Here is a 57,671-nt window from a genome sequence, read left to right on the forward strand (position 1 = left end):
TCCCAGGCTGCGGCCAATATAACCCTGACTTTTCACGAGGCTTTCATTTACGTAGTCTGCGCTGTGCATAACGATGCCTCTGCTGAGGGCATTGTCGTTGATGCCGGCTTCTTCCCCTTCCAACCGGAGGGAGTAGCCGTGTTCACCGATGTAAGTATCGCCGGTTACATAAAAGCCCAGGCTGGTTTTAAAGCTGTTCAACTGGTTAGAGAATGTGTTTGCTATATCCTTGCCGGAGTTTCTGCCATGAGATACCAGGGTGTTGAAAAGTAATAGTTTGTTTTTGAGATCAATTACAAACAATCGTTTTTTACTGCTGGGCAATGAAAAGTCAATGATAGAGAGTACATCCGGATTCCTGATCAGGCCACTTTCTTCCAGGTGAGCAAAACCAAGCAACGCATTTTTGAAGGCTTCCCTCGTAAGCCCTGTAGTGTCCAGCCTCATATTATCGTATAGGCTTTCCTGTTGTACAGTATCTGTTTTAACAACGGAAAGAACCGGACGATTGGTGGCAGTTGGTTTTTCTGCTGATGTAAAAGTGGTAATCAGGAAGGCAAAACTACAAATGGTAAGGATGAAAATTAACGGTTTAACGATCTGCTTCTTTTTCAATTTCACGCCGTTCTGTTTTTATTGATTTTATAATTATGACATAGGGGGCGAAGATAACGTTTCTGTCATGGAAATAGCCTGTAAGTGGCCGTCTGAGCCTGCTGAAGCCCTGTTTTTTAACAAACGGTTCACATAGAGGAAAAATGTGTATAAGTGGCAACATTGGTTAAATACTTGACAATATCAGCATAGGAGTGTATTTTATGGCTTATATCTTTGAAGTATCGTTTTGTAAGAAGAGAAAACAACCATAAAATGGGTCGGTTCATGCTACCGGCCCTTTATTATTTTCAATACTAATATCTAATTTTCGTTTTCCCATGAAAAAGCAATTTTTTATACTGCTTATGCTATTAGTTGTCAGCGTACGGTTATTTGCTGCCGGAGGTGATCCGGTAACGGAGTTGATTCTCCGGGTACGTGCTGATGTAGAAGACCTGAATAAAGTATATATTTTTCGTGATAGTCCTGAGTACTATACCAGGCTGCGCACTTATTACAATAATACATTGCAGCAATTGAATAGCATTCCATTCAAACCATTGGATGTATCGGCACAGGTAGATTATATTTTGCTCAAACGAAATATAGAAGAGGAGTTGAAGAAAATTTCCGATGATGAAAAAGTGTATAACAGCTTGCTGCCGGTAATTCCTTTTGCGGCACCAATTATGACCATGCAGGAGCAGCGCCGGAGAGGCGATAAGGCAGATGCGCCACAAATAGCAGCTACGCTGGCCACTGTACAGGCAGCCATTGTTAAGGCACGCGCGGCTTTGCAGCAAAAGAATACACTCACGGCACCCATGGCACACAAAGCAGCAGATGTGGTAGATGAGTTGCGCAATGGCTTGAAAAATGTATATGATTTTTATTACGGTTATGATCCTTCTTTTACCTGGTGGGTAAAGCAGCCGTATCAGCGAACAGATTCCATGCTGGAACATTATGCTGATTACCTGGGCCATGAAATAGCAGATAAAGCGGATAAAACACTGGACGCTTCCGGTATAAAGGGAACGCCTATAGGAAAAGAAGCGCTTATAGAACAATTACAATTTCAAATGATCCCTTACAACCCGGAAGAGCTGGTAGCCATGGCTAACAAAGAGTTTGCCTGGTGTGATGCAGAAATGCTGAAAGCATCCAGGGCATTGGGTTGTGGCGATGACTGGAAAAAAGCGCTCGAAAAGGTAAAAGAAAATCATGTAACCCCGGGGCAACAACCTGCACTCATTCATCAACTGGCAGATGAAGCGGTGAAATTTGTAGAAGATAATAATCTTGTTACGGTGCCGGCACTGGCAAAGGAAGCATGGCGTATGTATATGCTGACGATGGAGCAACAGCGTTTTGCTCCATTTTTCCTTGGCGGGGAATCTATACTGGTAGCATATCCTACCGATGCAATGGATGAAAATACAAAAGTGATGAGCATGCGCAGTAATAACTATGCTTTTGCACATGCTACTGTATTTCATGAGCTGATACCAGGCCACAACCTGCAGGGCTTTATGAACAAGCGTAATAAGCCTTACCGCAGTATGTTTGGTACCCCGTTCTCCGTAGAGGGGTGGGCGTTATATTGGGAGATGTTGCTGTGGGACAAGAACTTTCATAGTACACCGGAACAGAAGGTAGGCGCGCTCTTTTGGAGAATGCACCGCTGTGCACGCATTATCTTTTCCCTGAACTATCACCTGGGTAAATGGACTCCGCAGCAGTGCATCGACTTTTTAGTAGACAGGGTAGGGCATGAACGTTTCAGTGCGGAGTCTGAGGTACGTCGCTCTTTTGAGGGCAACTACGGACCATTGTACCAGATCGCTTATATGATGGGCGGTTTGCAATTACGTGCATTACATCATGAGCTGATAGACAGTAAAAAGATGACGGAATTGCAGTTCCATGATGCGTTTTTGCATGAAAATGCTATTCCTGTTGAGATGTTCAGGGCTATTATTACGCAACAATCACTCGCACCTGATTTTAAAACGCAATGGCGTTTTGCAGATCAATTGTTACAGTAAGAAATGTTCGTTATTTTTATAAAAAAGAAGTCATGCCTGAATTACCCGATTTGCAAGCTTTTCGACGCAACCTGGAGAAAGCATTATTACACAAGAAGCTGGCATCGCTTACTGTAAAGAACGCAAAGAAAATGCATGCCACACCTGCGTCTCTCCGGTCGGCCCTGGAAGGGCAGCCATTGGAGCATATCCGGCGGGTGGGAAAGGAGCTGCATTTTGTATTTAAGAACGGTCATGTGCTGGGGATGCATTTAATGTTGCATGGTAAATTATATCTCTTCCAGAAAAAAAATGAAGAGAAGTATACCATTATAGAATTATTATTTGAAGATGGTACAGGTTTGGCGTTGACTGATTTTCAGGCACAGGCCGCGGTTACACTGGATCCTGCGGAAAAAACGGCTCCGGATGCAATGTCGGAGGAGCTGAATGAAAATTACTTAAGAACGCAGCTGGCAAAGAAAAAATCAAACATTAAAAAGTACCTTATAGATCAAAATAATATCCTGGGCATCGGCAATGCTTACGCAGACGAGATCTTATGGGATGCACGGATTTCTCCTTTTTCTATCTGCAATAAAATTCCGGCAGAAAATATTAAAGTGTTGCTGAAATCAATCAAAAATATATTGCAGGAAGCAGAGAAAAAAATATTGAAAAGCCATCCGGATATTATCAACGGAGAGGTGCGGGATTTTATGCTGGTGCATAATTCAAAACTGAAAGAGAGCCCCGGGGGTGCTGTTATACAGAAGGAGATTGGTGGTGGCCGGAAAACGTATTTTACAGCTGAGCAGGTGTTATTTGAGTAATGCCATCAGCTGTTTCCAGTTTTTTCAGATTAATGAAAAACAGCGTCAAATTATATATATTTATGCTGATATGCAATAAAAATATAAATTATTAGTTGCTTCGGTTTATATTATATCTTTACATCATTTTCTACCCTGAAAGTCTCCATTACCATGAATAATAATCGTCGTTCCTTTCTTCGCAATGCCTCACTGGCAACAGGTTTATTGCTTATTCAAAAGCCATTGACAGCTATTGCTTCAGTAGCCGAGAATGCGCGTATGGTTCCCGGCAACAGCAATGCATTGCTCATCAGGCATACAAATGACCTGTGTGGGGTATTACGTCAACGGGCATACGAAGGAATGCCTGGCCTGCTGGTAGATGCCGGCAACTTCCTGGATGATGCACAAAGTAGGGAGCAGCAGTTGCTGATGGTTAAAGCCATGAATAATGCAGGGTACCAGGTAGCTACTATTGGGAACCGTGAGCTGGCAAAGGGTACTGCACACCTGGCTGCCTTAGCAGCACAGATGCAGTTTGCACTCGTGAATTGTAACTACCAGTTTGCAGATGCGGCATTAAAAAAACAGGTACAGACATATCATATCGTATATGCGGGACCGTATAAAGTAGGCATCACCGGTGTAGGACCTATGCTGAAAAATGTATCCGGCGTGAAATACTTACCTCCGGTAGAAGCAGCCAGCCGCGTGGCAAAGCAGCTGAAGGAAGTACACGATTGTGATTTTGTCATCTGCCTTTCCCACTTGGGCTTTGAACAACCTGGAGCTATTGCTGATAACCAAACCATGGCAATTGCCTCTTCGCATATTGATTTTGTAATAGGCGGACACCAGGACAAAATGATTACTACCACTATCGTGTACCGCAATACTACAGGCAATGAAGTATACCTTAGCCAGGCTGGCACCAATGGCATAATGACCGGAGAAATGAAACTGTTGTACAATGATGAAAGACGCTGTGTAGGCATTGAGCCACGTAGCATCATGTCGTAAGTACTACTGCTCCTGTTTTTTCTCTTGGTTCATAAATATTGCCGGCAATTCTTTCTACAAAAAATTTCGGGAAAAATTTCGGTAGCCAGGCATTTAACTTGTTGGTAAAGCCGGGAATGATCTCGGCCTTACCTTTAAAAAGGCCGTCTACCGCAATCCTGGCCACACTTTCAGGCGTCATGTTGAATTTATTGGCGATGCTGCGTATGTGATCGCCCATACGTGCCCTGTTTACAAAATCAGTATCTGTGCTACCAGGACTCAATGCACTCACCGATACCGTGGAATGACGTAACTCATGCCGCAGTCCGCGTGTGAACGATAATGCAAATGCTTTGGTAGCTGCATAGATGTTCAGGTAAGGAACGGTTTGATAAGCCGTAGTACTTGCCAGGTTTAAAAGATATGCTTTCGGGAAACTCCGTAACACCGGAATGTAAGCATAGGATAATCCTACCTGTGCTTTAATATTTACATCAATAATGTTGAACTGCTCTGACAGCGTGAGTTGCTCAAATGCGCCATTGAGGCCGTATCCGGCGTTATTAACTACCACTGAAAGTTCGTCATGATATATGCTGCTCCACGTGGTAACGTTGAGCAGCGCATCTGGTTGCGACAGGTCCTGGTGCAGCGTATGTGCGTGCACGTGATATTGTGCAGCGAGTTGCTCCGCAGTAGCAGTTAGTGCAGCTGCATCTATATCTACCAGTAATAAATGATAATTTCTTTCCGCCAGTTGCGCAGCTATTGCTTTTCCTATCCCTTTTGCTGCACCGGTTACTAATGCGTATGACATACTTGTTATTTTTTTAGATAGATGAACTGTTAACTTTTGCCAGGCTTCCTTCTTTGCTTTTCACATTTACCCATTGCGGTCTGCCGCCATAGAGCTGTTGTTTAAGCTGCGCCAGTTTATGATAAAACGGTGTGGGACTATCAGCGGTTTTAGGCTGATAGGCGCCGGTGATAATAGGAATGTACATTACTCTTCTGCGGCTTTTTTCACCAGTGTAAGGCGATTGTTGTACGCGATGCCACAAACGACCGTCATGTACCGTAAGATCTCCGGCTTCAATAGCAAAACCAACTTCTTTTTTATCAGGATTTTTATCAATGAAATATTTTTTTCTGAATAATAATTTTAATAATCCCTGTTCATGCGTGCCGGGTAATACCCGCAGACCGCCATTATCCAGCGGGCAATCATCCAGGTGAATGCCTACGTTGAGCATAGGGAGAATGCGCGAGCCCAGGAATAGATCACGGGGGCTGTCGGTATGCCAGCCGAGTTGTTTGAACTGGCTTTCAGCTGCATTCACATAATGATTGATGACCAGGCCATCTTTTTCATTTTCACCAATTCTTCCATTGTAAGGGCCTAATAGTTTAGTGAGCGACAATAATCTTTTGTCTTTCAGTAACCCGCGCAATACATTGCTGTAATGAGAAGCAAAGGCTATACGTTGTATGAGTGGGCTGCCATCCACGTCTGTACCGAACTTCAGCGGGATACCATTTATTTTTTGAATACTGTTGCGCAATAATAATTGTTGTACATGTTGTACTTCACTGTGTATAACAGACAGTGTTTCTTTATCTAAAAAATTTTTAAACTGGATGATACCATGTTTTTGAAAGTACGCGAGATGTGTATCCGTTACCGCCTCGCCGAGGTGGAATACGGGTTGGTTGTTCGTTTTCATGACGATAAACGTTTTGTTGGCAGTGAATAATCAGTTGTTTAAATAGCTGTGTAGCGGCAATTGGTGGGGTGACCGCGGAGGGGAGTGGGTATTAACAACAATAACAGGATGCTACGAAAAGATGACCGTTCGTTGATGCATAGTACTGATGCAGGTTTAGATGTTGATGTAAATTTTTCATGGTGCAGTTTTTATTAGTCTACCATTCTTATAGACAAATATAATCCGTAACTTTTTATTTACAAAAAAATAATTTTTGGCGAGATAATAGCGCAGGAATACCATGCCTGGAAGCAGTGGATTCCGGAGCTTGTCAGGTATGTACTGTTGCGCCATCCGGTTAAGGCAGGGGCTTTGCTTTAGGAGTCAGTCAGCAGCCGTTCGTAGTCGCTGCTGGTATCAATATCAATGGCGCCTTGTGGAAAGTCGAGTGTGGCTACGTGGTGAGGGTGTTGTTGTAATATTATTTTGGCGCCTTCCTGTCCGCTGAGCAATTGTAAAAGGGGAAAGTATGTTTTGTCGAATAACACCGGTGTACCAATTGTATTATTATAGGAACAGGCCACTATCCCTTTTCCGGAAGTAGTTTTCAGCGCGTGCATATTTTGCAGCAACGCAGGATTGATAAATGGCTGATCGCAGGTGAGCAGGAAAGCACTACTCACGTGAGGGGCTATACGTAATAATTGTTGCAGACCGGTTTTTATAGATCCTGCCATGCCAACCGGCCAGTTAGGGTTTACCGTTACTGTTACCTCTTCCGTTATAAGCTGCTGACTGATTTGCGTAGCATAAGCGCCCAGTACCACTATTACAGGGCTACCGCCTGTTTGTTGTGCAGTATGTACCACATTTTGCAACAGGCTTTTATTTTGGAACAGGAGCTGTTGTTTGGGTGTACCCAATCTTTGTGAAGCACCTGCTGCGAGGATAATGATGCCGGTAGTTTTCATCAGAGATGTTGTTGTAAGATGATTTGTTGTTCGCGTGGATGGATAGCGGTGGTCTTCTCCCGCAGGCAAGTACCTGTTGTAGCAGACAACACCGACTTTATTTCACTAATGACAGACAAGGCTATTTCTTCCGCTGTTTCTGCGCCTATGTCCAGTCCTGCTGGTCCGTGTATGCGTGCCCGTTGTTGCGGGGAGATAGGTATACCGTTGTCCTGTAATTCTTCCAGCATACGCTGTAATTTTTTAGCAGGCCCCAATACGCCTATGTAAGGTAAGGATAGTGGGAGTAATTGCGACAGCAGTGCGAGGTCATAATTGTAGTTATGTGTCATCAGCACTACTGCTGTGTTGTTATCCGTTGTTACCTGTGAAAGCACCTGTGCGGGCTTAGCCACCAATACCCGGGAGGCTTCCGGAAAACGTGTTGTAGTAGCGTAATTAGGGCGACCATCTACCACAGTGCTTTGCCATCCGAGGAGGTTGGCCAGCTTCACCAGGGGCAGCACATCGTTGCCGGCGCCAGCAATCAGTAATTGTGGTGCAGGCGGCAGATAAGCTGTTAAGGCGGTGAAATTATTTTGTGCAGCAATATATGTTTTGATAACGGACGTTTGTGTTTGTAATGCCTGTTGCGCATCTGCTATGACAGCTGTTTGCAGGGCATCGTCTGTGATGTGGTGCCGGAGTGTTCCGTTAGCGGTCAACAGTAAACAGGTACCGGGTTGCGGTGCTTTCCTGTTATGTAATGTACACAAAGTAACCAGTACAGCCGGCGCGCGGTTACCGGCTATTTGTTGTAACAGTGCTACCGGGTTATCAGGATCATTTGCACCTACCGGTTCCAGCAGGATGTGAATGATACCGTTACAACCTAATCCTACGCCCAGTTTGGCGTCATCGTCATCATTTGTATCATAGGTTACCAGCATGGGTTGTTGCTGCATTATCACCAGCTGTGCTTTGCGGAGGGCATCACCTTCCAGGCAGCCGCCGCTGATGGCGCCGATGAGTGCACCATTTTCTGTTACCAGCATGCGGGCACCGGGTTGCCGGTAGGCAGAACCTTCTACATGCACCACTGTTGCCAGCGCAGTTTTAAGACCCTGCCGGCAAGCAGTGTGATATGCTTTCACAATATCTTCCAGTTCTTTCATATCGACTTTTTATTTTCCAGCAGTGATTATATTTCATTTTTTTCCTGCATCACTTTATCCGGTGTAATAGGCAGGTCGCGTATACGTTTGCCGGTAGCATGAAACACGGCATTGGACACTGCGGCCGCAAAGCCTATCAGCGCTATTTCGCCCATACCTTTGGCGCCCATTGGATTGATGTACGGATCTTTTTTATTGATGAACAGTACATCTGTTGGAGGTACATCTGCATTTACAGGTACGTGATAGTCTGCGTAATTGTTATTCACAAAACGACCAAAGCGATGATCCATGATCGCCTCTTCCGTTAGTGCCATGCCAATGCCACCTACCACGCCACCAATCATTTGGCTGGCGGCAGTTTTGCTGTTAACGATGGTGCCTGAATCAGCTACACTTACCACATGTTTAATGCTTACCACACCGGTGGCAGGATGTACATGTACTTTAGCAAAGTGTACAGAGAAAGAGTACATGGAATATTTTTTTCTTTCATCGCCACTCTGAGAAGTAGTGGTAACGAGGAGTTCAGGCAATGATTGCTGATGCAAAACTTCCTGGTAGGAAATTTTTACCGAACGATCGGATGTCAGCAGGAGTTGTCCATCTTCATAAATAATATCTTCGGGTTTAGCATTTTTAAATGCAGGAAGATGATTGATCGCGAGTTCTCCCAGTTTTTGCTGTAATGTTTTACATACATCATTCACCACGCTGCCTACTGTAGAAACGGTAGATGAGCCGCCTTGTCTGGGTGCTTCAGGGTAAGCAGATTCTCCCAGCAGGAATGTTATTTTTGCCGGGTCGATACCGGTGGCATCGGCAGCAATCTGCACCATGGCGGTGGCGGTACCCGGACCAATATCTGCGGCAGCACTGCGTAATACCAATGATCCATCGGCTTTTAAAATAGCGTTGGCAGTAGCTTTACCGCGATATGCACCAAAGGCGCCGCTACTCATCCCATATCCTACCAGCATATCATCTTCTTTCATAGCGCGGGGCTCCGGATTACGCTGGAACCAGCCAATCTTTTCCGCGCCCATCTGGTACGCCTCTTTAAGGTATTTGCTGGAGTAGGGAAGATTTTTTTCAGGATCTGTATCTGCATGATTGCGGATCCGAAATTCCAGCGGATCAATGTGAAGTTTGTAGGCCAGTTCATCCATGGCCGACTCCAGCGCAAAGGCGCCGGTGGCTTCACCAGGGCCACGCATCCAGACTGGAGTGCTGATATTGAGTGGTACCAACTGGTATTTTGTATTTACATTAGGGCAGGCATACATGAATTTACTCATACCTACGATGCCTTCTGTAAAATCTTCATAAGGAGATGTGATCGCCACTGCTTCATGTGTGATGCCGGTGAGTTTACCATCTATAGTAGCGCCTATGCTTATTTTCTGTGTTGCCTGTGGGCGATATCCTACCAGTGTAAACATCTGTTCCCTGGTAATCACCAGTTTCACCGGTTTGCGTATTTTTTTGGCGGCCAGTATAGTAGCCACTTCCAGCGGCCATACACGTAGCGCCATACCAAATGCACCACCTACAAAAGGAGCATGCACTGTAATATTTTGCTCCGGTATCTGGAATAGCTCTTTAAGTGTCTGTTGCACACTTTTTACGCCCTGTGTCTTTGCATAGAGTGTGAGAGTATCCGGCGTATCCCAATGTGCAACGATGCCTGCCAGTTCCATGGGATTATGTACTTCAATGGGCATGGTGTATTCCGCTTCCAGGGTAACCGGTGCTTTTTTCCAGGCATCTGCTTCTCCGCGTACATAATCTTTCATGCCATTGTTTTGGAATGCTTTGTCCATGTTGTTGGACATCTCCGTATGGTGCGTTTCCTGGCTGTACAGTACCTGTACCAGCGAAGCCGCGTGTACAGCGCGTTCGAGGGTATTGGCCACTACAATGGCTACTGGCTGACCGTTAGAATAAATACGGTCATCATTAAATATTTTTAATCCCTGTTTAGGGTTTTTGTTTTCCTGTTTATAGCCGGGTACCGGCGGTGCATTGAGGTGGGATACAACATCTGCCACACCGGGTGCGCGCAGGGCTTTAGTGGCATCAATACTTTTTATGTGGCCGTTGGAAATGGGGCTGCATACCAATGCAGCATAGAGTAAGTCTTCCAGCTGATGATCTGCAAAGTATTTAGCGCCACCGGTTACTTTCAGGCGGCCATCAACGCGGTCCATGGACTGTCCTACTTGTTGCTTTTTCATATAGCAGCGGCTTTTTGTAATGCAGTAATAATGGTGTTATGCGCCATAGGTATTTTGAAAGCATTGTGTTTATATGCTATAGCAGATGTCATTGCAATGTTGGCGGCTACACGAAAATTTTCTGTTGTGGGTGCTTTTCCTATCAGCGTTTGTTCTGCTTCCCGGAGCCGCCATGGTTTGTGTGCCACCCCGCCCATGGCCAGTCGCGCGCCCCGGATGATATTATTGCTGATATCCAGTGCAGCGGCAACAGATACGAGGGCAAAAGCATAGGAAGCGCGATCACGCACTTTCAGGTAGTATACATTTTTTGTAAATGCATTTGATGGAATTTCTACTGCTGTGATAATTTCTCCTTTGCCGAGGGTGTTATCAGTTTGTGGTGTGTTGCCCGGCAGGCGGTGAAAGTCGCCAAAAGGAATGCGGCGGTTGCCTTTGGGGCCTGCTACCAGCACGGTAGCATCCAGGGCAGTTAAGGCCACGCACATATCGCTGGGATGTACCGCAATGCAGTCGCTGCTGGCGCCGAAGATAGCATGCATACGGTTGATGCCGCCGATAGCGCCACAGCCGCTGCCGGGTACACGTTTATTGCAGGGCATCGTAGTATCGTAGAAATAGCTGCAACGGGTACGTTGCATCATATTACCGCCTACTGTCGCCATATTGCGCAGTTGCTGTGAAGCTCCTGCCAACAGGGCCTGGGAGAGCAGGGGATGATACGTTATTACCAGTTCATGGGCGGCGAGCTCACTGTTAAGTACGAGTGCGCCGATGTGCAGGATATCTTTATTGAGTTGAATATCTTTTAGGGGTAGCCGGTTGATGTCTACCAGCTTTTCCGGTATTACTACGCCGTTTTTCATGAGGTCGAGCAGGTTGGTGCCGCCAGCAATGAATCGTGCGGAAGTGTCTTTGGCAACTGCGTCTATTGCGGCTTTCAGGTTTGATGGCCGCATGTAGGAAAACTGGTTCATACTGTTTGCCCTCCTTGTTTTACTTCCATGATGGCATCCACAATATTGTCGTAGGCGCCGCAGCGGCAGATATTGCCGCTCATGAATTCGCGTATTTCAGCAGCGGAGCCGGCATGGCCTTCCCGCAGACAGGCAACAGCAGACATGATTTGTCCGGGTGTGCAGTAACCGCACTGGAAGCCGTCGTGCTTAATGAATGCTTCCTGTACCGGATGCAACTGTTCGCCGATGGCGAGGCCTTCGATAGTAGTGATTTTTTTACCTTCCTGCATGACCGCCAGGGTTAAGCAGGAGTTGATGCGCTGGCCGTTTACATGTACCGTACAAGCCCCGCATTGGCCGTGATCACAGCCTTTTTTGGTACCGGTGAGGTTCAGCTGTTCCCGTAGCAGATCCAGTAGTGTTACACGGGGTTCCAGCGATAAATTGTAGGCTTTGCCATTTATTTCCATGCTTACCGGTACCTTTTCGAAGATAGCGGCAATGGCTTCATCGTTTTTGGCCGCTTTCATTACCAGCGGGGGAGCCAGTGCCAGTGCCATCATGGCTGATGACTGCTTTAGAAAGTCGCGTCTGGCTTCATACTTCTCCTTTTTGTGCTGACAAGACTCTTGGTTGTTGGGTTCCTGTGACATTTTACACAAGGGTTTAATTCACTAAAAAGATAGGTAGAAATTCCCGGATTTTATGCTTCTGTGATTTGAATGATATTTGATTGAGTCCCAAAAAATATCTACATTTCCTATACTTTAACGTTTTAGCCAAGCGTTACTTTATACCAAAATCACGATTGCTGTAAAAGATCCACGAATGCTTGCAATGAAAGACGAGATTTTCAATGAAGATGCTTTATGGAAGCGATTTAAGGCAGGTGATAAAGCGGCTTTTTCGCTGATTTACCGGGAGTATACTGTGCACTTGTTTCAGTATGGATTCCGGTTTTGTGACGACCGGGAGAAGTTGAAAGACATGGTGCATGATCTTTTTATAGAGCTATGGAATAGCCGTGATACGGTGAGCGACCAGGTAGCTATCCGGTTTTATTTATGCCGGAGCCTTAAATACAAATTAATCCGTTCCAACTATCAATATCGTACTGCCACCGACCGGCGGAATAAGTATCTTCATGACAATTATCAGGACCAGGTGGAGTCTACGGTGGAGGAACGAATGATAGATACAGAAATAAATGATTCCCGAAGTGTATTATTGGATAAGGCAATAAAGAAATTATCCCGGCGGCAACAGGAAATTATCACACTGCGTTTTTACATGGGTTTTACCAACGCCCAGATTGCAGAGTTAATGCATATGAAGTATCAATCTGTCAGCAACCTCCTCTACAGCGCTCTTGGGCGGATTAAGGAAACGCTGCAAATATCTCCGTTTGCGGTGAGGTTACTGGAAACTTTCCATCTTTTTTTATAGGTCTGAACTGTGATTATTATGATTAGTATGATTCTCCTGATTAGCGGAGATTGTCTGAACTGTGATTTTTATGATTGATATGATTATCCTGATGAGCGAAGATCTCAGCGGATATTGTCTGAACCAGGATTTTTAGGATTGAATGGATTACCTTGATGGGTGCCGAAGACCAAATGAGAGATTTTCGCGTATATCTCTGATAATTAAAACAACATAACACCCATCAAGGTAATCCATTCAATCCTAAAAATCCTGGTTCAGACAATATCCGCAAACATCTCCGCTAATCATACCAATCACGGTTCAGCCTTCGCTACAATCTTCGCTCATCAGGATAATCATACTAATCATAAAAATCACAGTTCAGACAATATCCGCTAAGATCTCCGCTAATCATACCAATAACGGTTTAGCCTCCGCTACAATCTCCACTCATCAGGATAATCATACTAATCATAATAATCACAGTTCAGACAATCTTCCAAAAAAAACTTTTCATTTTTTGAGTATAAAGTGAATGACTTTGTCATTTGTTATTAACGGGTAATTGATTGCCTGTTAATAAAGTCGTTGCATGAAGCATTTTAGCGAAGACACCTGGGAGTTTATCCAGGATGATCGGTTTATACAATGGGTTTTGCACCCGGATGCAGCGAATGCAGCTTACTGGGAACAGTGGATAGCAGCACATCCACACCGGCAGGATGCAATAGAGAAGGCTAAAGCCATGGTACTGTCGCTGAGCAAAGTGCAGCAGCCGGCAGTGGATGGGGCTTTGCTGGAGGAGGTGTATGCTGTTTTAGACAAGCATATGATGGAAGAGCAACCGGCCATGAAGGCTGCACCGCAGGTACTGACGGCGGCGGTGAAAACAAACTTCCGTTACAGATGGATAAGCGCCGCTGCCGCTGTAGTAGCGGGTATGGTGATGGTATCTATCTATCTGAAAAAAAATAACAAACCACTGGTAGCCGCAAAAATAGAGAGCTATATAGAAAAGGACCAGGTTATACGTACCAACAAAACACCCGATAACCAGGTGGCTTATTTAACAGATGGTTCTACCGTTGTATTAAAGGCGGGTGCTTCTATTCAGCATACTACTTTTTTACAGCATCCTAAACGGGAGGTGTATTTGAAAGGAGATGCCTTTTTTGATATCGCGAAAGATGCCCGGCGGCCTTTTTTTGTATATACGCCTAAAGTGGCTATCTGCGTGCTGGGAACAAGCTTTAATGTAACGGAAGAAAAAGGTGGTAATCTTACTATTATGGTAAAAACGGGTAAGATATCCGTATATGATCTTGCAGATAATAAGCAGCATGGTTATATAGTTACTCCTAATCATAAGATTCGTTTTAATGCCCGTACAGCGGTGTTTGTGGCTGACTCGCTAAATATAGCAGATGCACAAAATATACCGGCTGCTGTTAATATACCACCATTTACTTTTGAAAATACACCGGTAACAGCCATATTTGATGCGCTGGAAACAGCCTACAGTATTAAGATTCACGCAGATGTAAACGTGTTTGGAAAGTGTATGGTGACTACTACGATGACGAATGAAACGTTTGAAAATAAGCTGAAGATCATTTGTGCAGCTATTAATGCCACCTATAAAATCAGTGGGGGCCAGGTATATATTACCGGTAAGCCCTGTAGTTAATAGTATTTATCACTTGTAATTCCACAAAAACAGTATCTATGTTTACTTGATATTATCAACCAAAAAAAGTGGCGATGCACTAACACCGCCACCCTGTAATTTTTCCTGTAAAGTCTGGACAACTGCTGCAGGAAATGAATTGTCGAACTAACGTTTTTATTAATCACAACAAAACACTTTGAAGTTATGCACAAATTTGCAAACTCCAACCGGACTGTCATATTTTTTATGAGGGTTGCTCTGCTACAAATATGTCTGCTGTTTTGCCTGCTAACGTGCTCATTCGCAAAGGATGCGCATGCACAGGAGGTATTGAGCAAGAAGGTGTCACTGAACCTGCCGCCCAGTGACCTGCGTAATATATTGAAAACGATTACAGAAAAAACAGCGGTGAATTTTACCTACAGTAACAGTACGCTGCCGGCAAAGCAACGTATTGCCCTGACTGCCCATGATGAACAGTTAGGCGATGTATTACATCGTTTGCTTAGTCCGCTGCATATTGCTTTTGAGGTAATCAATGAGCAGATTGTATTGAAAAAAGACAAAAGCAATGACGCATCCATGAATATTGAAGGGATGAACGTGTTGTTTCAGAAAGTTAATGGTATCGTGAAATCAACCGATGGTAGTGTATTACCCGGCGTTAACGTAATGGTAGCCGGTACCACCCGCGGTACTGTGACCGATATAAACGGTCATTTTGAACTGGACGCCAAAGAAGGAGATGTACTGATCTTTTCTTCTATTGGTTTTACGCAACAGCGTGTAACCGTTGGCGTTAATTCCGCACTCAATATTGTAATGGCCACCAGCGCTACTTCGCTGGATGCCGTAGCGGTAACGGCACTTGGTATAAAAAGAAGTGTAAGAACACTGGGCTATTCGCAGGAAGAAGTGAAGGGTGGTGAAGTAGCCCGCTCCAACGCACCTAATATCATCAATGCTTTAGGCGGTAAAATGGCAGGTGTAAATATCACTAATCCTAATGGCGTGGATGGCGGTAGTACCCGTATTGTTATTGGTGGTAATAATGCCATACAGGGAGATAACCAGCCATTGATTATTGTGGATGGTATGCCGATGGCGAATGACCTGGCTACGCCTTATGACGTACGTAATTCGCCTACAGGTAGTGCGATGTACGGTGGCAGCAGCAAAGGAGATGCGGCTAATACCAGCGCTCCCAAAGATTTTGGCAACCCTATTAATATGATCAATCCTGAAGATATAGAAACGATTAGTGTGCTGAAAGGCCCTACTGCCGCAGCTTTGTATGGTGGTAAAGGTGCAAATGGCGTTATCCTGATCACTACTAAAAAAGGATCCAGACGCGCAGGCCTGGGTGTAGATTATACCTACGGATATAAAATTATTCAGCCTACCCGTTTCCTGCAACTGCAGAATGAATACGGTGCCGGCGGAATGGTGTCACTGGATGCGCCACAATATTTAGTGGGAGCTGACGGTAAACCTAAGTTGACAGACGGGGGAGATGGCATGTTTCAGGATCCAAAGACAGGTTCCGGTCCTTATGGCATTGCGCTGAACAACCAGGTTGGCTGGCCCGGTTCAGGTCTTTCCTGGGGCCATAAAATGGATGGTACCTTGCTTAATTGGTGGGATGGTACACAAAAGGCAGATCTGCCGCAACCTAATAATATTAAACTGCTGTATCGCAATGGTATACAGTCATCTCATAATGTATCCCTCTCCGGCGGTAACGAATGGGGATCTATCCGCGCTTCGTTTTCCCGGCTGGATAACTCGGCAGTACTGCCTAACAGCGACTATTACCGCAACACATTTAACCTGGGTGCTAATATGAAGCTGACGAAAAGAGTGAATGTGCAGATCACTTCTTCTTATATCGTTAATCAGTATCATAATCCTCCGCAGCTGGGTAATGACGATAATAATTCCTGGCAGAAAAACCTGATCTATAATGATTCCCGTAATTACCAGGGAGAAGATATTGGCGTGTATAAAAATCCCGATGGCAGCAAGAATACCTTGACCGGCTTTCCATGGGTAGGCAATTCCGTAGTATGGAATATGATGGAGAATAACACCATTCAAAACCGCCGCAAATTACTCAGTGGTGTGCAGCTGAATTACGAAGCGACTGATTTCCTGGATTTCATTTTCCGTGGTGGTTTGGATAATAATACAAATGAACTCACTACTAAAAATACACCTACGGATGTACTCGGACTGAAAGGATACTATGGTCATGGTACAGAACGTGATAACGCTTCCAACCTGGATTTCCTGGGAACTTTGCACAAGGATAAAATGTTTAATAATACGATCAGTGCAAAATTCTCTGTAGGTGGAACGATCTACCAGCGTGATATGTATGGGATGTTCAACTACAATGATAACTGGGCCATTCCATATGTGTACTCATTGAATGATGGTACTTTCCTGGATAATCCTCATCCGGTAGTAGAAAGTCAGTTGCGTAAGAAAATGAACTCTGTTTATAGTTTTCTGAATTTATCTTATAAAGATTTTCTGTACCTGGATGTTACTGGTCGCAACGACTGGTCATCTGCTTTGCCTAAAGGACAGTGGTCTTATTTCTTCCCATCATTTGCCGGCAGCTTTGTGTTTTCCGACCTGCTGCATATTGATCCGGCGGTGCTGAGCTTTGGTAAGATCAGGGCTGCCTGGGCACAGGCAGCAGTAGATCCTGCACCTTACCAGGTAAACTATAATTATACTGCTTCTACTTTTGCAGGGCAGGCAGCTATTCAGATGCCTAATTCATTGCCGGCATTTGCTTTTAAGCCAGCTATCAATACCACTGCTGATTTTGGTGTGGTACTGGGTTTCCTTAATAATCGTATTAACCTGGATGCACGTTACTACAAAGGAAAATCCAGGAACCAGATACTCCGTTCTCCGCTGCCACTCAGCTCCGGTGTGGATAACGTAGTGGTGAACACCGGTGTACTGGAAAACTCCGGCATAGAATTGATTTTACGTGCTAAAGTAATAGACCAGTCCAGCTTTAAATGGGATGTAGCCCTGAACCTGGCACATAGCAATAACAGGTTATTGTCATTATCTGATGGTACAGACCACGTGAATATGGGCAGTGCCTGGGGCGACGATGGTTCTCACGGACCAGTAGTTTCTGCCAGAGTAGGTGATCAGTTTGGTACTATTTACGGATATGATTATGTGTACGATCCTAAAACGCGTCTGCCATTAATGGTGCAGGATCCGTTTGGCAAACCTGAAATGAATGGTACGTTGTATAAGGCCACAGACGGGCTGGTACCACTTGGTAATGCTACGCCTAAAGTAACCGGTGGCATCACCAATACCTTTATGTTCAAAGGTGGTATTTCTGTGAGCACATTGGTAGATTGCAAAATAGGCGGCGACATATGGTCTGGTACCTATGCTACTATTATGCAGCAGGGCCAGGCGCGTGAAACGCTGAAAGAAAGAGATGGTGGTGGATTACCCTATACTACACCGGATGGCACCAAAACCAACTGGGGCGTAGTATTGCCAGGTGTATTCCCTGATGGAAAAGTAAATGATAATGTAGTGCATTATTACTATAAATACATGCCTTATGGTGTATGGAGCAGTACAGATCTGGGTGGTGGTGTGAAAGGTAGTGACTGGATCAACAAAAGCGCTGTGCTGGAAAATACCTGGGTAAAGATGAGAGAGATTTCTATCAACTATCAGTTACCTGCCAGTGTGATCAGGAAAACAAAAGTATTCCAGTCAGCCTCTGTTTCTTTGGTTGGAAGAGACCTGTTCTACTTCTATACTTCTTTACCTGATCATATTAACCCGGAAGGTGTGAATGGTGCGGGCAATGCGCAGGGACTTGAATTTATGTCGCTGCCAAGTTTCCGCTCTTTAGGTTTCCAGGTAAGGGTTTCATTTTAAGGAAACCGGTTAAATGCATACGCTCATTTTTTAAAATGTGTTAACATGAATTATTCAAAGAAATTATTGCTCTATATATCCGGTGTTACTTTGGTGTTAGGTGCCTGTACAAAGGATTTTCAGGAAATTAACACTACGCCGGGATTGCCTGTGAAGGCGGATATCCCACCGTTGGTAAATGGTGTGATCAAAACGCTGTTCCTGAAAGGACAGGAGCAGGCTGCTATCCATAATGAGTATTATTATCCGGTTACGCAGCTGGGTGCTGTAAGCACTTTGTCTTCGGGCTATCTTGTACAGAATGGTGCACTGGATGTATGGACGGATTATTATAGCTCGCTGCAGGACCTGAACCTGATCCAGGATAAGATTAATGCCTATAGCGGAGATAAAACAGAAATGAACAATGTGCAGGCGGTGGCTTATATCCTGCGTGCTTATAAAACGCTGCGCATGACGGATCAGTTTGGGGATATACCTTATTTTCAGGCAGCGCGTTCTTACACAGGTAACACTTCTTTATATCGTCCTAAGTACGACTCACAGAAAAGTATATACGATTCTGTATTAACACAGTTAGTGTGGGCATCTAAAAATATTAATACCGCCGCATCGCCCACTACAGCAGCTGGTAAGCCTTATGCTACTATTGGCTCATCAGAAACCTTCTTCAATAATAATATGTTGAAGTGGCAGAAATTCGGCAACTCTTTGTTGTTGCGTCATGCCATGCAGATAGTAGAAAAGGACCCGGCTACGGCAACGCCTATACTGCAATATGCATTAAGTGGTATACCCCTGATTGAAGAAGGAGAAGATGTAGGTATGTGGCCGGCCAACCTGAATAATTATGTGCTGAATGATAGTCGTTTCTGGTCTTTTACCTCTCACAAAGCGATGCGTATGAGTAATACCTGCTGGAATCAGATGGCCGATGGTACTGCTCCTGCACAGATATTTGATCCGCGCGTATATATCTTCTTTGAAACCAACCAGGCAGGTAACTGGGCGCCATATGTGTTAGGCAGTGGTGTAACAGATATTTCCAATCCTTACCAGGATAAAAGAGATGCAGATATTACATTAAAAGATAACACACCGTTTTCTGCTTTTAATTATTACCTGGTGCGTGATATTCATTATCAACCGGAATTATTTATGACTGCCGCAGAAGTACATTTCCTCAAAGCGGAAGCGTTTGCGCGTGGCTTAGGGTTGGTGAAGGATATGGGACAGGCAGCAGTAGAATATAAGGCAGGCATTACTTCTTCTGTTAATTTCTGGTATATGATTGCACATACTACCAATGTACAGAATGATAACTGGGCAGCAGTAGCGCCGGCTAATCCTACTCCGGCACAGATGGATGCGTTATTTAACAATGCTAAAGTAGCTTTCACTGGTACCGATGATCAGCTGTTGAATAAAATATATGCACAGGAGTGGTTGTCTTTTTTCCGCGAACCATGGCTCGCCTATAATTTGTGGAGAAGGACCGGTCGTACGCCCCGCATTGGTAATCCTGATAAATATGCCAACTTTAACCGTTTGCAGTATCCGTTGAGAGAGTCTATTGATAATATGGATAATTATAAGACACAGTCGGATTTAATGGGTGGTAATTCAACTACCGTAAAAGTGTGGTGGATGAAATAACAGCGCGGATAAAAGTGATTATAAAAGAGCATTCCGGTTATCTCCGGGATGCTTTTTTTATAGCTGATATTTTTTACCGGCATGTAGTATTTCGAAATCTTTTATTTGTTGCTGTAGCACTCTTTTTTGGAGGATATATGTTTTCAGGTCCACGCCATTTGATTTGTCTGCATCCAGTTGTTGGAGCGCCCGCATCATGCTGTAATAAGCTGTTCTCAGCTGGTATGTTTCGGAGGCATGAAATGTTATTACATCAGGACTTTCGCGGATAATGCCCAGTGGAAAACCTTCCTGTACCCAGGTGTCGAAACCGGTGCTTAATACTTCCATACTACCGGTATCCAATGCGCCATAGCCGGTAATGTATACTGTGTTATCTGTACCATTGCAATGCAGGCAGATGGCTTGTCCGCCGCTGTCATCACCAATAGAGATGTATTGAGGCAGATAATGCTGTACCTGGTAATCATTATTTCTTTGTATAAGATGGTTCATGCCATATAAATGCACGAGATCTGTCACCAGCCCTCCTTCCTGCTGTAGTGCCAGCAGGTAAGCGGCGTAAGCACCCGGCAGTGTGATGCCGAGTGCCTGTTCAATATGTTGGATATTATTGTGCGTCATTTTTTAAGTGTGCGAGCCATTGTTGTGCAAATTCATTGTCTGGTTCCAGCGTTAGCAGGTGCTCAAAAGAAGCGATGGAAGCAGGTATCTGTTCCATATGGTAAAAAAGGATCGCGCGGTTCAGGTGTATATAGGGATTTTCAGGCGCAATGGCGAGGGCTTCGTCATAGCAGGCCATGGCCTTTTCAAATTCCTGTTGCAGCAGGAGCAGGGAGCCTTTGTTCATCAGCAACCCGGTTTCATTAGGGGATAGTGCCAGTCCTTTATCTGCATATTCTATTCCCATTTTGAGCTGCATGTCTACGCTTTGTTGGGTAGCTTCATTGTGTCCGTGATCTTCCATGTATGTGATAGATGCATTGGCTTCCTGCAGGATCTGTACTACCTGTTGTTCGTACCAGGCAGCGCTTTTTTCCACCTTTTCGGTAAAGGGAATGGCCTCCAGATCTATTTCGGTTTCCGGTTCGGCAGTGGGCTTCATTTTATCTGCCGCAGGTGCGTACCACCAGGCGCAGAATTTTCCGAGCTCACCACCTACGGGCAGTTCATCTGCCGGTGGGAGCCCTTCCTCATTAATAGCTTCATTGGCTACTACCAGGTCCTGTATGGCTTCCAGCGCTTTGTAGTTGATGGTGGCACCTTCCTGTTCTTCCTGCATCACCATGTAGGGGATGAGTTGGTACCAAAGGCCCAGCAGGTCTTTATCTTTTTGTTGTCCGGCTTCTTCTGCTATTTCATGTGCCATGGAAAAGAGATCGATCTCTTCGGGCGCTGTTGCATCTTTGCCCTGCAGGGTGCCATTGGCCACCATTCCGGCCCACAATGCGGAACCGGCATCGCAGTACAAAATATATGTTTGGGTAGGAAAGTCAAAGTTAGCATAACCTGCCACAGGGTTGCTTTCCTGGTCCCATTCTTCTTCAGGTTTTACGCAGATGAAGCTAAATTTCTGGCTGGCGGCCAGCGTATCAAAATAAGACTGGTGTGCCTTGTACGCCGGATGTGCGGTTATAGGGGAAGCATATACGAAATGATGTTTGATCAGCAGGTCCATTACCCGGAAGTGGGTAAAGCCGGTATCAAACTGTTGTTGTAATTTGTACAGATTATAAAAGAGGCTCCTTCTATCCAGCAGATCATCCTGGCTTTTGTCCAGGCAATAAACGGATAATTCCACCAGTGATTCTATTTCATGCATCGCCATAAGTAACTACGCTTTAGTGTGAGGTGCGAAGTTAAGATGTGAGGAGGGAATTTGAGCAATTCTTGTTTTGGGGAGTGAAATTTTAAATGTAAATTCGTAAGACAAAATTATGGTGATATGTATGGTGAGGCAAAGAAATTGCATTTAATAGAAGAAATACTGAAAATCGAAAGTGATGCAGTATTAGAAGAAGTTGAAACTGTTATTGCAAAGAACAAAACTGAGCCTGCTCGCCGCAGAGATTTCAATGATTTCGCTGTTATGATGTCTGCTGAAGAGGCGGCTGCATTTGAAAAAATAATTGAAGATGGTTGCGAACAAATAAACCCCAATGACTGGAAGTAAGTGTTTGCTGGATACCAGCATAATTATACATGCGTTTAAGAATGATAGTATTATTGTTGCCCAACTAAATAGCATTGAAGACATAATTGTTCCAGTGACGGTAATTGGGGAGCTTTATTATGGAGCATACAAATCTGATAACCCTGTTAAGCATATTTCGCAAGTACAAGCATTTCTCCTGAACTGTAAGATGGTTTCATGTGACCCAACTACAGCCTGCATATATGGTAGTGTTAAATCTAATCTAATCCGGAAAGGAAAGCCCATACCTGAAAATGATATTTGGATAGCTGCTTTTGCCATTCAGTATAACCTACCTTTATTTACTACAGATAAGCACTTTGAAGAAATTGATAATTTGAATTTTTTCAAATAAAATACCCCGTTTCAGATATATCCAAAACGGGGCGTTTCGTCATAATTTTCTCTTTACTTCAGCAACACATTCTTCACATATCCATAACTCTTCTTTACGCTTTCAAACGGATCAATAGTAATTTTATCCTGTTCAACAAACAGGTGCTTTACGCCTGCGAGTTTTGCTTTTGCAAATATTTTGCGGAAGTCGATGCTGCCGGTGCCCACTTCAGCAAAGGTTGCGCTGGAGAGCAGCTGCATGGAGGTTTTGTCTTCCGTACCTGCTGCAGTGAGACTGGCAGTATTGTTTTTATCCATGTCTTTCACGTGCCATGACACAAATCTGCCGGGCGCTTCTTCAAACAGGCTTACCGGATCGTAGCCGGATTTTACTGCCCAGAAGAGGTCCAGTTCAAAAGATACAAGGGAGGGATCTGTTTCTTTCAGCAGGATATCGTAGCCGGTACCGTTGGTGTCAGCGAGTTTTTTAAACTCCCAGTAGTGGTTATGGTAGCCGATATGCAGATTTGATTTTTTGCATTGCTCACCGGCTTTATTCAGCTGTGCAGCCATGTATTTATAATCATCTGCAGTGAGTTTTTTATCCCAGAGGGAGAGCGGTAATACCGGTACAATAAAGTATTGTTGTCCCAGTTCAGCTGCCAGTTCAATTTGTGGTTTCAGTGCATCTGCGTTACCGTTACCCTGTGTTAAATAGTCATTGAGCTGATAGTGCCCGCTGGGGGTGGTAAGGTGGTGTTGTTTCAGTAAGGCTTTGAGGGCTTTGGGTTTCAGTCCCCAGAATTCGCCTTTGTCTCCCGCACCCTGGTAACCGTAGAAGGTTTCCACTTCGTTGTAGCCAATGCCGGCTACTTTAGCAATGGTGCCTTTTACGTCTTTGTCCAGCTGATCACGGAGTGTGTACAGTTGTAATCCTATCTTTTTCGGCAGGGCATTGTTTTTTGATTGGGCAAATATGCTGCCCGGCAGCATCATACCGGCTGTGAGTAGTCCGGCATGTTGAAGGAAGGAACGTCTCGAATTTTGCATGTTGTAATAGTGTTTATAACGTGGACAAATTTGCGGAACTACGCAAGCAGTTCGGTCTGGCAAATTAATAAAACGCTTTTATCTATAATAAATTTTGTTAAAAAGATTAATAAAGGAGAGAAATCAGTAATATTACCGCTGATTATTAAACCGCTCCTATGAAATTCCTTTTTGGAACCTTATGTTTGTTGGCATTCCTTATGTCTGCATGCAGTAAAAAAAATTGCAATACCCCTCCTTCGTTGGCCCAAAGTAATATTACTTTATCTGACAAAGAAGCTATATTTCAGCCCAATAAATGGGGACTGTTAAAAAATAAAAAAATAACGGAAACGAATATACGTAGTATGCTCCCCGCAGTGCAATATTGACTGCCTGAAATTAGCTACAGTGCTATGTTATAGCAGTCACCTGCTGCATATATATAGCAGCCTTTTTCGTTTATAAAAATTTTGCAAAGATGTGATTTTATTTAGCTAAATTGTTTGTTACTTGCTTATCCTAAACCGCATCGAAATGGAATTTATATTCAGCAAAAAGAAGGATGGAGAAGTGGTACACCGGAAGAAATCCAAATTAAGAGAATGGTCAGAAGCTGTACTTTTTGCTGTGATTGCCGCCACCCTCATCCGCACTTTTATCTTTGAAGCGTTTGTTATACCAAGTTCTTCGATGGAGAAAACCCTGCTGGTAAACGACTTCATTTTTGTTAGTAAGATAAGTTATGGCCCGCGTATACCTATGACGCCGGTGGCGTGGCCTTTTATGCATCATACCATTCCTTTTGTTAAAATAAATGCCTATTCCACTATTGTGCAATTGCCCTACAAAAGGCTTCCCGGTTTTAGTAGCGTGAGTAGAAATGATGTGGTAGTATTCAATTACCCTTGTGGTGATACCGTGTTGAAAACCTCCGATGGAGAAGATGTGGATTACTACACCAATATACGGTCACTGGGATACAGCGATACAAAAAAAACATTTCCCACACGCATCATCCGGCCGGTAGATAAAAGGGAGAACTGGATCAAGCGATGCATAGGCATCAGCGGTGATTCATTACAGATTATTGATGGCGTTATTTATATCAATGGAGCAAAAGGATTAGCACCGCGTCATTTCATGGCTCGGTATGAGGTGATTATGCCGGATCTTCATCAGTTGAGCGAACCACGCATGGATGAGCTGAACATAGATCACTCAGTGAGGATCACCATGGATTCTACAGCGTTTATTTATAATCTTGATGCGGACAACCTGGATACGTTAAGACAACTTGGCGCGCACATAAAACGTAAAATAGCAGAAGGTACAGATATCCGTGTATTCCCGTTTGATACCATTCATCATAAATGGAATGAAGACAATCTTGGCCCGATATATATTCCCAAAAAAGGAGATACTGTGCAGCTGGATAGCCTCACACTGCCATTTTATCAGCGGCTTATTGATACCTATGAACACAATACCCTAAAAGTAGCAGGTAATAAGATCTATATCAATAACAAGGAAACAACTACCTACACTTTTAAGCTGAATTATTACTGGATGATGGGTGATAACCGCAATGAATCCATGGACTCCCGCTTCTGGGGCTATGTTCCGGAGGATCACATAGTGGGTAAAGCAGCGTTCATCTGGCTGAGTTATCATAAAAATAAGATCCGCTGGAACCGGTTGTTTAGCGCCATCAAATGAACCTGATAGAAGTGAGTAATTATTTGTAGGGAAACTTTTTGTACGGAAGATTAAAGATCTGTTCTATACCAGGTGCAGGCAGCGTCATAAGGTGCGAGGATACCATATCCGAATAAAGTATTTACTTTTGCTCCTGACATGCCGGTATTACATAATTCAGATTATCAAGCACCTTTTTTATTGCAGAATCGTCATATGCTGACGATTTACCCTTCCCTGTTCCGTTCTATTAAACCGGTAGCTTATCGCAGAATGCGCATTGCCACGCCGGATGCGGATTTCCTGGACCTTGATTTCAGTGAAACAGGGAGTGAAAGCATTGTAGTTATTTTGCATGGACTGGAAGGTAATTCCACCCGGAAGTATATACTTGGTATGGTGCATGTTTTTAATGGTGCCGGTTTTGATACGGTATCCATGAACTTCCGTGGCTGCAGCGGAGAGCCTAATAAAAATCTTTGTTTCTACCACAGCGGGGAAACGGGTGATCTGGATACTGTTGTTAATTATCTTATCTCTCTGAAAAAGTATAAAGCCATCCACCTTGTAGGTTTTTCCCTTGGAGGAAATGTTACGCTTAAATATGTAGGTGAGCGGGGTGCCAGGCTGGATGGGGTTATTAAGTCGGCGGTAGCTATATCCGTGCCTTGTGATCTGAAGAATAGCTCTGCAGAGCTGGAGAAAAGGCATAATATTATTTATATGCAGCGGTTTATCCGCGACCTGGGGCATAAGCTGTTACTCAAGAAAGGGCAGTTTCCGGCGGATGTAAGCCTTGAAAATTACGATCAGATAAAGAGCTTCCGGCAGTTCGATGATCGTTATACGGCGCCCATGCATGGCTTTAAAGATGCCCTGGAATATTGGGAACAGTGCAGTTCAAAAAAGTATCTTCATCAGATTCATATTCCCACCTTATTAATCAATGCCAAGGACGATCCATTCCTGGGAAAGGGCTGTTTTCCTTATGAAGTAGCAGACAGCAGTAAACATTTTTACCTGGAAACACCGCAGAGTGGCGGACATGTAGGTTTTGTAAGATTTGGAGAAGATTTTTACTGGTCTGAGAAAAGGGCCCTGCGTTTTATTTGCGAAGCCTGATTTTGCGGGTTATTATGCTGCTATTGTGTTATTTGTATATTTGCTGCTTTTATTTAATTTACATCCGAACAGTGGCTGTATTTTAAAATTGTTTAATGAGTATGGAGCGAATGCCATCTGAAGAGGAAGTGTTGTTTCGGATGATAGGGGGAGATGAATTGGCCTTTTCCAGTATCTATCGGCACTACCACCCCTCACTCTATATCTATTTATTACGCTTTTGCAAAGTGCCTTCTCTGGCGGAGGACCTTGTGCATGATGTATTTTTGAAGATCTGGGAAATCCGGGAACGTATTAATCCTCAACTTTCTTTCAGCGGTTATTTATACCGCATTGCCAGGAACCATGTATTTAAGACCATTGCCAAACTGGCTACTGATGAGCAAATGCGTGAGCAATTGTTTTTGCAGCTGGCGCAAAATGGCGTCGAACAGCCGGAACAGGTGGCACGTTCAAAAGAATACGACCGTCTTTTTCAGGAAGCCCTTTCCCATATGACCAGTCAGCGGTTAAATGTATTCCGCCTTTGCCGGCAGGAAGGCAAAAGTTATGATGAAGCCGCCGCCATATTAGGTATCTCACGTAATGCCGTAAAAAAACATATGGTGCTCAGCATGCGGTTTATACAGGATTATGTATACCGTCATGGCGATATCCTGGTGGCTGCCTACCTCGCTGCCACATTTATTTAAAAAAATATTTTCTCAGAGGGGTACCCTCTTTCTCCATTTTCGGATATTATATCGTGGAGCCCACTTTTTAAAGAGTTCCGGATAACAATGGATCAACCGGCAGATTACCACGAAGAACTATTACAAAAATACCTCGACGGCAAATGTAGTCCGGAGGAGGTAACCGTATTATATACCTGGTTATGTTCATCCGATTCGCATCGTCCGCTGCTGGCAGCCATGCGGCAGGATTTTGAGCGTATCATGGGGCAGCAGCACGAGGTGCCGGAATCATTGAGCAACCGTATTGAAACAAGATTATTGCAGGAAATCAGCAGGGAGAAGGTAGTAGCATTACCCGGTACCCGTCGCTGGAAATGGGCTGTAGCCGCTTCTGTGGCGGCTATACTGGCAACTGCGGCTACTATTTTTTATACTTACCATTCATCTTCTCCGCGCACACTGGCAGCTACTAAAGCTGCAGATGTAGCGCCCGGCAGCAACAAGGCCGTGCTCACCCTGGCTGATGGATCAGCAGTGACACTGGATAGTGCCGGCAACCAGGTGATACAACAAGGCAAAACAAAAGTGCAACAAAACAACGGACAGCTGCAATATGCTGCTGCCGGTCAGGAAGCACCTGTTGGATATAATATCCTCACAGTACCCCGTGGTGGTCAGTTTACGGTGGTGTTACCGGATGGTACCCAGGTATGGCTGAATTCCGCTTCCAGCTTACGGTATCCTACTGCTTTTACAGGTAACAACCGTACCGTGGAAATGCAGGGTCAGGGCTACTTTGAGGTGAAACCCAATGTGAAGCAACCGTTCCTGGTGAAAGTGAGTAATGTGGAAGTACAGGTGCTGGGAACCAATTTCGACATCATGGCGTATCCGGATGAAAATGAAGTCAGGACCACCCTGGTGCAGGGGGCTGTAAAAGTGAAAAAAGGTACTGCCGAGAAATACCTGAAGCCGGGGCAACAGGTTGCTATTGATAATAGCACTGGTAATTTATCTGTACGCGATGCGGATGTACAGGAAGTTATCGCCTGGAAAACCGGCTTTTTTGAATTTGAAAATGCCAACATCACCACTATCATGCGTCAGCTGGGCAGGTGGTATGATATAGAAATAGATAATGCGGGTACACCCGGTAATCAGCTTTTTGGCGGAAGGATCAACAGGAATCTGCCTTTGTCCGAGATGCTGAATATGCTGGAAGCCAATGGTGCAAAGTTTAAACTGGAAGGACGAAAATTAACTGTCATAGGAACAAAGTAAAACACGTTTTATGTTGCCGCTTCCACGGGCGGTAATCCACGTATCATGTATAAACTGATAAATTTTTAAACAAGATGGTAACAACCGAATCAAGTTAGCCAGGAAAAGTGTTGCCCATAAAAAACCGGAAGTGCTCGCAACACCCCCGGTATGGTCTGGGCTTCCCTTAAAATTCCGTCCCTTTTTCGAAGAACGATTTACAAGTAAATTCCCAAACACTACAAAAGTATGCAATTAAACTTTAGTGGTATAGTTTCCTGTTCCCGGAAACTACTATCGACCAAAATGTTCTGCGTTATGAAAATGACCGCCTTTTTGCTTCTTACAGCTTGCCTGCATATCAGCGCAAAAGGATTGTCGCAGCAGATTACACTGTCAGAAAAAAATGCACCATTAAAAAAAGTGCTGAAAGAAGTGGCCCGCCAGGCGGGTATCTCTGTGGTGTATGATGAAACGTTGCTGTCAACATTCGCTCCTGTTAACATTGATGTGAAAAATGTCACGGTAAAGGAGGCAATGGATGTTTGCCTCAAAAATCAGCCGCTGGCTTATGTGATGGAGGGAAAACGTATTACGCTGGTAAATGTAATGCCAGAACGGGTCGCCGACTCCAGTATAACCGTTACAGGCAGGGTTGTTAATGAAACAAATGAGCCGGTTCCCGGTGCTACCATCCGTATACAGAACTCCTCTTTAGGCACAGCTGCCGATGGCAACGGTAAATTCACGATTAAGGTACCCAATAGCAAAAGTGTACTGATCGTTTCCTTTATTGGCTACGACAGCAAGACGGTTGCTATTTCAGGCAATACGCTGAATGTACAGCTGAAACCATCTCAGACTGCGCTCACAGAAACAGTGGTAGTAGGTTATGGTATTCAAAAGAAAAGTGTAGTCACCGGTGCTATCTCCAGCGTACGTGCCGCTGATATAGAATCGCAGCCGGTAACCCGCCTGGAGCAGGTGTTACAGGGCCGTACTTCCGGTTTAACGGTAGCTGCCAGCTCTGGCCAGCCTGGTTCTGCGTCCTCTGTACGTGTTAGGGGTATTACCTCTTTTAATAATAATAATCCGCTGTGGGTAGTAGATGGAGTAGTGGTAGACAACGGTGGTATTGGTTATCTGAACCAGTATGATATTGAATCTGTAGAAGTGCTGAAAGATGCAGCTTCCCAGGCTATCTATGGTGCGCGTGCAGCCGCCGGCGTTATACTGGTAACAACTAAAAAAGGAAAAGCAGGTAAAATGACTGTTAGCTATAATGGCTACTATGGCACTTCTGCACCTGCACATAAACTGAAATTACTGGACGCCACACAATATGCTACACTGAGAAATGAAGCGGTTACCAATGACGGCGGTACACCAGTATACGCTGATCCCAAATCATTTGGAAAGGGTACTGATTGGCAGGCACAGATTTTTAATAACCATGCCACTCGCCAGAACCATGAAATCAGCATCAGCGGCGGCAGTGAAAAATCTACTTTTTACACCTCCTTCGGTTTTCTTAAACAGGAAGGTATTGTAGCAAGTGCGATATCTAAATACGAGCGTGCTAATTTCCGTTTGAATACCACGCATAAAATTACACCATGGCTCACCTGGGGCGAGAACATAGGGTATGCTTATGATAAATCAACCGGTATTGGTAATACTAATAATGAATATGGCGGACCGTTAAGTTCAGCTATCAACCTGGATCCTATCACACCTGCTATAGAAACAGATCCTGCTTTGGCTGCCGGTGCACCTTATAAGGATAATGCAGTGAGAAGAGATGCTATGGGCCGTCCTTATGGTATCTCACCGGTAGTAGGTCAGGAGATCACCAATCCGCTGGCATATATCAGTACCCGTTTGGGTAACTATAACTGGTCGCATAACATCGTAGGTAATACCTACCTGGAAATGGAGCCTGTTAAAGGACTGAAGGTAAGATCTACTTTAGGAGCGAAGATCTCTTTCTGGGGAGATGAAACTTATACACCGATATCTTATCTGAACAGTTCTACGATTTCTCCGCGCACTTCCTTTGCGCGTGGTCAGCACCAGGGCTATAACTGGAACCTGGAAAATACGGTGTCCTATACAAAGAGTTTCGGACTGCATAATTTAACCTTGCTGGCTGGCCAGGGTGCTTATATGGAAAATCGTACAAAAGATGTTACGGTTACTTTCTATGATATTCCTGCTGATAATTTTGGCGATGCATCATTAAATTTTAAATCAGCACAAGCCAATCGTATATCTGATGGTAATGAAGGAATTGATCATCGTGTATCTTCCTTGTTTGGTCGTATTAACTATAACTATGGAGAGAAATATCTGGCAGAAGGTATTCTCCGCAGAGATGGATCTACCCGTTTTGGTCCTAATCACAAATATGGCGTTTTCCCTTCTTACTCACTGGGATGGGTAGCTTCCAAAGAAGGATTCTGGCCGGAGAATAAAGTGGTGGACTTCCTGAAATTCCGTGGTGGTTATGGTACAGTGGGTAGTGATGACATTGGTGATTTGGCTTACCTGGCCACTATCGGCAGCGGAAGAAACTACACTTTTGGTAATGGCGACGGAGAGAAATACCTGATCGGATATAGCCCTAATGCACCTTCTAATCCAGATCTGAAATGGGAATCTACCAGTCAGACCAATATTGGATTTGAAGCAACTGTATTGCGTAATATCACAGTTGCTTTTGACTGGTATAATAAAAAGACAAATGATATTTTACAAAAGCCCCGCATCCCTTACTACGTGGGTGCTATTGATAATCCTGCTGCCAACGTGGGAAGCATGAAAAACAGTGGTATAGAGCTGGAGTTAAACTATCATAATAAACTGGGAGAAGTAGAATTCTCAGCAGGTGGTAATGTGTCTTACATTAAAAATAAGGTAACGTTCCTGGGTAATGGTGTTAAGACTTTAGCAGATAAACAGGAGCGTTTCCAGGGCATGCCTGAAATTGTAAGAACAGAAGTAGGTCAGGCATTTAATTCTTTCTACGGTTATCAATCATTGGGCATCTTCCAGACACAACAGGATATCGACAATTATGTAGATAGTAAAGGAAATAAAATTCAGCCAAAAGCAAAACCAGGCGATTTCCGCTGGGCAGATCTGGATGGGGATGGTGTGATCACTGATAAGGACCGTACTTTTATTGGGAACCCAATGCCAAGCTGGACATATGGTGTAACTATCAGCGCTGCCTACAAAGGATTTGATATAGTTGTATTTGGACAGGGAGTTTCCGGTAACAAGATTTTCCAGGGATTGCGCCGTTTGGATATTACCAATGCCAACTGGCAAACCAAAGCGCTGGATCGCTGGACAGGTCCGGGCACGTCTAACGATAATCCAAGACTGACGGATCTCGATAAAAATAAAAACTATACTAACCCATCCAGCTTCTACCTGGAAGATGGCAGCTACTTCAGGATTAAAACTTTACAGATAGGTTATTCATTACCGGGTACTGTTACAAAGAGAATTGGTTTACAGAAAATACGTGTATACGTGATGAGCGAAAACCTGCTGACAATTACCAAATATACCGGCTATGATCCTGAGATTGGTGGTACCAACGCATTGAGCATCGACCGTGGTATTTATCCACAGGCACGTTCCTTCATGGGAGGTTTGAATGTTACTTTCTGATAATTTTAAAGCTGATTGAAAATGAAAAGAAAAAATTTCAAATATATACTGGCACTCGCCACAGGATTACAGTTGTTTAGTTCCTGCAGTAATAAATTCCTGGAAGTAGCACCTAAAGGAACTTTCCTTGAATCTAACTATTATCAGAACCAGGAACAGGCATTTAATGGACTAATAGCGGTATACGATGTTTTAGGCTGGCAGAGTAATGGCTTTGTTACAAAAGTGGGGGTATTAGATGCTGCTTCTGATGATCATTATGCCGGTGGCGGTGGTTCTTCAGATATCATGGCATTCCAGGTAATGACCAACTGGACAGTTACTCCTGCAACCGGCCCCCAGGAAGACTTGTGGAAGAAAGGTTTTGCAGGTATATTCCGTGCCAATACTTTGTTGGCTAAATTGCCCGGTGTACCAATGGATGATAACCTGAAAAAAAGATATGCAGCGGAGTGTAAACTGCTGCGGGCTTTTTACTTCTTTGACCTGGTGCGTTTCTTTAAGAACATCCCGATGCCTTTAACGCCTATCGCTACCGATAATATGTACAATGTATTACAGGTACCACCGGCAGATGTTTATAAACAAATTGAGACTGATTTAAAAGATGTTATTGCAGAAGTTAATCTGCCTGACCAGGTGGATCGCAGAAGTGAAGCCGGGCGTGTAACCAAAGGAACAGCACATGCTTTATTGGGTAAGGTATACCTGTATGAGCAGAAATGGGCGGAAGCGGCTGCTGAGTTCAAAGAAGTAAATGGCGAAACACCGGGCCAGTTAAATGCTAAATACGGTTACAACCTGGTACCTGATTTTGCTACACTCTGGAAGTCAGATGCTACTGCTAAGTTTAATTCTGAATCTATACTGGAAGTGGCCTTTAACTCCGTTTCAGGCGGTGTTTGGTCTGCAGTTGGCAGTACAGACGGCAATCTTTTAAACATCCAGACAGGCCCCAGGAATTACAAAAGAATAGCAGCAGATGCGCCAGATTATGTATCCGGCTGGAGCTTCCTGGTTATTACACCTGAATTGTTTAATGCTATACATTATGATCCGCGTTATAATGCTACGGTGTTGAATATGGATAGTCTTGTGAAAAATAATATTGCAACATATGATCCTAAGGCCGGTTACATGAACACGGGTTATTTCCTGAATAAATTTGCAGGCCGTGTATCTAACCAAAGCAAAGGTGGTGGTGCAACAGAGCTGAACTATCCGCAGAATCTTTATGAAATCCGCCTGGCAGATACTTACCTGATGGAAGCAGAAGCCCGTGTAAAAGCTGGTGAAGCCAGTGGTGCAGGCAGCCGCGCTTATGCATTACTGGGCGCTGTACGTGCCCGTGTTGGTTTAGGGCCGGTGCTGGCTACGCTCGATAATATCTTCAACGAAAGACGCCTGGAACTGGCAGGTGAAGGCCATCGCTTTTTTGATCTCGTAAGAACAGGTAAAGCTGCTGCAGTGCTTGGTGTTAGCAGAGGATTTGTTGCCGGTAAGAATGAAATTCTGCCTATTCCCCTACTGGAATTAGAGAATACTAAATTGGAGCAGAGCAAAGAATGGGGTGGAACAAAATAGTTTGTAAATTAATATCAACATAAAAAATCAGCATAATCATTTTAATCAGTATAATCCTGCGTAAGATAAATTTCCCTGCGCGAAGCGCAGGCGATTGTCTTACCCAGGATTACCCAGGATTATACTGATTAAAATGATTATGCTGATTATATTTTTTACTTTGTTATGATGAAAACAAGCCATTTTTTTTGCTGCCTTGCATTATTGGCAGGAAGTACACAACGGGTAAGCAGTCAACATAAAAAAACAGCTGTTGTGAGTTGTTGGTTAACTTCTCCCGATAAAACAATTGCGCTGCAAAAACAAACACCTGGTTTGCCCTTTACCAGTAAGGATAATGGATTCCCTACCATTAATGTAGATCCTTCCAAAACATTTCAAAGCATCGACGGATTTGGCTTTACGCTCACTGGCGGCAGCGCAACACTGATCAACAAATTACCTGCTGCGGCACAAAACGCTTTGTTAAAGGAACTGTTTTTAACAGCCGGCAACGGTATTGGTATCAGCTATCTTCGTTTGAGTATTGGCGCGTCCGATCTGAGTGCAGCTGTGTTTACTTATGATGATATGCCAGCCGGACAAACAGATCCGCAGCTGAAACATTTTAACATCGATAAAGAAAAAGAAGACCTGATTCCGGTGCTGAAAAAAATTGTAGCACTACAGCCACGTATAAAAATATTGGGATCTCCCTGGACGCCTCCTGCATGGATGAAGACGAACAACTCCTTTATTGGCGGTAGTTTGAAGCCGGAATATTATGCTGCTTATGCCAATTATTTTGTGAAATATATACAGGCTATGAAAGCAGCCGGTATTACGATAGATGCTATTACCATACAAAATGAGCCATTGCATCCGCGTAATAATCCAAGTATGCTCATGCTGGCACCTGATCAGGCGGAGTTTGTGAAAACTAACCTGGGTCCGGCTTTCAAGGCAGCCGGTATTGCTACAAAAATCATTTTGTATGATCATAACTGTGATAAGCCGGAGTATCCGCTGACTATCTTAAAAGATCCTGCTGCTTATCGTTTTGTAGATGGATCTGCCTTTCATTTGTATGGCGGCACTATAGATGCGTTGACCACTGTGCATAATCAATTTCCTGACAAAAATGTTTACTTCACTGAACAATGGTCAGATGGTAAAGGTAGTTTTGCCAATGAGCTGAAAAGTAATACCACCAGGCTTATTATAGGTGCTACCCGTAACTGGAGCCGTAATGTGCTGCAGTGGAATCTTGCTGCCGATGCACAATGGAATCCGCATACAGATCAGGGTGGTTGTTCACAATGCCTGGGAGGTATTACCATTGATGGTGCTGCTGTTTCCCGCAATTCCTCTTATTATGTAATAGGTCATGCCGCTAAATTTGTGCCGGCAGGTTCAGTAAGGATTGCCTCCGATATGCCTGCGCACCTGGATAATGTGGCGTTTCAAACGCCCGCAGGTAAAAAGGTATTGATAGTGGTGAATAATAATGCTGGTCCGCAATCATTTCAGATCAAAGTAAAAGATCAGCTGGTAGCTACTTCGCTGAATAGTGGTGCGGTAGGTACCTATATTTGGTAACACGTTAATGAATGATAGTTATGAAGCAATTAATTTTAACAGGTGCATGTCTGATTGCATTGTTAGTATCCGGATATAGTCAGCATAAAAAAGTGACTGTTATCACCACGGCACAAAATACGGAGCTGCGACTCACGCAAACGGCTACACTGGAATTTGCCCCCATGCCGCAACCGTTGGAAACAATGCCCTGCGTGTTTGTAGATACGAAAAAAAGCTTTCAGACATTTTTAGGGATAGGTGGCGCACTGACAGATGCCGCTGCAGAAACTTTCGCCAAATTGCCTGAAGACAAGCAACAGGAATTACTGAAGGCGTATTACAATGTTAATAACGGTATCGGCTATACGTTTTCAAGAACAAATATACAAAGTTGTGATTTCTCCAGTGATACGTATAGTTATGTAGCGGAGGGAGATTCAACGCTGAAAACTTTTAATGTGGATCACGACAAACAATTTCGTATTCCTTTTATCAAAGCAGCTATTGCTGCTGCCGGTGGGAAATTGCCACTGTTTGTAAGTCCGTGGAGCCCGCCGGCCTGGATGAAAGATAATAATAACGTGCTGCAGGGTGGTCATTTGTTAAAGAGATATTACCAGGCATGGGCTAATCACTATGTGAAATTTATCAACACTTATGAAGCACTTGGTATCCCGGTATGGGGGCTCAGTGTGCAGAATGAGCCTATGGCCACTCAGAAATGGGAGTCCTGTATTTTTACTGCTGAAGAAGAAAGAGATTTCATCAAAGGCTACCTGGGACCAACTTTAACGAAAGCCGGTATGAGCAATAAAAAACTCATAGCCTGGGATCATAACCGCGATTTAATGTATCAGCGCGCCAGTACTTTATTGCATGATAAAGAAGCCGCAAAGTATATCTGGGGTATTGGTTATCATTGGTATGAAACCTGGACGGGCAGCGAGATGCAGTTTCAGAATGAACGGTTAGTACACGAAGCTTTTCCTGATAAGCACCTGGTATTTACAGAAGGTTGTATTGAAAAATTTGATCTGAGTAAAGTACATGACTGGTTTATTGGAGAAAAATATGGCGCTTCTTTAATCGGCGATTTTAACGCCGGCACTGTTGCCTGGACAGACTGGAACATCCTGCTGGATGAACAGGGGGGCCCTAACCATGTAGGCAATTTCTGCTTTGCGCCGGTACATGCTGATACAAAGAACGGAACACTGATCTATACCAACGCCTACTATTATCTCGGTCATTTTTCCAAATATATCCGTCCGGGTGCTAAGCGTGTAGTCAGTTCTTCCAGCCGTTCCATGTTGCAGACGACGGCATTTGTTAATACAGATGGAAAGCTCGCTGTAATAGTGATGAATACAACAGATAAAGAAATTCCTTTTCATTTGTGGATGGACGGGCAAGCCGTTGCAACAAAGAGTTTACCGCATTCTATCAGTACGCTGATTGTGCAGTAGCATTATCTTTTAAATTAATTACTACCTCCGTTATCTCTTTATAAATATGGACCGGAGGTGGTAATTTCTTCACATTTTATAATCCTGCATTAACATCCCGGTTCAACCTTCACTAATTTATATATATTGCCCGTTCTCTCGTTATGATCGGCACGTGGCAGCAACATATAGCACTGAACAATGACAGTAATGCCTTTGAGGCATTATACCTGCACCTGATGCCCGGCCTTTCCCGTTTTGCGATCTCTTTTGTAAAAGATGCAGCTGCGGCTGAAGATATAGTAGCAGATATTTTTGCCGCTTTATGGGGAAACAGGAATGAGCTCCTGAAAATAGTAAATCTTAAAGTATACCTCTTTACCAGCGTGCGTAATGCCTGTATGAACTACCTGCAGAAACGCGACAGAATAACTTTCTATGCCTTTGAAGACATGGAAGTAGTACTGGAACCCCTGGTTACGCAGGCCAACCCGGAGCAGCAGTTAATTGCCGGTGAGATGGGCAGGGCCATGCAGCTTGCCATTGAAAAATTACCGGCTAAATGTAAGCTCATCTTCAAGCTGGCGAAAGAAGAAAAGCTGAAGTATAAAGAAATTGCTGTCATTCTCAATATCTCCGTCCGCACCATTGATAGCCAGGTAGCCATTGCGTTACAGCGCATTCACGAGGCAGTTGTTATGCATCTTGTAAAATAATTTTCATTCCCTTTAGGTGATTTCATGAGTTGTTTTGTCTTATCTACAGGACGAACAAAATTTTAATGTCAATTCAACGATACTGGATATTAACTGCACGTAAACTCAATGGTGAGGCTACCCCCGATGAACTGTCGGAGTTGGCTGCGTTGTCTGCTATTCATGAAGATAAGGCCCGCCTGGGGGATATATTGGAGCATGCCTGGCAAGAGGAAGAGTGCCCGGCAACAGGAGAAGAACAACAGCGTTTACTGGCTTTGTTACAAAAAAGATTACCGGCATCAGCGGCCCCCCCACATGAAGAAATAGCAGCTCCATCTCAAAAGTGGCGCTGGCAGCTGGTATTGGCAGGCAGTATGATCATATTGCTGGTGGCCGGCGGCTTTTTCCTGTTTACAAAAAAACATAAGACAACGGCCGTACATGAAGTACTGGCCAATCGTGGTACACGTACCCAGGTAACCTTGCCGGATGGTACACTGGTATGGTTGAATGCCGGCAGTAAGCTGGTTTACGATGACGACTACGGTCACCGCAAACGTATACTACAGCTGGAAGGCGAGGCTTTTTTTGAGGTAACAGCACAGGCGGGAATACCTTTTGAAGTACGCGTGAAAGATGCTACGGTAAGAGTGTTAGGCACATCTTTCAACCTGCGGGCATATCCGGAGGAGTCTGTTGTGGAAACGGCATTGATCAGCGGCAGTGTGCAACTGCAATACCAGCAGGCAAATGCCCCACACCAGGCATTGCTGAAGCCTATGCAGAAAATTATTCTCACGCGCAATAAAGAGATGCCAACCAGTTTTACGCCGCTATGGGTGCAACTGGAAAACGGTAAAAAGACAACCGTAAAAGAGATTGCATGGAAAGACAATACCCTTTCTTTTGACGCAGAATCCTTTTCCAGCCTGGCTACCCGGCTGGAAAGATGGTATAATATAAAAGTGATTTTTAAGAATGAACAATTAAAAAAACTGGAATTTTCCGGTAGTATAAAAGGAGAACAGATAAAGGAGGTAATGACTGTATTAAGCCGTTCGTCCGGACGGTTTGCCTACCATTACGATCAGGCCAACAGAACCTTGACAATCAGTAGTAAATAATTTCACAACCAAAATGAAGTCCGTTATGAACAAGTCACGAGCGTAATTCCATTAAAAAGGGGAGAATGGTTCCAGCATTCCCCCCAGAATTAGTTATCAGAAACAGACATCCTTGCTTGGTAAGGAAAGGGGTGTCTATTGCCTTCAACAATCCAATACAAACTTATGAAAAATGACTACAGGAAACAAAGGTCATTATACCGGCCTTTTTTCCACAAGTGCTTGCGAATTATGAAAGTAATGGCTGTATTAATCATGGTGGCCGTGCTGCAGGTGCAGGCGTCTACCGTGTTCTCGCAAAAAAAACTGAATATGGATGTGAAGAACGTTCATCTCAAAGAGGTGCTGCGGTTGATCATGGAGCAAACGGAGTATCGTTTGTTTTATAATGATAACACGCTGCCTGATAACAAAATGGTGAGCCTCCATGCAAAAAATGCATCCCTGGAAGAGGTGCTGAAAACCGCGCTCACAGGCACCGGGTTCAGGTATGAGATACGTCCGTCCGGACTGGTACTCATAGAACCAGGTGTGCAGGCACAAAACATGATTACCGTCACAGGTGTAGTGGCAGACGCTTCCGGCCTGCCTTTGCCCGGCGTAACGGTGCTGCAGAAAAATACTAACAAAGGCGCATTAACCAACGATAAAGGCGTATATACGTTAACGGTAGATGGAGATGCGATACTCACCTTCTCCCTGATTGGTTTTACGCCACAGGATATTCCGGTTAACAACCGCACTACGCTGGATGTAACACTGCGTACAGCTACCAGCAACCTTGACCAGGTAGTAGTAGTTGGTTACGGTACACAGAAGAAAGCCAACCTCACCGGTGCAGTAGGTACCGTGAATGTGGCACAGGCGTTTAAGTCCAGGCCCGTTACCAATGCACAGGAACTACTGGCTGGTACCGTGCCCGGATTAAATGTGAGCAAAGGCTCTGGTGCAGTAGGTTCCGGTGCGAGTATCAACATCCGCGGTACTGCTACCATTGGTGGCAGCTCCGGCGTACTCACACTGATAGACGGCATTCCCGGCAATATCAATACCCTCAACCCCAACGATATTGCCAGCGTATCTGTATTAAAAGATGCTGCCAGCGCAGCTATATACGGATCGCGTGCAGCCAATGGCGTTATACTGATCACTACTAAAAAAGGACAGGCAGGCAGCAAACCGGCTGTGGATGTATCTTCCAGCGTAGGCGTACAGCAGCCGCAATTCCGGCTCGACTTTGTAGGCGCCGCAGACTATATGAAATTATGGGATGCAGCATTGGTAAATGATGGCAAAGCACCGGTGTATGGTCAGCAGGGACAGGACGACCTCAAAGCAGGTAAGATCCCTGATAACAGATGGTATAAAGACATCTACAAAAAAAATACCGTCATCAATAACAACTACGTATCTGTAGCAGGACAAAAAGATGATATTACCTATCGCCTCTCCGGTTCCTACGATTACCAGGATGGTACCTTGCCTAACAACGACTATCGCCGTTATACCGTAAGGCCGGATATGACTATTAAAGTTACCCGTAACGTATCTGTATCTGCCAATATTCAGTACACAGAAACGCAGATTACAGAGCCGCAGGGCGGTACTACAGGTTGGCAAAGCCAGGCTGCGCGCATCTCTCCCATCTCTCCCATTACATCTGCCACCGGTCAGTATGGCCTGGGTTCTTCTATGGCAGGTAATCCTATTGCAGGTGTGAACGAGGGTGGTGCCAATAAAAATAAAGTGAAGGAATTGATGGGTATTTTTGACATCACCTATACACCCGCTAAAAACTGGAATATCAAAGGCAGCTACGCCAGGTATAGTTATGATAGCTGGAGTAGCAGCCGCCTTAATACTTACAACCTCTACGATGATCAGGGAAATATTGCTGCTGTAAAAAATCAGGTTAATAACCTGACGAATAGCGCCAGCTCCAGTTACCGCAATACATTGCAGTTGATCACTGATTATTCCCTGAGTATGGGGTTGCATCATTTTAAAGGGTTAGCAGGTTTCTCACAGGAATTGTATAATAATAATAACTTTTTTGCTTCCAGGGATGGAATGCCATTTGATAACGTGAATGTATTGGATATAGGCACCCTCAATAAACAAAATGGAGGCAGTGCCAGCGAAGTGGCTATTCAATCCGTTTTTGGCAGATTAAATTATGACTACGACGGCAAATATCTGCTGGAAGCAAATGTGCGGGGAGACGGCTCATCCCGTTTTGCACCTGGTCACCGTTGGGGCATATTTCCTTCCTTTTCAGCGGGATGGAATATTCATCGCGAAAATTTTATAAAGGATCATTTTAATTGGATATCAGCATTAAAATTAAGAGCATCCTGGGGGATATTGGGTGATGCGGAAAAAGTGGGGTATTATCCCACTGCGCAGGTACTTACTTTTGTACCTAATATTTATGGTTTCAATAGCGCGATTGCACCAGGTGCTTACAGCGAAACGGCTGTGAATCCAAATCTTTCCTGGGAAGAAGCTAAACTTGGCAACATCGGACTGGATGCAGGTTTCCTGGATAATAAAGTGGGTTTCACTATTGATTATTTTATTAACAACAGAACTAAAATATTATACCAGGCACCGGTGTCGTTGGAATTTGGCCTGAATGCTCCTTACAGCAATTTGCTGAGTATGCAGAATAAAGGACTGGAAGTATTGTTGTATTATAAAGATAAACAGGGAGATTTTAACTGGGGTGTAAATGCTAATGCGAGCTATTCGAAAAATAAAATAACAAACCTGGCAGGTACCGGCCCGTGGATCGGATCAAATAATTATACCGCAGAGGGCGCGCAATACCAGGTGCCATACGGCTTGCAAGCCATCGGTCTTTTTCAGAGTGCAGATGAAATAGCAAAAAGCCCAAATCAGGGACCAAATATTTTCCCCGGAAATATCAAATATAAAGATCAGAATAATGATGGAAAGATAGATGGTAACGATCGCGTGGTATTGAACACCAAAGTGCCTATACGCTTTGCTTTGAACCTGAATGCAGGTTGGAAAAATTTTGATTTCTCCGCCAACATATATGGTACGGTAAATACATATCGTTATATCAGCGGTTACGAAGGCTGGGCATTTTATCTTTCACAAAACGCCAGACCTATGCACCTGGATGCATGGACGCCGGAAAACCCTCATGCCAGCTACCCGCGCCTGTCTATACAATATACCTCCAACGACACAAAATATTCCAGCTACTGGTTGCGTAAAGCAGATTATCTGAAACTGCAGAATATGCAGCTGGGCTACACTTTGCCGAAGCGAGCATTGGATCGTTTAAAGATCAATTACCTGCGGGTGTATGTATCCGGACAGAACTTAGCCACCTTCAGCGGTTATGCCGGCTTTGATCCGGAAGGCGGGTATTATCCGCTGTCAAAAACATGGGCTTTTGGTGTGAACTTAAAATTCTGATAATTATGAAAAAGATCTGCATATATATAATTTTTACAGCGGCAGTACTCCTGCAAGGCTGTTCCAAATACTTAGACAGAACCCCGTTAGCACAGGCTACTTCAGATAATTTCTGGAAAACAGCTGCAGATGCGGAGAAGGGAGTAAATGCATTGTATCCTACATTGCCCGATAGCCGTGATTTCTGGCGCGATTGCAGCAGTGATAATTCCGTGATGACCAACGCCTGGGGCGAAGGCGGTATGGGCTATATCTGCCAGGGTAGCCAGTCTGCCGCTGACGGATATATTAAGGAAGAATGGCGTTACGACTTCATCAACCGCTCTCTGAATTGTATTGATAAGCTAAATGGTATGAACATTGATGCCGTGAAGAAAAAACAATACATGGGAGAAGCCCGCTTTATACTGGCCATGCGCTATTTCCGTATGGTGAAGATCTACGGAGATATTCCGCTGATCAAAGAGAAGCCTGTCAGCATTGAAGCATCGGCAGTAGCTAAAAGCCCTAAACAGGATGTGCTGGATTATGTGATAAAGAATGTAGATACCGCTATTACGTTGTTACCGGATGCTTATTCCGGCGCTAATACCGGTCGTATCAACAAGGCCGCAGCTATGATGTTACGGGCAGATGTATACCTGTACATGGCCAGCTATAAAAAATTCCATGAAGGTAAAGATGATGCCAACCTCTGGAAAGAAGCGGCGAAATCAGCGCAGGAAGTAGTATCTACCGGGTCGTATAGTTTGGAAAGTGATTATGCTTATCTCTTTAAACATGAATCCAACAACAATAATAAAGAAGTAATACTGGCCTTTCAGTATATTCAGAATGAAACAACGAATATGTTACCAGTGCTGGCATTACCAACGGGTTGTTCTATTACAGGAGAAGGTTGGGCTAGTTTTTGCCCTACCCGCGATCTGGTAGACTCCTATGAGTGCACAGATGGAAAAAACATACAGTCGTCACCGTTATATAGCAAAGCCAATCCCTGGGATAACCGCGACGGTCGTTTAAAGAAAACGTTCCTGCTGCCGGGCGTACCTTGTCTGCGTCCTGATGGCTCCTACAAGCCTTACGAGCCGCATCCTGCCTACAATATGCCCGAAAAAATGAATAACGAAGGTGGTGGCTTAACCGGTTTCATGTATCTCAAATTTGCAGAGCCTGATAATCCTAATCCGGAGAATGCTTATATGAATTTTCCGTTATACCGGTATGCAGAAACACTGCTTATATTAGCAGAAGCGCTGAATGAATATGATCCGGGTAATGCACAGATTGTAACGGCTATGAACCTGGTAAGGGCCCGTGCGGGCTTACCGGGTGTAGATGCATTGCTGGGTAACCAGGCAGCCATGCAGGATAAGATCCGGGAAGAGCGCCGCCACGAATTTGTAGCAGAGCATAAAAGATATTTTGATATTTTACGTTGGAAGACTGCCGAAATAGTGCTGAATAAACCGGCATACGGTATTAATCAGAATGAAAAAGCAGCGATAGGAGACTGGACACAACCGGCTTTTAAAGCACAGGACAGAACGTTTAATCCGCTGAAACATTATACCTGGCCTATTCCACAGGAGGCCCTTGATAAAAATAAAAATCTAACACAAACCAGTTCGTGGAAATAAAAATAGAACGTTATGGCAATTGAACGGAGGAAGTTTTTAAGGAATGTAGGCTTAACCATGGCAGGTGCATTTTCTGTGCGCCTGCCCGTGGTAGGGCGCGCAATAGCTGATAACAACAGCTGGCTGATGACCACAAAACAACCGGATGCTGCCTGGATGGCGTCTTTGTATGAACGCGGTAAAGTAACTACGTACCTTAAAAGCAAAAACGAGTTACAATACATCGGCATGCCTGTTGGTGGCATTCAGTGCGGTACCGTGTACCTGGGGGGCGACGGCCGCTTGTGGTTATGGGATATCTTCAATAAAAACCAGGAAGGCATTGAGCCCAAAGAGGTAACCTGGAATGCAGATGTGTTGGGTGGCGGAAAAAAAGTACGTTCCCGCGATGGTGCCTGTTACATTGCACCATCTAAAAATATACGCCCGTTAGATCAGGGATTTGCGTTACAGTTGACCTACGGCGATAAAACCATCATCCGCAAATTTGATGAAGCCAGTTGGCCGGAAATCAGCTTTGAAGCTACGTATCCGATGGCCACCGTTCATTACATAGATCCTGCGCTTCCGGTAGAAATAACGATGGAAGCGTTTTCTCCTTTTATTCCACTGAATGAAGATGACTCTGGTTTGCCTGTAACCATCCTGTCTTACAAAATAAAAAATACGGGCACTGTACCGGTTACCGCTGCCATTATGGGCTGGCTGGAAAATAAGGTCGCTATCGAAAGTGCTACCGATGCATTGCATGAGCGGGTGAATACGGCGGTAAATGAAAAAGGCTGGCAAGGCGTAAGTGCCACGGTACGTGTTAAAACCGGCGATAGCAGCGACTTTGAAAAGAAAGCAGATTATGGTAATCTTTGTCTCGCTGCCTTCAGCAATAAAGCTACCGTTGGTACCATAATGGCTGAAGGTGAGCTCACCGCAGCTCATTTTAAATTGCCGGTGTCAAAACAAACCGTAAGGGGTATAAAAGAAAAATTAACGGCTACCGTTACCACGCGCAATAACATACTACCGGGAAAGACTATACGAACAGACTTTGCCATCAGCTGGTACTTTCCTAACCTGCATTTTAAAGATATACAGGGTGAAGGGCGCTACTATGCCAATAAATTTGCAGATGCTGCTGCCGTGATCAGCTATGTACAACAAAATTATGTCCGGTTAAGCCATGAGAGCCGTTTGTGGAAAGATACCTGGTATGATGCCTCGCTGCCATGGTGGTTCATGGAGCGTACTTTTCTTAATATCTCCACGCTGGCTACCACCACTACGCATCGTTTCCGCTCCGGCCGTTTTTATGCCTGGGAAGGTGTAGGCGCCTGCGAAGGTACCTGCACACACGTATGGCAATATGCACAGGCGGTAGGCCGCATCTTTCCTGCATTGGAAAGAGATACCCGGCAACGGGTAGACCTGGGTATTGCACTCCTGCCGGATGGTGGTATTTTATTCAGGGGAGAAGCAGAAAAACGCCCCGCTATCGACGGACAAGCAGGCACCGTGCTGCGCATTTACCGGGAGCACCAGATGAGCCGGGATGCTGCTTTCCTGCAGCAGAACTGGCCTAATATTAAAAAGGCTACGCAGTTCATTATTAACCAGGATCGCAACGGCGACGGCATGGAAGACACACCGATGGAAAACACATTGGATGCGGTATGGGATGGTGAAATAGCATGGATAGTAGGATTGTGTATTGCAGCAGTGCAGGCAGGCGCACTGATGGCTATGGAAGTAAACGATACTGCTTTTGCCAATGTCTGCAAAACATATGTGGATAAGGGGCGGAAGAATATGGAATCACAATTGTTTAACGGCGAATACTTCATTCATCAACCGGATAAAGTGAAAGGAAGATCTGTGATCGGCTCTTATAATACTTGCCATATTGACCAGGTATATGGCCAGAGCTGGGCGTTTCAGGTGGGTATGGACCGTATCATTGACAAAGAAAAAACAGTATCCGCACTGCGTGCTTTATGGAAATATAACTACATGAAGGATGTAGGCCCTTATGTTGCAACGCATCCCGGAGGAAGGCCGTATGCACTCCCCGGAGAAGCAGGGATGATCATGAATACCAATCCGCGTAAGGAAGAATTTCCTTTTGGTGTAAAAGATGCATGGCAGCTGGGTTATTTCAATGAATGCATGACCGGCTTTGAACACCAGGTAGCCGCGCATATGATGGCAGAAGGCATGACAGATGAAGCACTCACGCTCACCCGTGCAGTACATGACCGTTATCATGCATTTAAGCGCAATCCTTTTAATGAAATAGAGTGCAGCGATCACTATGCCCGTGCTATGGCCAGTTACGGCACATTTGTAACGGCATGTGGTTTTGAATACCATGGACCCAAAGGCTACATTGGTTTTGCTCCTGCTATGAATAAAGAAAATTTTAAAGCTCCTTTTGTAACTGCAGAAGGGTGGGGCACTTATACGCAACAGGGTGGCAGTCATACGTTGCAGCTGAAGTACGGCGCGTTGTCTTTACAAACATTGCGCTTTCAAAAGACAGGTGCAAAACAGGTGACAGTAATTATTGATCATAAAAAAATGCCGGCTTCTTTTAAAGAAGAAAATGGTTTTGTTACTATTCAGCTGGATACTGCTACCCGCATTGTCGCTGGTAATTCTCTTCACATCACAATTGTATAACAGATGAAAAAATATTTTCACATAGCCGTTGCCGTTATAGGTCTGTTTTCCTGCAGACAGGAAAGCAAGCCTATGGCTGCAATGAGTACTACTGCCTGGCAGTCGCAACTGGACAGCCTGTTGCCCCTGCTGGGGCATCGTAACTGGATTATTGTGGCCGATAAAGCCTTTCCGCTGCAATCAGCTACGGGCATGGTCTACATTAATACAAACGCTTCCCTGCCGGAAGTAGTGGACTACACCATTAAAAAACTGGGCGCCGGCACACATGTGAGCCCGATCCTGTATACAGATAAGGAGTTGGCCTACATTCCCGGTGCGGAGCATTATCGCGACACGCTGCAAAGTATTTTTAAAGGATACAACGTGCAATCATTGCTGCATGATTCTGTATTTGCCAAAATGGATAAAACGGCGAGCCTTTTTAAAGTGGTGGTATTGAAAACAAATACTACCATTGCTTATTCTTCTGTATTTATCAATCTTGATTGTAAATACTGGAGTGCTGCAAAAGAACAACAGTTGCGGGCAGCCATGAAGGGGAATTAGAAAATACTGTATCTTCCGCTCCATAAATAATAAAAATGGAGCAGTTAAAATTATTCATGTTGCTGCTGGGATGTAAGCCAGATGGGCGTCATACGGAGCAACATGATGTATTCTTTGGCATTGGATACAAGCTTAGTGATCTTATCCCTGATATAAAAGTTTTCTGGCCGGAAGCCCAGGGTAAATTACATATTGATGGCTGGCGGGAAGTAAATTTTGTAGAAAATTATCACATTACAGTTGTAGAGAAAACTGCTGTGCTGACTAACCCGGAACAATTATATTTTCTCAACCTGGGTGGTTACAAACCGAATGAGATGGAAGAGTTTCATTACAAAATACTCAGCGTGAATAAGGATATCGGTGAGGCCATCCGGGCATCAAAAGAAACGACCTTTTTTAAGCACACCACTTTTGATGATGCTACTTCTCATGTAGATGATAAATATGGTGTGGATGTAGATGATATCTATCCTATAAAAGATATTTTACCAGCGTATCTGAAAGAGAAATATCAGCTGCAGATTATGCCGGCAGCTGAAACAACAACAGACACGCTTCATCTCGGTTATTTTCAGTTAAGTAAAATATAAACACAGCAAGGGCGCTGGCTTACCAGAGCCCTTGCTGTATTACAGTTTCAGGGAATGTCTTCGCCTTCCTCTTCCTCTTCGGCTTCTTCTTCATCGCTGTCTTCCAGTTCTACATCTTCTTCCTCTTCATCCTCTTCTTCCAGGTCATCAGACACCTGGTCTACTCCCTCATTGTCGCTTTCGTCTTCTGTTTGAGGAACATAGCCGGTTCCGCGTTTAGGATCAACGGCGAGTGCTGCCAGAGCTTGCATTTCCATAAATTAAAATTTAGGGTTTAAGATGATGTGTCAAATTAAGGAAAACAACAACTGCGCCATCACGGTAATTGTTAATTAACAATGAGATAAGAAAGGAGGTACTGCGATATAAGTACACAAACAGGGGAGGCACGGTGCTTTTTCTTAGTACTATTTTCTCCCTTTCATTTGCTATTTTCTCATAAGACCCTATTCACCACGACTTTCTTGCTAGTTGGTGAAAAAATAATTTAATTTGGTAATAGCACTTTATGAATGTAATTCCAGCGACAATGGAGCAACTAACAGACGATGAGCTGGTGCATTTACTTATACAGGACAATGAACCTGCCTTTCGGCAATTGTACACGCGATATTGGAAAAAGTTACTGATCAAAGCCTACACACAACTGCAATCACATGCAGACGCGGAGGAATTGGTACAGGATGTTTTTGTCAGTATCTGGCACCGTCGCCATACTATTCAACTGAAATATAGTTTCCACACTTACATCTCTGCTATTACCCGCTATAAAATATATGAACGTATTGCAGCGAATAATAAAGCGCCTCACATAGAAACAGCAGAACATTGTATGGTGGTGGATAACACCACCCAGCAATGGCTGGATTTTTCCGCTTTAAAAAGCCATATAGAAGATGCTGTTGGTACCCTGCCTGAAAAATGTCAGCTTGTTTTTCGCCTGAGCCGGGAACAGGGATTGACAGAAAAACAGATCGCACAAACGTTGGGCATCTCCCATAAAACAGTAGAATCGCATATGCGTAAAGCATTGCGTGTGCTACGGGGGGCGGTAGGTCATTTCCGTATCTTCTCCTTTCTCTGAAAAAAATATTTTTTTAACGCGTAAGGGTAAGCCTCACTTTTTACCCACTATATAATTCAAAGGGCATTGATATGCAGCCACAGCTACCTGATGAGATAAAACAATTAGCCGATAAATGGCTGCAGGGTACGATCACCGTCGAAGAGCGTGCCGTGTTGGATGCCTGGTATCAACAGCAGCCTGCCGATGAGGTAGTATGGGAGTCTGGTGACAGCGACGAAGCAGGCATGGAAGCCCGTTTATATGCGGATATTGCCAATAAGTTGCAGCCGGCAAAGACTTACCACATAAAACAGTGGGTCCGGGCAGCAGCTGTACTGGCGCTCATATTGACAGGCTGGTGGAGTAAGCATATTTATGAAGAAAAGTACAGCACGGTAATAGTATCCAATACCAGGGGTATTAAAAAGATGTTTCTGCCAGACAGCAGCATCGTTTGGCTAAAAGGTAACAGCAGCCTTACTTTTACCCGCAGCTTTGGAAAAAAGAACCGCGTAGTACAATTGCAGGGAGAAGGTTTGTTTGAGATTGCAAAAGATCCGGCACATCCTTTTATTGTGAATACGGGAGCATATACGACGCGTGTACTGGGCACCAGCTTTAATATTAAAGAAGAAACCAGTAAAAGCGCTTTTGAATTACTTGTGTTAACAGGTAAAGTACAGATAGAAAAGAAGAACAATAGCGATAAGCAACATCCATTGCTTGTTACCCCGGATTATCAGTTCATGAGCAGCGATCAGCAAACGCCTGTGTTAAGTAAGGCCAGCAATGCCACAAGGGCAGCAACAATGACAGGCACAGAATATGATATGAACTTTAACAGAACACCCTTCCCGGAAATTATGCAACGGGTAGAAAATAAGTTTGATGTAAAATTTGCCGGCAGTTATGCAGCGTTCGAGCAATGTAAAGTAACCGCTGATATCACAGATCAATCATTATCAAATTCACTAAAGCTTTTGACGATGGCCGTGAATGCCAACTATCACCTGAACAATGGAATCATCACCGTAACAGGTAGCGGATGTAAATAACCACGTATTTTATTATTTCAACTCAACCAAAAAGTTACATGAAAAAATGTAAAGGGGAATGCTTTGCCCGCAAGGCATCGGACAAACCATTTTTCGTAAATGAAAAACTATTCCGGTCACTTAAAAATGGAATTATGCGTTTTACAGCTTTACCATTGCTGCTTGTGATGCTGGCCGTATCTCTGGTCTGGGCAAGCCCCGGCGCCGGTCAAAATACACTCGACAAAAAAGTGAGTGCCTCTTTCAACAGCACACCACTGGATGCTGCACTGAAAGAGTTAAGTAAAAAAGCAGGTGTACGTTTTGTTTACAACGACCAGCTGCTGGAAAAAAGCCAACCCGTTACTGCCAGCTTTCGTGAAGTAACACTGAAGCAGGTATTAACTACCCTGCTGCCGGTTAACCAGGTAAGCATTGAAGTAGTAGACGATAAGTTTATTATCCTGAAAGTAAAGACTGTTGAGCATCTGGCGCCCATTACGATGAATACTGCGCCGGCAGCTTTGCTGGCAGATACTTTCACCGTAAAGGGTATTGTAAAGGATAAAGATGGTAACCCCATACCAGGCGTGTCTATCGGCGTAAAAAAAACAGGTAAAGGTACCAGTACCGATGCACAGGGTCGTTTTGTATTAAAAATAAATACAGGCGAAACACTGGATTGCAGTATGGTAGGTTATCAACCTTACACTGTACAACCCACACCAGGCGGGCCATTGCAGATAGTGCTGGAATCAGCAGTATCTAACCTGGAAGACGTAGTGATAGTAGGTTATGGCACTACCCGTAAAAAAGACCTGACCGGCGCTATCACCACTGTTAAAAGTGATGCGATCAAAAATGTACCGGTAACGCGTGTAGACCAGATGCTGCAAGGTAAAGCGGCGGGTGTACAAATTACTTCTATCAGCGGAGCACCGGGCACGGGAACGTCTATACGTATTCGTGGCGGTAACTCCATTAATGCAGGTAACGAACCATTGTATGTGATTGATGGCCTCATCGGTGCCGGTGATCGCAACCTGATTAACCCGGAAGATATTGAATCCATCCAGATACTGAAAGATGCTTCTGCTACTGCTATCTATGGTGCAAGAGGTGCTAACGGCGTTATTATTGTAACTACTAAATCAGGGAAAAGCGGAGAAGATAAGATCAATGTAAATGTATATAACGGATGGCAGCAGGTACCTAAATACATTGATATGATGGGCGCATCCGATTATGCAAAGCTGGCAAACGAAAGTTCGCTGGATAATGGAGGCCCTGTCCTGTATAATAATCCTGATTCGCTTGGCCGTGGAACCGACTGGCAGCGCGCTGTTTCAAGAGTTGCCACCATGCAGAACATCGCACTGAGCGCAGCAGGGGGTAAAGACAACTACCACTACTTTTTATCCGGTAACTATTTAAACCAGGATGGTATTGTAATCAATTCAGGATTTAAACGTTATCAGTTGCGGGTGAATCTGGATAAAGATGTGAAGAAGAACGTGAAAGTGGGTACTATCCTCAATATCGGCAGATCAGAAATTAAGAACAATACCGTATCGCTGGGTGGACAGGCGTATGATCAGTCTGCACTGGCTTTTAATCCTGCATCTAATATTTATAATGCAGATGGTTCTTTTGCCAGCAAAAAGCCCAACGATCCGCAGGTGTATGATAACCCGGTGGCACAGGGCACGCTTCCGCTGAATAATACGATCAGCAATAATATCATTGGTAATGTGTATGTGCAATGGCAATTGATACCCGGTCTTACTTTCAAATCTATCTTTGGTACAGAAATGAATTTTGTGAAGAAGAATGCATATACCCCCGGCACTATGCCAACGCGGGCCAATGCTAATGCGGGAGGCCTTGCCAGTGCTGCAGCCAGGAATACATTGATGTGGTTAAGTGAAAACACACTCACCTATGATAAACAATTAGGGAAAGACCATCATATCAGCATACTGGGTGGTACTACCTATCAGACTTCCACTACTGACACACTAAGTGCCGGTGGTGATAAATATTCAAATGATATATTTCAATACAATAATCTCGGTGCAACAGATAGAACCACTTACGCTATTGGTTCACAATATGAGCAGTTCACCATTATCTCTTTTTTAGGAAGAATCAATTATAGTTATAAAGAGAAATATCTTTTCACCTTAACAGGCAGATCAGATGGCGCTTCCCGTTTTGCGGAAAATCATAAGTATGCATTTTTCCCTGCAGCTGCTGTTGCCTGGCGCATGGGGGATGAACCTTTTATCCGTAACCTCAATGTGTTTGATAACCTGAAACTGCGTGCCAGCTATGGTTACAACGGCAACCAGGGTATTGCTACCTACTCCTCTTTACCGGCATTAAGTGCAAAAAGCGGATTTATTATTGGTGGAAAACCAATTCTTGGTTATACCCAAACACAATTGCCTAACCCTAATTTAAAATGGGAAACTACCCGTCAGTTTGATATGGGACTGGAAGCAGGATTCCTGAAAGGAAAGATCAGTGTGGAAGTAGATTACTATAACAAACGCACCAAAGATTTGCTGTTGAGCCAGCAGTTAGCTACACAAACGGGCTTCACCAGCAAAGTTACCAATGTAGGTGCAGTAGAAAACAAAGGGATTGAATTGTTGATCAATACACAAAATATCTCTCATAAAAATTTCAGTTGGGAAACCTCTTTTAATATTTCCGGTAACCGTAGCAAGGTGGTAGACCTGGGTGGTGTAGAAAGTTTTGATATGGCAGGTATTGACTTTGGTGGATATAGTACCGTAAGCAAATTGCAGGTGGGTCAGCCTGTAGGTACTTTCTGGGGAGCTACCTATTATGGTGTAAGAAAAACCAACGACGTGCCCAAAGGCGCTGTAGATCCCAATCCTAACCCTAAGTTGGGTGATCCTTTGTACGTAGACAGGAATGGTGATGGTAAATTTGGCCAGGAAGACCTGAGCGTAATTGGTAATGGGAGCCCCAAATTTTTTGGTGGTATCGGTAATACTTTTCGGTATAAAAACTTCTCGTTTAATTTTTACCTGCAGGGAACTTATGGTAATGATGTGATGAACCTGGCAGATGATTTTTACAAAACAGGTGATCCGCTTACCAATCAGTATGCAATGATCAAAGACAGATGGTCGCCGGCAAACCCGAATTCCAATATTCCCCGTGTGAATTCAAGGAACTATATTCCTTCTACCATGTGGGTGTATAATGGCTCTTTCCTGCGGCTGAAATCAGTGAACCTGGGTTATACTATTACCGGTGCGCAAATGCACAGCAATTGGATCAATAACCTGAATGTATATGTAACAGCTACTAACCTGTTCCTGATTTCCAATTATCCTTATTTCGATCCGGAAACCAATTCATATGGCACCAGTTCCACTTTACGCGGGTTTGATAATACCAACTATCCGCAAAACAGAACGTATGCTATTGGTGTGAATCTGACCCTTTAAAATCTGACAAATGAAAAAATTAATTTTAATAGCGATAGCCTTTGCATCATTCACTTCCTGTAAAAATGATCTTCAGTAAGTACCAAAAAGTTTCTTGTCGCCGGACCAGTTTTATAAGTCCGATGCAGATGCCATAGAAGGCGTGAATGGCGTGTACTACTGGCTGGTAGGTAATTACCCCAACCGTTTGTTTCAGCAGGAGCTATGGCAGGTGCTGGATGAAAACTGCGATGTTATCAGAACGCCTCATGCGGGCCCGCAGAATTTATCTGCCGGTTCTCCCGGGTCTGCTCCTGTAATGTATAGTGCTTTTTACAAAGGCATCTACACTGCAAACCTGGTGTTGGACAAGGTATCCAAGTCTACAGGTATATCGGATGCTACCAAAAAAAGAGTATTGTCTGAAGCTAAATTTCTGCGTGCACTTTTCTACTATTACCTGACGGGTCTTTTCGGAGATGCGGTGTTATACAATGAATCTAACTACGCTGACATAGATAAGTCCAAAACAATGCCGCGTACACCGGTGTCGGATATACGAAAATCGATGATCACTGATCTTACCGAAGCTGCTGCCGGATTACCTGCTACCTATACTGCGGCAGATAATGGTCGCGCTACCGCAGGTGCTGCATTAGCATTGCTCACCAAAGTATATCTCTGGAATAAAGACTGGACTAATGCAGAAACCACTGCAATGCAAATAAAAACAGCTGGTAATTACCAGCTGTTGCCGGATTATGGGGCGGTATTTGCTGCCAATAACGAGTTTAATAAAGAATCAATTTTTGAGATAGATTTTCAGCCGGTGCTGTTAAACAGCTATCAGCATGCTTTCTATTCCCCTAATAATACAGTGGGAGTAGAGCCTTTTAAAAGCAAGCCATGGTATCGCGTGTATGTGCCTTATCATAATTTCGCTAATAGTTTTGATCCTGCTGATAAAAGAAAAGCGGTACTGATTGCCACGGGTTATAACGGGCAGGCTTTTCTTGTTGATAATACCAATAAGGTAGATGTATGGTTTGGCCCTAAATGGTATCGCCTGGATGCTGATGAACGTAATAGCGGTTTGGATATTTATGTACTGAGATATGCAGATGTATTATTGATGCTGGCGGAAGCCGCCAATGAAAATGGTCATCCCGGTGTGGCGCTGGAAGCACTGAATGAAGTGCGGCGGCGTGCTGGTTTGGCCGATGCCAAAGGACTTGCACAGGATGCCTTCCGCAATGAAATTTATGATGAGCGTGCAAAAGAATTATGTGGGGAAGGACATCGCCGCCTGGATCTGGTAAGATGGGGTAAATATCCACAGGCTGCGAGGGATGCTTCCGTTACCGAGGAAGCTGCATTGTCGGCTTCTTACAAAGATTATTATTCTTTATTACCTATTCCTGCTACGGAAACCCAAAAGAATCCGGCTTTAGGACAGAATAAAGGGTATGAGTAAATGAATGCTGATGATCGTATTTACCCGGTAAGAGGTATGGTGGAGCGATCTTGCATCGCTTAAAAAATAATATTTTATATTTGATAATATCTGATCGCGCCAGTTAACTGGCGCGATTTTTTTGCTTTTGACAAAATGCGTGGTATTCGGTAACTTCAGGTATTCCCCGGTTTAAAAAATATTGTTATGTACTCCAACGACAAATTTCCGGAAGAAATCATTCCCGGTCCACATGTGGAAGCTCATACACTCGCTTTCCTGCAGGCATTAAATGCTGTAAGTACACCAGAACTGTTTGATCTTTCGTTAGCAGAAGCACGGGCCACTATCTCTGCAGAACAAACAACATTTGATTTGAATCAGTTACCGGCGGTAGTAGAAGAGGTAAATATTCACGTGCCGGATGCGCATAGTATCACTGTGCATATTATCCGGCCGGATAAAAACGTAGGGGCGTTACCGATAGTTATGTATTTCCATGGCGGTGGCTGGGTTTTGGGAGATATTGCTACACATGAACGGCTCGCGCGGCAAATAGCTATTGGTGCAGAGGTAGCTGTGGTGCTGGTAAATTATTCCCGTTCCCCTGAATTTATATACCCCACCGCATTGCAGGAAGCCTACGAAGCTACTATGTGGATGGCAGAAAATGGAAAAGTGCTCCACCTGGACACTACCCGCATCGCCGTAGCAGGTGATAGTTCCGGCGGAAACCTGGCTACCGGTGTAACGTTGCTGGCAAAACAAAAAGGCGGGCCAAAGTTGTTGTTACAACTGCTCTTTTTCCCTACACTGGATCATAATTTTGATACATTGTCATATCGGCAATATGCCAACGGATATTTTTTAACGCGGGCGCAAATGCAATGGTTCTGGGATGAATATGTCGGGACCGGCGTTATCCGCAATGAAATAACGGTATCGCCGCTTCGTGCTACCACAGAAGATCTTAAAGGGCTGCCATCTGCCCTGATCATTACCGCAGAACATGATGTATTGCGTGATGAAGGAGAGGCTTATGCCCGTAATTTAATGACAGCAGGAGTAACTGTTACGGCTACACGTTATTTAGGCACCATTCATGCTTTTATGTTCCTGAATAATCTTTGGCAAACGCCTGCTGCTAAAGCAGCCATTGCTCAAGCCAATGAAAAGATCAGAGAGGTATTTGATATCTAACGTTCTAAAATTGCTGTCACGCCCATTCCGCCGGCAGTGCAGATAGAGATCAGCGCACGGCCCCCGCCACGTTCCTGTAATATTTTAGCCGTTTGTGCTACTATCCTGGTGCCGGTGGCTGCAAAAGGATGACCAATAGCCACACTGCCACCTTTTATATTCAGCCTGCTACGGTCAATACTGCCCAGTGCCGTATCCCAGCCAAGTTTCCTGCAATATGCCGCATCTTCCCACGCTTTTAATGTACAGAGTACCTGCCCGCAAAAGGCTTCATGAATCTCATAAATATCAAAATCCTGCAAAGTAAGGTGATTGCGTTTTAATAAACGGGCTACTGCATACGTGGGTGCCATCAACAGTCCTTCACCGTTTACATAGTCTACTGCTGCAGATTCAGCATCTACCAGGTACGCTTGTACGGGCCAGTTATGCTGCTGTGCATACTCTTCAGAAGCTAATAATAATGCGGAGGCGCCATCTGTATACAAGGTACTGTTACCCGCTGTGAGCGTGCCATTGCCGCTGAAGTCAAACGCCGGTTTTAGTTTGGCCAGCTTCTCCGGTGTAGTATCACTGCGTATGATGGTATCTCTTTTTAATCCTTTATATTCAAATACAAGATTATTATAGAAACCTTCCGTATATGCTTTGGCAGCATTGATATGGCTTTGGTAAGCCAATGCATCCTGTGCTTCACGGGTGATACCCCATTCTTTGACCATCTTTTCGGTATGCTGCCCCATTGATAAACCTGTTCTGGGTTCTACAATGGAAGGATATACGGGTGTCAGGTCTTTAAAGCGGATAGAAGTCAGCACCCTGAGCCTTGCACCCAATGTTTTGGCATTGCGGAGGTCTGTCAGTTTCCAGGCCAGCTGTTGTTTGAATAGCAGGGGAATATCGCTGTTGGTATCGCTGCCGCCGGCAATACCTGTTTCTATCTGGCCACAGGCAATGCGCAGTCCTAGCTGTATGGTTGCATCCAGACTGGTACCGCAGGCCCTTAGCATATTATAGGCAGGGGTATGCGGATCAAGTGTAGTGCCCAGCACACATTCCCTGGCAAAGTTCCATTCGGTAGAGCGGTTGAGTAATGCGCCCAGGGCTACCTCTCCCAAACGTTTTCCCGACAGCTGATAACGCGCTATCAGTGCAGTCAGACAGGCAGTGAGCATCTCCTGGTTGGAGAGATGATTATAATGAGTAAAGGACTTTACAAAGGGAATACGTTGCCCGCCTATGATAGCTACCTTTTTCATAAAACGCCATTTAATTAAAGTTAACGATTAAGCGGATAGAAAGTTATTCATTACGTCCGCGTATCTTTTATGGCTGTTTAGAAAACAAAAAAGATAGGTATCAGAAACGCATTGGGGGCGCTCTGAGGAACGGGTAGTTACAATGAATAGATATGATTTACCGGATTAGGCAGCGGCTTGCCTTCAAATGCGGCTATAATATTTTGTGCGGCAATCCTTGACATCGCATTCCTGGTTTCTACTGTGGCAGAACCAATATGTGGTAACACAGCCACAGTGGGCATATCCAGCAAAGGATTACCTGGTTGCATGGGTTCAGGATTGGTTACATCCAGCCCTGCACCCCAGATACGGCCTTGTTGCAGTGCAGCTATCAGGTCTGTCTCATTGTGAATACCACCGCGTGCCGCATTAATAAAAATGGCGGTGGGCTTCATTTTATCGAAGGCCTCTTTATTAAATTTTTCTTTTGTTTCTGCTGTCAGAGAGGTATGTACACTGAGCACATCACTCTGTTGCAGGAGCCCTTCAAAAGATACCTGTACTGCTTGTAGTTCTTTTTCTGCCGCTTCATTGCGTTCCCGGTTGCAATAAATTATTTTCATGCCAAAGGCATCCCGGCAACGTTTGGCCATCACATAGCCAATATTTCCAAGTCCCCAGATGCCCAGCGTTTTTCCTTCTATTTCAATGCCCAGGTTGGCAGTAGGTGTGCTAAACCCCCATTC

At 44.3% G+C, this 57,671-nt stretch carries 43 protein-coding genes (2 of these 43 cut by a window edge); 29 read left to right on the forward strand and 14 right to left on the reverse strand.

From position 1 onward, the window contains the following. On the reverse strand, positions 1 to 621 hold the 5' portion of the coding sequence (locus CLV51_RS11735) for a murein L,D-transpeptidase catalytic domain family protein (RefSeq protein WP_245898685.1). Its footprint begins 138 nt before the window's first position; only the first 621 of its 759 coding nucleotides appear in the window; it begins with the start codon at positions 619 to 621; its stop codon lies beyond the left edge, outside the window. Positions 622 to 935: 314 nt separating this feature from the next. Here CLV51_RS11735 and CLV51_RS11740 point away from each other — a divergent pair, with 314 nt between their 5' ends. The 3 genes from CLV51_RS11740 (at position 936) to CLV51_RS11750 (ending at position 4,459) form a co-directional block, all read left to right on the forward strand. Continuing rightward, positions 936 to 2,645, forward strand: coding sequence for a DUF885 family protein (locus tag CLV51_RS11740; protein WP_106528218.1), 1,710 nt, complete (start codon positions 936 to 938; stop codon positions 2,643 to 2,645). Positions 2,646 to 2,677: 32 nt separating this feature from the next. Then, a complete protein-coding gene (locus tag CLV51_RS11745; RefSeq protein ID WP_106528219.1) occupies positions 2,678 to 3,457 on the forward strand; it encodes a DNA-formamidopyrimidine glycosylase family protein in 780 nt (259 codons plus the stop codon). 153 nt (positions 3,458 to 3,610) lie between these two features. After that, entirely contained in the window at positions 3,611 to 4,459 is an 849-nt protein-coding gene (locus tag CLV51_RS11750) for a bifunctional UDP-sugar hydrolase/5'-nucleotidase (RefSeq protein ID WP_106528220.1), read from the forward strand. Here CLV51_RS11750 and CLV51_RS11755 read toward each other — a convergent pair. The 7 genes from CLV51_RS11755 to CLV51_RS11785 all read right to left on the reverse strand — a co-directional run bounded on the left by CLV51_RS11755 (position 4,449) and on the right by CLV51_RS11785 (position 12,121). Continuing rightward, positions 4,449 to 5,258: an SDR family NAD(P)-dependent oxidoreductase gene (locus CLV51_RS11755; protein WP_106528221.1), complete on the reverse strand. Its 810-nt coding sequence runs from the start codon at positions 5,256 to 5,258 to the stop codon at positions 4,449 to 4,451. The genes CLV51_RS11750 and CLV51_RS11755 overlap by 11 nt on opposite strands. Before the next feature lie 13 nt (positions 5,259 to 5,271). Then, entirely contained in the window at positions 5,272 to 6,165 is an 894-nt protein-coding gene (locus CLV51_RS11760) for a phytanoyl-CoA dioxygenase family protein (RefSeq protein ID WP_106528222.1), read from the reverse strand. Between the two features lie 359 nt (positions 6,166 to 6,524). After that, complete coding sequence (locus CLV51_RS11765) at positions 6,525 to 7,118, reverse strand: nucleotidyltransferase family protein (protein WP_106528223.1); 594 nt, start codon at positions 7,116 to 7,118, stop codon at positions 6,525 to 6,527. Next, positions 7,118 to 8,272 (reverse strand): XdhC family protein, encoded by a 1,155-nt coding sequence (locus tag CLV51_RS11770; protein ID WP_106528224.1) that lies wholly within the window; start codon positions 8,270 to 8,272, stop codon positions 7,118 to 7,120. Before CLV51_RS11770 ends, CLV51_RS11765 begins: the two co-directional genes overlap by 1 nt. A 26-nt stretch (positions 8,273 to 8,298) precedes the next feature. After that, a complete protein-coding gene (locus CLV51_RS11775; protein ID WP_106528225.1) occupies positions 8,299 to 10,509 on the reverse strand; it encodes a xanthine dehydrogenase family protein molybdopterin-binding subunit in 2,211 nt (736 codons plus the stop codon). Beyond that, positions 10,506 to 11,486: an FAD binding domain-containing protein gene (locus tag CLV51_RS11780; RefSeq protein WP_106528226.1), complete on the reverse strand. Its 981-nt coding sequence runs from the start codon at positions 11,484 to 11,486 to the stop codon at positions 10,506 to 10,508. Before CLV51_RS11780 ends, CLV51_RS11775 begins: the two co-directional genes overlap by 4 nt. Then, a complete protein-coding gene (locus CLV51_RS11785) occupies positions 11,483 to 12,121 on the reverse strand; it encodes a 2Fe-2S iron-sulfur cluster-binding protein (protein WP_106528227.1) in 639 nt (212 codons plus the stop codon). Before CLV51_RS11785 ends, CLV51_RS11780 begins: the two co-directional genes overlap by 4 nt. A 175-nt stretch (positions 12,122 to 12,296) precedes the next feature. On the opposite strand from CLV51_RS11785, the gene CLV51_RS11790 reads away from it, so the two are divergent. From CLV51_RS11790 to CLV51_RS11805, 4 genes are all read left to right on the forward strand, one after another. Then, positions 12,297 to 12,914: an RNA polymerase sigma factor gene (locus CLV51_RS11790; protein ID WP_106528228.1), complete on the forward strand. Its 618-nt coding sequence runs from the start codon at positions 12,297 to 12,299 to the stop codon at positions 12,912 to 12,914. A 574-nt stretch (positions 12,915 to 13,488) separates the two neighbouring features. After that, the gene (locus tag CLV51_RS11795; RefSeq protein WP_106528229.1) at positions 13,489 to 14,583 is read left to right on the forward strand and encodes a FecR family protein; all 1,095 of its coding nucleotides are present in this window, start codon (positions 13,489 to 13,491) and stop codon (positions 14,581 to 14,583) included. Positions 14,584 to 14,769: 186 nt separating this feature from the next. Continuing rightward, positions 14,770 to 18,501: a SusC/RagA family TonB-linked outer membrane protein gene (locus CLV51_RS11800; RefSeq protein WP_106528230.1), complete on the forward strand. Its 3,732-nt coding sequence runs from the start codon at positions 14,770 to 14,772 to the stop codon at positions 18,499 to 18,501. Positions 18,502 to 18,546: 45 nt separating this feature from the next. Then, complete coding sequence (locus tag CLV51_RS11805) at positions 18,547 to 20,157, forward strand: SusD/RagB family nutrient-binding outer membrane lipoprotein (RefSeq protein ID WP_106528231.1); 1,611 nt, start codon at positions 18,547 to 18,549, stop codon at positions 20,155 to 20,157. Positions 20,158 to 20,214: 57 nt separating this feature from the next. Here CLV51_RS11805 and CLV51_RS11810 read toward each other — a convergent pair whose 3' ends face one another. Next, the gene (locus CLV51_RS11810) at positions 20,215 to 20,781 is read right to left on the reverse strand and encodes an SMI1/KNR4 family protein (protein WP_106528232.1); all 567 of its coding nucleotides are present in this window, start codon (positions 20,779 to 20,781) and stop codon (positions 20,215 to 20,217) included. Beyond that, on the reverse strand, positions 20,768 to 21,985 hold the full coding sequence (locus tag CLV51_RS11815) for a tetratricopeptide repeat protein (protein ID WP_106528233.1): 1,218 nt from the start codon (positions 21,983 to 21,985) through the stop codon (positions 20,768 to 20,770). Before CLV51_RS11815 ends, CLV51_RS11810 begins: the two co-directional genes overlap by 14 nt. Positions 21,986 to 22,102: 117 nt before the next feature. On the opposite strand from CLV51_RS11815, the gene CLV51_RS11820 reads away from it, so the two are divergent. Continuing rightward, positions 22,103 to 22,330, forward strand: coding sequence for a hypothetical protein (locus tag CLV51_RS11820; RefSeq protein WP_106528234.1), 228 nt, complete (start codon positions 22,103 to 22,105; stop codon positions 22,328 to 22,330). Continuing rightward, positions 22,317 to 22,706: a type II toxin-antitoxin system VapC family toxin gene (locus CLV51_RS11825; RefSeq protein ID WP_106528235.1), complete on the forward strand. Its 390-nt coding sequence runs from the start codon at positions 22,317 to 22,319 to the stop codon at positions 22,704 to 22,706. The genes CLV51_RS11820 and CLV51_RS11825 overlap by 14 nt, the downstream gene beginning before the upstream one ends. A 53-nt stretch (positions 22,707 to 22,759) precedes the next feature. Here the strand turns inward: CLV51_RS11825 and CLV51_RS11830 are convergent, their stop codons facing one another. Next, on the reverse strand, positions 22,760 to 23,737 hold the full coding sequence (locus tag CLV51_RS11830; RefSeq protein ID WP_106528236.1) for a sugar phosphate isomerase/epimerase family protein: 978 nt from the start codon (positions 23,735 to 23,737) through the stop codon (positions 22,760 to 22,762). A 516-nt stretch (positions 23,738 to 24,253) separates the two neighbouring features. Here CLV51_RS11830 and lepB point away from each other — a divergent pair. From lepB to CLV51_RS11910, 15 genes are all read left to right on the forward strand, one after another. Further along, positions 24,254 to 25,435 (forward strand): signal peptidase I, encoded by a 1,182-nt coding sequence (lepB, locus tag CLV51_RS11840; RefSeq protein WP_106528238.1) that lies wholly within the window; start codon positions 24,254 to 24,256, stop codon positions 25,433 to 25,435. Between the two features lie 195 nt (positions 25,436 to 25,630). After that, the gene (locus CLV51_RS11845; RefSeq protein WP_211301986.1) at positions 25,631 to 26,536 is read left to right on the forward strand and encodes a YheT family hydrolase; all 906 of its coding nucleotides are present in this window, start codon (positions 25,631 to 25,633) and stop codon (positions 26,534 to 26,536) included. A gap of 95 nt (positions 26,537 to 26,631) precedes the next feature. Next, the gene (locus CLV51_RS11850) at positions 26,632 to 27,228 is read left to right on the forward strand and encodes an RNA polymerase sigma factor (protein ID WP_106528240.1); all 597 of its coding nucleotides are present in this window, start codon (positions 26,632 to 26,634) and stop codon (positions 27,226 to 27,228) included. 87 nt (positions 27,229 to 27,315) lie between these two features. After that, on the forward strand, positions 27,316 to 28,491 hold the full coding sequence (locus CLV51_RS11855; protein ID WP_106528241.1) for a FecR family protein: 1,176 nt from the start codon (positions 27,316 to 27,318) through the stop codon (positions 28,489 to 28,491). 297 nt (positions 28,492 to 28,788) lie between these two features. Next, entirely contained in the window at positions 28,789 to 32,151 is a 3,363-nt protein-coding gene (locus CLV51_RS11860) for a TonB-dependent receptor (RefSeq protein WP_106528242.1), read from the forward strand. A gap of 21 nt (positions 32,152 to 32,172) precedes the next feature. After that, positions 32,173 to 33,735, forward strand: coding sequence for a RagB/SusD family nutrient uptake outer membrane protein (locus tag CLV51_RS11865; RefSeq protein ID WP_106528243.1), 1,563 nt, complete (start codon positions 32,173 to 32,175; stop codon positions 33,733 to 33,735). A gap of 255 nt (positions 33,736 to 33,990) precedes the next feature. Beyond that, the gene (locus tag CLV51_RS11870) at positions 33,991 to 35,313 is read left to right on the forward strand and encodes a glycoside hydrolase family 30 protein (RefSeq protein ID WP_245898686.1); all 1,323 of its coding nucleotides are present in this window, start codon (positions 33,991 to 33,993) and stop codon (positions 35,311 to 35,313) included. 20 nt (positions 35,314 to 35,333) lie between these two features. Next, a complete protein-coding gene (locus tag CLV51_RS11875; RefSeq protein WP_106528809.1) occupies positions 35,334 to 36,761 on the forward strand; it encodes a glycoside hydrolase family 30 protein in 1,428 nt (475 codons plus the stop codon). Between the two features lie 143 nt (positions 36,762 to 36,904). Further along, on the forward strand, positions 36,905 to 37,456 hold the full coding sequence (locus CLV51_RS11880; protein WP_106528245.1) for an RNA polymerase sigma-70 factor: 552 nt from the start codon (positions 36,905 to 36,907) through the stop codon (positions 37,454 to 37,456). A 65-nt stretch (positions 37,457 to 37,521) separates the two neighbouring features. Continuing rightward, entirely contained in the window at positions 37,522 to 38,562 is a 1,041-nt protein-coding gene (locus CLV51_RS11885) for a FecR family protein (RefSeq protein WP_106528246.1), read from the forward strand. A gap of 240 nt (positions 38,563 to 38,802) precedes the next feature. Further along, positions 38,803 to 42,012 carry a TonB-dependent receptor gene (locus CLV51_RS11890; RefSeq protein WP_158266980.1) on the forward strand — a complete coding sequence of 1,070 codons (3,210 nt, stop codon included), beginning with the start codon at positions 38,803 to 38,805 and terminating at the stop codon, positions 42,010 to 42,012. A 5-nt stretch (positions 42,013 to 42,017) separates the two neighbouring features. After that, positions 42,018 to 43,652, forward strand: a complete 1,635-nt coding sequence (locus CLV51_RS11895) for a RagB/SusD family nutrient uptake outer membrane protein (protein ID WP_106528248.1) — start codon at positions 42,018 to 42,020, stop codon at positions 43,650 to 43,652. Positions 43,653 to 43,664: 12 nt separating this feature from the next. Then, positions 43,665 to 46,325 carry a GH116 family glycosyl-hydrolase gene (locus CLV51_RS11900; protein ID WP_106528249.1) on the forward strand — a complete coding sequence of 887 codons (2,661 nt, stop codon included), beginning with the start codon at positions 43,665 to 43,667 and terminating at the stop codon, positions 46,323 to 46,325. A 3-nt stretch (positions 46,326 to 46,328) separates the two neighbouring features. Continuing rightward, the gene (locus tag CLV51_RS11905) at positions 46,329 to 46,874 is read left to right on the forward strand and encodes a hypothetical protein (protein WP_106528250.1); all 546 of its coding nucleotides are present in this window, start codon (positions 46,329 to 46,331) and stop codon (positions 46,872 to 46,874) included. Between the two features lie 35 nt (positions 46,875 to 46,909). Continuing rightward, the gene (locus CLV51_RS11910) at positions 46,910 to 47,467 is read left to right on the forward strand and encodes a DUF1543 domain-containing protein (protein WP_106528251.1); all 558 of its coding nucleotides are present in this window, start codon (positions 46,910 to 46,912) and stop codon (positions 47,465 to 47,467) included. A gap of 47 nt (positions 47,468 to 47,514) precedes the next feature. On the opposite strand, the gene CLV51_RS29435 is transcribed toward CLV51_RS11910, so the two are convergent. Beyond that, positions 47,515 to 47,724, reverse strand: a complete 210-nt coding sequence (locus CLV51_RS29435) for a hypothetical protein (protein WP_158266981.1) — start codon at positions 47,722 to 47,724, stop codon at positions 47,515 to 47,517. Positions 47,725 to 47,996: 272 nt separating this feature from the next. Here CLV51_RS29435 and CLV51_RS11920 point away from each other — a divergent pair, with 272 nt between their 5' ends. From CLV51_RS11920 to CLV51_RS11940, 5 genes are all read left to right on the forward strand, one after another. Then, complete coding sequence (locus tag CLV51_RS11920; protein WP_158266982.1) at positions 47,997 to 48,551, forward strand: RNA polymerase sigma-70 factor; 555 nt, start codon at positions 47,997 to 47,999, stop codon at positions 48,549 to 48,551. Positions 48,552 to 48,622: 71 nt separating this feature from the next. After that, the gene (locus tag CLV51_RS11925; RefSeq protein WP_106528253.1) at positions 48,623 to 49,588 is read left to right on the forward strand and encodes a FecR family protein; all 966 of its coding nucleotides are present in this window, start codon (positions 48,623 to 48,625) and stop codon (positions 49,586 to 49,588) included. A 38-nt stretch (positions 49,589 to 49,626) separates the two neighbouring features. Beyond that, positions 49,627 to 53,052: a SusC/RagA family TonB-linked outer membrane protein gene (locus CLV51_RS11930; RefSeq protein WP_106528254.1), complete on the forward strand. Its 3,426-nt coding sequence runs from the start codon at positions 49,627 to 49,629 to the stop codon at positions 53,050 to 53,052. Positions 53,053 to 53,146: 94 nt separating this feature from the next. Beyond that, on the forward strand, positions 53,147 to 54,505 hold the full coding sequence (locus CLV51_RS11935) for a RagB/SusD family nutrient uptake outer membrane protein (RefSeq protein WP_106528255.1): 1,359 nt from the start codon (positions 53,147 to 53,149) through the stop codon (positions 54,503 to 54,505). 186 nt (positions 54,506 to 54,691) lie between these two features. After that, entirely contained in the window at positions 54,692 to 55,684 is a 993-nt protein-coding gene (locus tag CLV51_RS11940; RefSeq protein WP_106528256.1) for an alpha/beta hydrolase, read from the forward strand. Here CLV51_RS11940 and CLV51_RS11945 read toward each other — a convergent pair. Then, a complete protein-coding gene (locus CLV51_RS11945) occupies positions 55,681 to 56,943 on the reverse strand; it encodes an acetyl-CoA C-acetyltransferase (protein ID WP_106528257.1) in 1,263 nt (420 codons plus the stop codon). The two genes, CLV51_RS11940 and CLV51_RS11945, sit on opposite strands and share 4 nt — an antisense overlap. A 137-nt stretch (positions 56,944 to 57,080) precedes the next feature. Further along, a protein-coding gene (locus CLV51_RS11950; protein WP_106528258.1) for a 2-hydroxyacid dehydrogenase crosses the window boundary here: on the reverse strand, positions 57,081 to 57,671 show its 3' portion. It continues 384 nt past the right edge of the window; the window shows 591 of its 975 coding nt (coding positions 385-975); its start codon lies beyond the right edge, outside the window — the gene reads right to left on this strand; the stop codon is at positions 57,081 to 57,083.

Source organism: Chitinophaga niastensis, from assembly GCF_003014755.1.
GTDB lineage: Bacteria > Bacteroidota > Bacteroidia > Chitinophagales > Chitinophagaceae > Chitinophaga > Chitinophaga niastensis.

Bases quoted from the DNA above. Each gene is read 5' to 3' on its own strand.
- CLV51_RS11740 (WP_106528218.1), top strand. From the start codon at position 936: ATGAAAAAGCAATTTTTTATACTGCTTATGCTATTAGTTGTCAGCGTA.
- CLV51_RS11745 (WP_106528219.1), top strand. From the start codon at position 2,678: ATGCCTGAATTACCCGATTTGCAAGCTTTTCGACGCAACCTGGAGAAA.
- CLV51_RS11750 (WP_106528220.1), top strand. From the start codon at position 3,611: ATGAATAATAATCGTCGTTCCTTTCTTCGCAATGCCTCACTGGCAACA.
- CLV51_RS11755 (WP_106528221.1), bottom strand. From the start codon at position 5,258: ATGTCATACGCATTAGTAACCGGTGCAGCAAAAGGGATAGGAAAAGCA.
- CLV51_RS11760 (WP_106528222.1), bottom strand. From the start codon at position 6,165: ATGAAAACGAACAACCAACCCGTATTCCACCTCGGCGAGGCGGTAACG.
- CLV51_RS11765 (WP_106528223.1), bottom strand. From the start codon at position 7,118: ATGAAAACTACCGGCATCATTATCCTCGCAGCAGGTGCTTCACAAAGA.
- CLV51_RS11770 (WP_106528224.1), bottom strand. From the start codon at position 8,272: ATGAAAGAACTGGAAGATATTGTGAAAGCATATCACACTGCTTGCCGG.
- CLV51_RS11775 (WP_106528225.1), bottom strand. From the start codon at position 10,509: ATGAAAAAGCAACAAGTAGGACAGTCCATGGACCGCGTTGATGGCCGC.
- CLV51_RS11780 (WP_106528226.1), bottom strand. From the start codon at position 11,486: ATGAACCAGTTTTCCTACATGCGGCCATCAAACCTGAAAGCCGCAATA.
- CLV51_RS11785 (WP_106528227.1), bottom strand. From the start codon at position 12,121: ATGTCACAGGAACCCAACAACCAAGAGTCTTGTCAGCACAAAAAGGAG.
- CLV51_RS11790 (WP_106528228.1), top strand. From the start codon at position 12,297: ATGCTTGCAATGAAAGACGAGATTTTCAATGAAGATGCTTTATGGAAG.
- CLV51_RS11795 (WP_106528229.1), top strand. From the start codon at position 13,489: ATGAAGCATTTTAGCGAAGACACCTGGGAGTTTATCCAGGATGATCGG.
- CLV51_RS11800 (WP_106528230.1), top strand. From the start codon at position 14,770: ATGCACAAATTTGCAAACTCCAACCGGACTGTCATATTTTTTATGAGG.
- CLV51_RS11805 (WP_106528231.1), top strand. From the start codon at position 18,547: ATGAATTATTCAAAGAAATTATTGCTCTATATATCCGGTGTTACTTTG.
- CLV51_RS11810 (WP_106528232.1), bottom strand. From the start codon at position 20,781: ATGACGCACAATAATATCCAACATATTGAACAGGCACTCGGCATCACA.
- CLV51_RS11815 (WP_106528233.1), bottom strand. From the start codon at position 21,985: ATGGCGATGCATGAAATAGAATCACTGGTGGAATTATCCGTTTATTGC.
- CLV51_RS11820 (WP_106528234.1), top strand. From the start codon at position 22,103: ATGTATGGTGAGGCAAAGAAATTGCATTTAATAGAAGAAATACTGAAA.
- CLV51_RS11825 (WP_106528235.1), top strand. From the start codon at position 22,317: ATGACTGGAAGTAAGTGTTTGCTGGATACCAGCATAATTATACATGCG.
- CLV51_RS11830 (WP_106528236.1), bottom strand. From the start codon at position 23,737: ATGCAAAATTCGAGACGTTCCTTCCTTCAACATGCCGGACTACTCACA.
- lepB (WP_106528238.1), top strand. From the start codon at position 24,254: ATGGAATTTATATTCAGCAAAAAGAAGGATGGAGAAGTGGTACACCGG.
- CLV51_RS11845 (WP_211301986.1), top strand. From the start codon at position 25,631: ATGCTGACGATTTACCCTTCCCTGTTCCGTTCTATTAAACCGGTAGCT.
- CLV51_RS11850 (WP_106528240.1), top strand. From the start codon at position 26,632: ATGAGTATGGAGCGAATGCCATCTGAAGAGGAAGTGTTGTTTCGGATG.
- CLV51_RS11855 (WP_106528241.1), top strand. From the start codon at position 27,316: ATGGATCAACCGGCAGATTACCACGAAGAACTATTACAAAAATACCTC.
- CLV51_RS11860 (WP_106528242.1), top strand. From the start codon at position 28,789: ATGAAAATGACCGCCTTTTTGCTTCTTACAGCTTGCCTGCATATCAGC.
- CLV51_RS11865 (WP_106528243.1), top strand. From the start codon at position 32,173: ATGAAAAGAAAAAATTTCAAATATATACTGGCACTCGCCACAGGATTA.
- CLV51_RS11875 (WP_106528809.1), top strand. From the start codon at position 35,334: ATGAAGCAATTAATTTTAACAGGTGCATGTCTGATTGCATTGTTAGTA.
- CLV51_RS11880 (WP_106528245.1), top strand. From the start codon at position 36,905: ATGATCGGCACGTGGCAGCAACATATAGCACTGAACAATGACAGTAAT.
- CLV51_RS11885 (WP_106528246.1), top strand. From the start codon at position 37,522: ATGTCAATTCAACGATACTGGATATTAACTGCACGTAAACTCAATGGT.
- CLV51_RS11890 (WP_158266980.1), top strand. From the start codon at position 38,803: ATGGCTGTATTAATCATGGTGGCCGTGCTGCAGGTGCAGGCGTCTACC.
- CLV51_RS11895 (WP_106528248.1), top strand. From the start codon at position 42,018: ATGAAAAAGATCTGCATATATATAATTTTTACAGCGGCAGTACTCCTG.
- CLV51_RS11900 (WP_106528249.1), top strand. From the start codon at position 43,665: ATGGCAATTGAACGGAGGAAGTTTTTAAGGAATGTAGGCTTAACCATG.
- CLV51_RS11905 (WP_106528250.1), top strand. From the start codon at position 46,329: ATGAAAAAATATTTTCACATAGCCGTTGCCGTTATAGGTCTGTTTTCC.
- CLV51_RS11910 (WP_106528251.1), top strand. From the start codon at position 46,910: ATGGAGCAGTTAAAATTATTCATGTTGCTGCTGGGATGTAAGCCAGAT.
- CLV51_RS29435 (WP_158266981.1), bottom strand. From the start codon at position 47,724: ATGGAAATGCAAGCTCTGGCAGCACTCGCCGTTGATCCTAAACGCGGA.
- CLV51_RS11920 (WP_158266982.1), top strand. From the start codon at position 47,997: ATGGAGCAACTAACAGACGATGAGCTGGTGCATTTACTTATACAGGAC.
- CLV51_RS11925 (WP_106528253.1), top strand. From the start codon at position 48,623: ATGCAGCCACAGCTACCTGATGAGATAAAACAATTAGCCGATAAATGG.
- CLV51_RS11930 (WP_106528254.1), top strand. From the start codon at position 49,627: ATGAAAAAATGTAAAGGGGAATGCTTTGCCCGCAAGGCATCGGACAAA.
- CLV51_RS11940 (WP_106528256.1), top strand. From the start codon at position 54,692: ATGTACTCCAACGACAAATTTCCGGAAGAAATCATTCCCGGTCCACAT.
- CLV51_RS11945 (WP_106528257.1), bottom strand. From the start codon at position 56,943: ATGAAAAAGGTAGCTATCATAGGCGGGCAACGTATTCCCTTTGTAAAG.